Genomic DNA, 57671 nt, shown 5'->3' with positions numbered 1-57671 from the left:
GCAGCTATTACCTATGCCAATGCAGAAGTCAACTTGAACCTTCTCCAACAAGGAATGCACGCTGACAAGATTCTTACTTCTGGTACACAAATGTTTATCGTTACCATGGGTGGTACTGGTGCGACACTGGTTGTTCCATTCATGTTCATGTGGTTGACAAAATCCAAACGTAACCGTGCAATCGGTCGTGCTTCAGTAGTTCCAACCTTCTTCGGTGTAAATGAACCAATCTTGTTTGGTGCACCACTTGTATTGAACCCAATCTTCTTCATTCCATTTATCTTTGCTCCAATCGCAAACGTATGGATCTTTAAATTCTTTATCGAAACTCTTGGAATGAACTCATTTACTGCGAATCTACCTTGGACAACTCCAGCTCCACTAGGTCTAGTTCTTGGTACGAACTTCCAGGTTCTATCATTCATTCTTGCTGCACTTCTAATCGTGGTTGACGTAGTCATTTACTATCCATTCCTTAAAGTATATGATGAACAAATTCTTGAAGAAGAGCGTTCAGGTAAATCTAATGATGAATTGAAAGAAAAAGTTGCTGCAAACTTCAACACTGCAAAAGCGGATGCTATTCTTGAAAAAGCGGGTGTCGATGCAGCACAAAATACCATCACTGAAGAAACAAATGTCCTCGTTCTCTGTGCAGGTGGAGGGACAAGTGGACTTCTTGCAAATGCTTTGAACAAGGCAGCTGCAGAATACAATGTCCCTGTGAAAGCAGCAGCAGGTGGCTATGGTGCTCACCGTGAAATGTTACCAGAGTTTGATCTAGTTATCCTTGCCCCTCAAGTTGCTTCAAACTTTGAAGATATGAAAGCAGAAACTGATAAACTCGGTATTAAACTTGCGAAAACAGAAGGCGCTCAATACATCAAATTAACCCGTGATGGAAAAGGTGCTCTTGCATTTGTACAAGCTCGATTCGATTAAGGCTAGAGACTCTGAAATAGTCTCCTATCGTTACGGAAATCGCTATGGCGAATTTCCTAATCGCCTTGTTAATTCGTCGGTAAAAAGATTATCGTTTTTACCTCCTCATGTCACAATTCGATTAATAATAGGGACTCTGAAATAATCTCCTATCGTTACGGAAATCGCTATGGCGAATTTCCTAATCGCCTTATTAATTCGTCGGTAAAAAGATATCGTTTTTACCTCCCCATGTCACAATTCGGTGACTTGCTACAAGAAGTGAGATGGAGAAGGATGGCTCACTGACTCCTCTCCTCTCACTTTTATTTTATTTAAATCAAGAAATAGGTGAAAAAAATGACAAAAACATTACCAAAAGATTTTATTTTCGGTGGCGCAACAGCTGCCTATCAAGCAGAAGGTGCTACACATACTGATGGAAAAGGACCAGTTGCGTGGGATAAGTATCTTGAAGATAACTACTGGTACACTGCCGAACCAGCCAGTGATTTTTACAATCGATATCCAGTTGACCTCAAGCTAGCAGAAGAGTATGGTGTCAATGGCATTCGAATTTCTATTGCTTGGTCACGTATTTTCCCGACTGGTTATGGTCAAGTAAATCAGAAAGGTGTTGAGTTTTATCATAATTTATTTGCAGAGTGTCACAAACGTCATGTTGAGCCCTTTGTAACTCTTCATCACTTTGACACGCCAGAAGCTCTCCACTCAAATGGAGACTTCTTAAACCGTGAAAATATCGAACACTTTGTAGACTACGCTGCCTTCTGTTTTGAAGAATTTCCAGAAGTAAACTATTGGACAACCTTTAATGAAATTGGGCCAATTGGTGATGGTCAATACTTGGTTGGGAAATTCCCTCCAGGTATTCAGTACGACCTTGCCAAAGTTTTCCAATCGCACCACAATATGATGGTTTCTCATGCGCGTGCAGTTAAGCTATATAAAGATAAAGGTTATAAAGGTGAAATTGGTGTTGTTCACGCTCTACCAACTAAGTATCCTTTGAATCCTAAAAATCCAGCAGATGTTCGTGCAGCAGAGTTGGAAGATATTATTCACAATAAATTTATCTTGGATGCAACTTATCTGGGTCACTATTCTGAAAAGACCCTGGCAGGGGTAGAGGCTATCTTGGCTGCCAATGGTGGAAAGCTTGACTTGCGTGACGAAGATTTCGAAGTATTAGAAGCCGCAAAAGACTTGAATGACTTCCTTGGAATTAACTACTATATGAGTGACTGGATGGAAGCCTTTGATGGAGAAACTGAAATCATCCATAATGGTAAGGGTGAGAAAGGAAGTTCTAAATACCAAATCAAAGGTGTTGGTCGTCGTGTAGCTCCTGATTATGTACCACGTACGGATTGGGATTGGATTATCTACCCTCAAGGTTTGTATGACCAAATCATGCGCGTGAAGAAAGATTATCCTAATTATAAGAAAATCTACATCACTGAAAATGGTCTTGGATATAAAGATGAGTTCGTTGATAACACTGTTTACGATGATGGCCGTATTGATTATGTCAAACAACACTTAGAGGTTTTGTCTGATGCGATTGCAGATGGAGCGAATATAAAAGGTTACTTTATTTGGTCATTGATGGACGTCTTCTCATGGTCAAACGGTTATGAGAAACGTTATGGTCTCTTCTATGTAGACTTTGAAACGCAAGAACGTTATCCGAAGAAATCAGCTCATTGGTACAAGAAAGTAGCGGAAACTCAAGTGATTGAGTAGTAGAATGAGTCATTAGATATAGAATTTTAGTGAGGCAAAAAGATGTTCAAAAATTTTATCCAATCTATTTATGAAAAAGTTTATATTATCAACTTTGAAAAATGTTCTCAAATACCGTGTTTGACGAATGAAGAACTGAAAAGCCTTGGGAAATGGTATGTCTCGACCGGTAAAGAATGGATTTGTCATTCAGACTATGAGCTGGAAGAATTTAAAAATCTATTTTTAAATTTTATCAATCCTGAAGAATGGGATACTATCTCCTTTGATTCAGATTTTATGCCGTTTCAACAATCGTAACCAATTTCCAAAAAAGTTAAATCTTATACCTAGTACGCTGCAAAACTCTTATCTAATCACCTTGCTTATACTCAATGAAAATCAAAGAGCAACTTTAAACTAGGAAGCGAGTCGCAGGTTTCTCAATGCATAGCTTTGAGGTTGCAGATAAAGCAATTGGGCAAAAAGTCTTTGATACAGAAAAACGCATAATATCAGGTGTTGAAAACCTTGATACTATGCGTTTTATTGTGGGAAGATTTACTTCTGAAATTGAGTTGTTAACTAGAATCTTTCAGGTTTATTAAGGCTTGATGACTTTAGTAAGTTTAGATAGCTCAAAAAGGATTGAATCACTTAGTTTAGAATCTGAAACAATAGTATCAAGATTTGATACATTATAAAAAGTATAAAAATCAAACTTATTGAACTTACTATGATCTGCGAGCAAATATTTTTTATTAGAATTATTTAAAGCGATGCGTTGAGCCTCTCCCTCTTCCTCGCTAAAAGTAGCTAGAGCCCCGTTTTGAATACCATTACAGCTAACGAAAGCTTTAGAAAATTGGAGATTAGAGAGATTTTGTAGGGTCAATGTGCCAACAAAAGCACCTGTAATATCGCGATAATTTCCACCTATCAAAATCAAATCTGTTAATTTTCGTTCGCTTAAAATCAGAAAAACAGGTAGACTGTTGGTCACGACGCGGATATTGTCAATAGGCAACTCACGTGCAAAAAATTCTAATGTTGTTCCTGGTCCAATAAAAATAGTTTCTCTTTCTTCTACTAGACTGCCTGCAAAACGGGCTATTTCTTGTTTTTCTGCCGTTTGGAGGGCTTGTTTTTCAATATTTGATCGCTCATTAGTCAAAAGGGAGTTGGTTCGAAGTTTTTCAGCTCCACCATGCACACGAATCAGCAAATCTTTATCAGCTAATTCCTGTAAATAGCGCCTTGCAGTCATATCTGAAACGGCTATTTCGTCCATAATCTGTTTAACCGTTATGGTTCCTTTACTATTTACTGTCTCTAAAATTTTGGTTAATTTTTCTTGTTTGAGCATATTATCACCTCGTTTCCTACTACTATCTTACCATAAACTAGCTCATCATTCAAATACAAAAACAACAAAATAAAACAAAAACAAAAATATCGAGGTTTGTTTTCAAAACTTCGATATTTTATTAGATTATTATTTTGTTGTTTCAAGTTTACTTTTTGATGGTTAAGAGTGGTGGAGAATTAGTCCAAACCGTAGTTGTAGTCATCATCTTGCATGGCTTCAACTTCGCCAAGAAGGTAACCATTTCCGACTTGAGAGAAGAAGTCATGGTTGGAAGTTCCTGTTGAAATACCGTTCATAACGATTGGGTTGACATCTTCAGCTGAATCTGGGAAAAGTGGATCTTGTCCCATGTTCATGAGAGCTTTATTGGCATTGTAGCGAAGGAAGGTTTTAACCTCTTCAGTCCAACCAACACCGTCATAAAGACTCTCTGTGTAGCCTTCTTCATTTTCATAAAGAGTATAGAGTAGGTCGTACATCCATTCTTTGAGTTTTTCTTGCTCTTCTTCAGGTAATTCATTGAAACCAAGTTGGAATTTGTAACCAATGTAAGTTCCGTGAACAGACTCGTCACGAATAATCAATTTAATGATTTCTGCAACGTTGGCTAGTTTGTTGTTACCGAGATAGTAGAGGGGAGTGAAGAAACCAGAGTAGAAGAGGAAGGTTTCGAGGAAGACGCTGGCAACTTTCTTTTCAAGTGGGCTGCCGTTTAGGTAGATTTCGTTGACAATCTCAGCCTTCTTTTGTAGGTAAGGATTGGTATTGGTCCATTCGAAAATTTCTTCAATCTCAGCCTTAGTATTCAAGGTAGAAAAGATTGATGAGTAAGATTTAGCGTGGACAGATTCCATAAATTGGATGTTATTGAAAACAGCTTCCTCATGTGGTGTACGGATGTCTGCGCGAAGGGCTTGAACCCCAGTTTCAGATTGCATAGTGTCAAGAAGGGTTAAACCACCAAAAACTTTTCCAACTAAGTCTTTTTCTTTGTTAGATAGCTTTCTCCAGTCATCCAAGTCGTTTGACAAGGGAATACGTGTATCGAGCCAGAATTGCTCCGTCAGTTTTTCCCAAGTTGATTTATCGATGACATCTTCGATGGCATTCCAGTTAATGGCTTTGTAGTAAGTTTCCATTTGAAATCTCTTTCTGTGTTTAGTATTGCGAACTCACAATTATGTCTATTTCACCATAATTCTATAGGAGTATCGCACAAAAAGTCGGAAGCCCGACTTTTAAAATGTTACATAAATTATGTTATGACCTAGTAGATTTGATTTTATCAGTGCTGCTTAGGGAAAAATAGTGTTTCTATGCTAGAAACTAAATCACACAGCTTTCACATTGGTTAGCACCGACTTCTCCACCATCATCTGTAAAGGTACGGACGTAGTAGATAGACTTGATACCCTTGTTAAAGGCGTAGTTGCGAAGGATAGACAAGTCACGTGTCGTTTGTTTATTTTCCTTCTTCCATTCGTAAAGTCCTTTTGGAATGTCACTACGCATAAAGAGTGTGAGTGAAAGTCCTTGGTCCACGTGCTCTGTTGCAGCGGCGTAAACATCAATCACTTTACGCATATCCATGTCGTAAGCCGAAGTGTAGTAAGGAATGGTTTCTGTTGACAAGCCAGCAGCAGGATAGTAGATTTTACCAATTTTCTTTTCTTGACGTTCCTCGATCCGTTGCGTAATCGGGTGGATAGAAGCAGAAACGTCGTTGATGTAACTGATCGAACCATTTGGAGCAACAGCTAGACGGTTTTGGTGGTAAAGACCATCTGCTTGAATCTTGTCGCGAAGTTCAGCCCAGTCAGCAGCGCTTGGAATAAAGACATCTTTGAAGAGTTCTTTAACACGGTCTGATTTTGGAACAAACTCGCCAGTTACATACTTGTCGAAGTAGCTTCCCTTAGCGTAGTCTGATTTTTCAAAGTTGTGGAAGGTGATACCACGTTCACGCGCGATATTGTTTGACTCAACTAAGGTCCAGTAGTTCATAAGCATAAAGTAGATGCTTGTAAATTCAACAGACTCAGGCGATCCATATTCAATCAATTGTTGGGCAAGGTAGCTGTGAAGTCCCATGGCGCCGAGACCAAAGGTGTGGGCTTGGCTATTTCCATGGTCGATGGTAGGAACAGCTACGATGTGTGAACTATCTGTAACGAAAGTAAGGGCACGAACCATAGCACGGATAGAACGACCAAAGTCAGGTGAAGTCATCATGTTAACCACGTTGGTTGAACCAAGGTTACATGAAACATCTGTTCCCATTTGAAGGAATTCTTGAGCATCGTTGATCAAGCTTGGTTCTTGCACTTGAAGAATCTCAGAACACAAGTTACTCATGATAATCTTACCATCAACAGGATTTGCACGGTTAGCCGTATCAATGTTGACGACATAAGGATAACCAGACTCTTGTTGCAATTTAGAGATTTCAGTTTCCAAATCACGCGCCTTGATTTTTGTCTTACGGATATTTGGATTTGCGACCAATTCATCGTATTTTTCAGTGATGTCAATGTAGTTGAATGGCACACCGTATTCTTTTTCGACAGAGTAAGGGCTGAAGAGGTACATTTCTTCATTTTTACGAGCCAATTCGTAGAATTTATCAGGTACTACAACACCAAGTGAAAGGGTCTTAACACGAACTTTTTCATCGGCGTTTTCTTTCTTAGTTGAAAGGAAGGCGATGATGTCTGGGTGGAAGACGTTGAGGTAGACAACACCAGCACCTTGACGTTGACCCAATTGGTTTGAGTAAGAGAAGCTGTCTTCGAAGAGTTTCATAACTGGAACGACTCCAGAAGCTGCTCCTTCATAGCCTTTGATAGGTGCACCAGCTTCACGAAGGTTGCTGAGGGTAATTCCCACACCACCACCAATACGTGAAAGTTGAAGGGCAGAGTTGATTGAACGTCCGATAGAGTTCATATCATCCGTTACTTGGATCAGGAAGCAAGATACCAACTCCCCACGACGAGCACGTCCAGCATTCAAGAAGGAAGGAGTAGCAGGTTGGTAGCGTTGGTGGATGATTTCATTGGCGATATCGATTGCAACAGCTTCATTCCCATCAGCAAAATAAAGGGCGTTAAAGAAGACACGGTCTTCCATGCTTTCAAGATAGTATTCACCGTCATTAGTCTTTAAGGCATATTGATTATAAAATTTATAGGCAGCCATGAAAGACTTGAATTGGAAGTTTTGGTCTTTGATAAATTGTGACAATTCTTCCAAAAATTCTGGACGGTATTTCTTGATAAAGGCTGTTTCGATGTAGTTGTGTTCAATGAGGTAGTTGATTTTATCTTTGATTGAATCAAAAACCATAGTGTTTGGAACGACATTTTCTTTAAAGAAGGCATCCAAGGCTTCCTTATCTTTATGAAGCATGATTTGTCCATTAACAGGACGGTTGATTTCGTTATTGAGACGGAAGTAAGTCACGTCCTCAAGATGTTTTAATCCCATAAAATTTCCCTTATCTAATTACAAAAGAAAGGCTTCTAAGTTAGCCCTAGAAGCAGTTTCTTCTGGATGATGTACTAAGATTATGCTAATTGTTTCAGTTTTCCTGGTTGGAAACCTGAAAAGACTTCAGTTGGTGTTTGAATAATAGGAGCTGCGCTAAAACCGAGTTCTTTGACTTGATCGATGTACTCAGGCTGCTCATCAAGATTGATTTCTTTATATTCAACGTTATTACTGTCCAAGAAACGCTTGGTCATTTTACATTGGACACAATTGTTTTTAGAATAAACGGTTACCATTGTGTAACTCCTCTTTAAAATTTAATTCTATCCTAGTATATCAGAAAATAAAATTTTGTCAATGATTTGAACTAAATATAGTGGTCTTTTTTTCTAGTCAAGCTCACAAAACACAATATGTAGTGTTTGTTTTATAAAACAGCAATGATTATCCTATAAATCGTTTTTAAAGAAACTATATCCTGTGTTTTGTTATCTAGGATAGAAGATTTTCAGCAAGTTATCTGAAAGGAAATTGAAGGAAAATCCAGAAAATGCTTGAAAAAAATCCTAGAAGATGGTATAATACCAAATTGTAAGGGTTATCACATATAACTCAAAAAAGAAAGAACAAAAGGAGAGTCAAACTATGGCTTCTAAAGATTTCCACGTAGTGGCAGAAACAGGTATTCACGCACGTCCAGCAACATTGTTGGTGCAAACTGCTAGCAAATTTGCTTCAGATATCACTCTTGAGTACAAAGGTAAATCAGTTAACCTTAAATCAATTATGGGTGTTATGAGTCTTGGTGTTGGCCAAGGTGCTGACGTAACTATCTCAGCTGAAGGTGCAGATGCAGATGACGCTATCGCTGCAATCTCAGAAACAATGGAAAAAGAAGGATTGGCATAAGGGAAATGACAGAAATGCTTAAAGGAATCGCAGCATCTGACGGTGTTGCAGTTGCAAAAGCATATCTACTCGTTCAACCGGATTTGTCATTCGAAACTGTTTCAGTCGAAGATACAAACGCAGAAGAGGCTCGTTTGGATGTTGCTCTTGAAGCTTCTCAAAACGAGCTTTCTCTTATCCGCGAGAAAGCTGTAGGTACGCTTGGTGAAGAAGCGGCTCAAGTTTTTGACGCTCATTTGATGGTTCTTTCTGACCCAGAATTGATTGGTCAGATTAAAGAAACAATTCGTGCTAAGAAAGTCAATGCAGAAGCAGGTCTTAAAGAAGTGACTGACATGTTCATCACGATCTTTGAAGGTATGGAAGACAACCCATACATGCAAGAACGTGCAGCGGATATCCGCGACGTGACAAAACGTGTCTTGGCAAACCTTCTTGGTAAGAAATTGCCAAACCCAGCTTCTATCAATGAAGAAGTAATCGTGATTGCACATGACTTAACACCATCTGATACAGCTCAATTGGACAAAAACTTTGTAAAAGCTTTTGTCACAAACATCGGTGGACGTACAAGCCACTCAGCTATCATGGCACGTACACTTGAAATTGCAGCTGTATTGGGAACAAATAACATCACTGAAATCGTCAAAGACGGTGATATCCTTGCCGTTAACGGAATTACTGGTGAAGTGATTATCAACCCAACAGATGAACAAGCGGCAGAATTTAAAGCAGCTGGTGAAGCTTATGCTAAACAAAAAGCTGAATGGGCACTTTTGAAAGATGCTCAAACAGTGACTGCTGACGGTAAACACTTTGAGTTGGCTGCTAACATCGGTACTCCAAAAGACGTTGAAGGTGTTAACAACAACGGTGCAGAAGCTGTTGGACTTTACCGTACAGAGTTCTTGTACATGGATTCTCAAGACTTCCCAACAGAAGATGAGCAGTATGAAGCATACAAGGCTGTTCTTGAGGGAATGAATGGTAAACCAGTGGTTGTTCGTACAATGGATATCGGCGGAGATAAGGAACTTCCTTACTTCGATATGCCACATGAAATGAACCCATTCCTTGGATTCCGTGCTCTTCGTATCTCTATTTCTGAAACTGGAGATGCAATGTTCCGTACACAAATCCGTGCTCTTCTTCGTGCTTCTGTTCATGGTCAATTGCGTATCATGTTCCCAATGGTTGCCCTTTTGAAAGAATTCCGTGCAGCTAAAGCAGTTTATGAAGAAGAAAAAGCAAACCTTCTTGCTGAAGGTGTTGCAGTTGCGGATGATATCCAAGTTGGTATCATGATTGAAATCCCTGCAGCAGCCATGCTTGCAGACCAATTTGCAAAAGAAGTAGACTTCATGTCAATTGGTACAAACGACTTGATCCAATACTCAATGGCAGCAGACCGTATGAACGAGCAAGTTTCATACCTTTACCAACCATATAACCCATCAATCCTTCGCTTGATCAACAACGTTATCAAGGCAGCTCACGCTGAAGGTAAATGGGCTGGTATGTGTGGTGAGATGGCTGGTGACCAAAAAGCTGTTCCACTTCTTGTCGGAATGGGCTTGGATGAATTTTCTATGTCAGCAACATCAGTACTTCGTACACGTAGCTTGATGAAGAAATTGGATACTGCTAAGATGGAAGAGTACGCTAACCGTGCCCTTACAGAGTGTTCAACAATGGAAGAAGTTCTTGAACTTCAAAAAGAATACGTTAACTTTGATTAATGTCATTAACCTTGTAACCTAGTTGCAAGGTTTTTTTGACGCATTTTGGAAAAGTATGGTCTTATAAAGTCCACTTTTCAATGAGTCAGAGGCATGATATAATAGGGGGAAACAAATAGAATAAGAGAGAAACCATGTCTAAAGAAATTGATATTGAGTATTACCACCAGCTAGCCTTGCAAAAGCAGAAGGAGCATCGAAAAGTTTTAGCCAATCTAAAGAAAAAGCCACCAAAAAATCTAGATAAGATAGCCCAGCAGATTCACCAAGAAGTCTTTGCGGAGATTGATTGTACGGCCTGTGCCAACTGTTGTAAGACTTTGGGACCCGACTTTAAAGAAGCGGATATTACACGAATTGCCAAGTATTTTAAGATGAAATTACCAGCTTTTGAAGCGGAGTTTCTGCAGGTAGATGAAGATGGAGATAAGGTTTTCAAATCCATGCCCTGCCCATTTTTAGGAGGAGATAACCTTTGTTCTATCTATGACGTTCGTCCAAAGGCCTGTCGTGAATTCCCTCATACTGACCGCAAAAAGATCCATCAAATCAACCATTTGACGATTAAGAATACCTTGACCTGTCCAGCAGCCTATCTCTTTGTTGAGAAATTAAAGGATAAGTTGTAGAGATTTAAAGGATAAAAAATCTCTAATAATAACTAGTAATATGAAGGGAGTACTCCTGTGCCTAGACCGAAAACAAAAGAGGATCTAATGCTGGCCTCTAAGGAAAACTATGAAAAGCTCAATCGTTTCATCTCCCAACTAAGTGAAGATGAGCTACAGACTCCATTTGATTTTTCAAGAGACCCAAAGAAAAAAGAAGCTCACTGGAAAAGGGATAAAAATCTACGGGATGTCTTGATCCATCTTTATGAATGGCATCAGTTGCTTTTGACTTGGGTTTATTCTAATCAAAAAGGTCACGAAAGACCTTTTCTCCCTGAACCTTATAATTGGAAAACTTATCGAGAAATGAATGTCGCTTTTTGGAAGAAGCACCAGAAAACCTCCTTAGAAGAAGCGACTAGACTCCTAGAACAATCACATAGGGAGGTTTTAGAGTTGATAGAAGTTTTTAGCAATGACGAACTCTTTACCAAAGGTGTCTATAAGTGGACGGGTGGGACAAGTCTAGGTTCCTACTTTGTTAGTAGCACGTCAAGCCACTATGATTGGGCTCTGAAAAAACTCAAAGCTCATCGGAAGAATTGTAAGGGATAGATGGACTTTTTGAAATTGCAAGAATGAGTTCTTTTAAACGTAATACTCTTCGAAAATCAAATTCAAACTGCGTCAACGTCGCCTTGCCGTACTCAAGTACAGCCTGCGGCTAGTTTCCTAGTTTGCTTTTTGATTTTCATTGAGTATAAGATAAAAGCAAAGGGCTATCAAGTGATGTAGCCCTTTTGAGTTATACAAGCAAATTACCATGCAAAAGCTGTCGTTGGAGCATTGAGCGCTTCTAACCATTGCTTATTTTTTACAGGGCAAAGAGTTACGGATATACCTGCCATATCTAGACTGGTCATAAATGTTCCTGATTTTATAAAGGTAATAGTGACTCCTTCAATTTCTAAGAGTTGAAGGATGTCATTGATAAATATGCCCATTTCTAGGTTGGTAGTAGTACCTAGATTATTTACAAGCAATATAAATTGATCACCCTTTTTCCAATGATAGTGCAATCTTAATTTACTTATAATTTCATTTGCAAGGATTTCCGATGATTGGAATGGGACGATACGATAGCCTTCTTCGCCATGTATCCCAATACCATAAGAAATATTTCCTTCTTCCAAGTTAAATAGTGGAAGGGGGGCTTGGGGGAGACTAGCAGCTTTCGTTGCAAAGCCAATTGTTGCGATTTCGGGAGCAAGTTCATGACCTAAATCAGTTAGTTGCTCTATGTCGGCACCATTTTGAGCTGCATATCCTAGGATTTTATGAAGTAAGATTGTCCCTGCAAGTCCCCTTCCTCTAATTTGAAATCTATTGTGAGGTTCAATAGAAATATCGTCGTGTGCTAGACTATAGCCGACTTTAATTCCTTCTTGTCTAGCGGTGTTAATGGCCCAGCTAAATTCTTTGATGTCTGCTTCGAAATTTTTTACAATGATGAAGACACCGTGACCATTGTTTAAAAAACGAATGGACTCTAAGATTTCAGTTCTTGTAGGTGGAGTAAATAATTGGCCATAGATAGCAGCAGTAAGCATTCCTTCTCCCACATATCCAATATGCGCAGGTTCGTGACCGGAACCTCCACCCGACAAGATTGGAACCTGATGAGGATTTCGATTTTTTTGATAGACTAATGGTAAAGTAGGGTGTTTTTCTAATTCGGGATGACTGCTAACAGTTGCTGAAATGTAACTTGAAATAATTTTCTGTTTATGATTTGAAATAAATGTCATTGTGGTCTCTTTCCAATAATTGTCATGATTAGAAAGTCTGGTTGTGGAACTGGACTTTTTTTATTGACGTAAGCCTTCACGATTTCTGCTAGAGCATGTGAATGATAGTCTAACAAAAAACAAGTATAAGCAGATGAATCGATATCAATCTGACCGTATTCTCTTAAAATTTTTGATACAAGCAAGCGACAGTAGCTGATAAAGTGGTCATAGAAGTTATTTTGCCCTTGAATATCAAAAAGTTGAATATAAAAGTCACGCTCTTGTTCGAAATAAAAAAATAATTCTTGTAATAGTTTTTGGCCTGAAATGAAGTCCAAGTTATTGGTAATATACTCGGTTAAGTCAGTTTCAAATATCCAGTCTAGCAGTTCATATTTGTCAAGAAAGTGATTATAAAAGGTCTGTCTACGAATGCCAGCTGATTCCATGATATCTACAATAGAGATTTTGTCAAATTCTCTAGTAGCTAATAGGTCTCTAAATGCCTTGGCAATCCGTTTTTTTGTAATGAGTGATGATGCCATAGGAAACCTTTCTTTTACTTACTTCATTTTACCAAAAAAATGTTTTAAACGGGTTTAAAAGGGGACAAATAATAGAATCTGTCCCTTATCAGCCAGCGATAAAAAATATATAATGAAAACGAAAACAAAGGTAGATGCCGAAAGGAGTTTCTCATGAAAAAAATTATAAATGAACCGACACAAGTTGTTGATGAAATGTTGCAGGGATTGTCATTCATGCATGATGACTTGGTAGAACGCTTAGATGGTTTTGATGTCATCGTTAGAAAGGCAGAAAAGACAGGAAAAGTTGGACTTATTTCAGGTGGAGGTTCAGGACATGAACCAAGTCATGCTGGATTTGTAGGAGATGGAATGTTGTCTGCTGCCATTTGTGGAGCAGTCTTCACTTCACCTACTCCAGACCAAATTTTAGAAGCCATTAAGGCGGCTGATGAAGGTGCTGGAGTTTTCATGGTCATCAAAAACTATTCTGGTGACATTATGAACTTTGAAATTGCACAAGAACTTGCTGAAATGGAAGGTGTTGATGTAGCAAGCGTTGTGGTTGATGATGATATCGCTGTTGAAAATAGTCTCTATACCCAAGGTCGTCGAGGTGTTGCAGGTACTATTTTAGTCCATAAAATTTTAGGTGATGCGGCCCGTTCTGGTAAATCATTGGCTGAAATGAAGGACTTGGCCGATAAACTTGTCTTAGAAATTAAAACAATTGGGCTGGCCCTGTCTGGAGCAACCGTTCCTGAGGTTGGGAAACCAGGTTTTGTTCTAGAAGATGATAAATTTGAATACGGAGTTGGTATCCACGGTGAACCGGGATATAAGAAAGAGAAAATGCAACCTTCAGCACAATTGGCCTCAGAATTGGTTGAAAAACTATCTGAAGGTTTCCAACTTAAATCTGGTGAACGCTATGGACTTCTCATCAATGGTTTAGGAAGCACTCCTCTTATGGAACAATACGTATTTGCAAATGATGTGGCTAAATTACTCCATGAAAAATGTGTTGAGTTGGCGTTTAAGAAAATTGGAAACTATATGACTTCAATCGATATGGCTGGTTTGTCATTAACATTGATTCGATTGGCAGATGATGAGTGGTTGAATGCTCTAAATGCACCTGTTACTACACCAGCTTGGTAAAACTCAAGGAGGAAATGTTTCATGAATGCTGAACAAGCTCTTGAATGGATGAAGCTTTTTAATGAAAAGATTCAAGAACAGAAAGATTACCTTAGTGAGCTAGACACCCCTATAGGAGATGGAGACCACGGTGGAAATATGGCGCGTGGCATGGCTGCAGTTATGGAGAACTTAGAAGGAAAGCAATTTGAAACAAGCAGTGATGTGTTTAAACTTGTCTCAATGCAATTACTGAGTAAGGTGGGCGGTGCTTCTGGTCCCTTGTATGGCTCTGCTTTTATGGGCATGGCCAAGGCTGATTCTAATTCGAAAATAGAGGAAATATTACAAAGCGGTTTGGATATGATTGTCAAACGTGGGAAAGCAGAAGTTGGAGAAAAGACAATGGTTGATGTTTGGACTTCTGTTATTGTTGCTTTGTCTGCTGGTCAATTGACTCAAGAGGTTATTGATAAGGTAGTGAATGCTACCAAAGATTTACTTGCAACTAAAGGAAGGGCATCTTATGTAGGGGAACGTTCTCTTGGACATATTGATCCTGGATCATTCTCATCAGGATTACTCTTTACTGCTCTTTTAGAAACTGGGGTGGTTTAATGGGAAGTATTGGTCTTGTTATCGTTTCACATTCCAAAAACATTGCAGAAGGTCTTGTTGAACTGATTAGTGAAGTAGCTAAGGATGTTCCGATTACTTATGTAGGGGGAACCGAAGATGGAGGAATTGGAACAAGTTTTGATCAAGTAGATAGGGTTGTTTCCGAAAATCCAGCAGATACCTTATTAGCCTTTTTTGACCTGGGTTCTGCTAAAATGAACTTAGAAATGGTGACTGATTTCAGTGATAAAAGTATCATCATCAATAGGGTTCCAATTGTAGAAGGTGCTTATACTGCAGCTGCTCTTCTTCAGGCTGGTGCAGAACTGTCAGTTATTCAAACACAGTTGTCTGAGCTTGAAATCAATAAATAAGGAATTTTACTATAACACTTTTTATAGGTGGGCTATTGATTATCTCAACTATCAAATTTTAAGTAAATAAAAAGGGATTGCTTTGGGCAGTTCCTTTTTATTTTAACAAGAGTAAACCTATAGTGTTTCTAAATTGTGAATCATTCAAAACTGATTGTGATGGAACTATTCTAGCTTTAGAATCCTTCAAAAATTAACATTTAAGGCAATCAATGGCTTAGAAGAGTGCCAAAACATTTAGTTTATAGGAATTCTAAACCTAGAATTGCATAGATATTTATGAAGTTAGGGTATTCGATAGTTAGGATTGTTCTATTCTGAAAGATTTGGGCTGTCAATTGTATGGGATAGTGTTATTCTATGTTAGATTCTAGTAAAAATGATTGGATAAATACTATTAAAGAAAAATCAAAATCATAATTTTGTTTAATATGGTATAATATTTCTAATAATTTAAACATAATGAGGTAGTAATTTATGGATGAAGTTTTATTTTTTGGAGAAGATGACTTCGATATTCTTGATATTGATGGTTATGAACTAAAACCCTCATCGTTTTTTAATAAGTTACCAGAAATAGCCAAACCTTTAGTCAAAAATGCAACTAAAATCTTATCTGAAGTAGAAAAAATGTTATATTCTGCTCCAGCCTTTATCAATGTTGTCCAATCTAGTATACCTGAAGAGGTTTTTCAGGCAATTCTTTCTCCAGAACAACGGGAACAAATTGCTCAAGGAGTGTTAAAATTGATGACAAAGAAAGATGGCTCTCTCTTGGCTGTATTAGTAGATACTAATACTAATAAAGTCATTGGAAATGTACCATTGAAATCTGTTAAGTTGACACCAGAATTAAATAAAGCGTTGGTCGATTATTCGTCACAAATTCAAATGGCTCAGATTGCAGAGGAGATTCAGAATGTACAATATGCTATTGAGGACGTCAGAAAAGGACAGGAGTCAGATAGACTTGCAATAGCCTATAGTTGTCAACAGAAACTCTTGCAAGCTAGAGAGATATCAGATTCAAACATTAGAACAATGATGTTACTGCAAGTTATTTCAGATGCAGAAGATAGTAGAAATCTCTTAATGCTTAGTCAAAAATTAAATGTAAATTTTATCAAAGAACAACCAGATTCTACTTGGGGTAAGTTATTAAAAGGGGATAAACCAGATAAAATTGAAGCTCGTATGAATGAAATTAGAGATGGATTAGCAGCTGTAAATATCGTTTCACTATCAGCAGCAATAGCTTATAATGAGTTGGGCGAGAAAAAAGCTGCTCAAAAAAGTTTGGATTACTTTGGGAAATTTATTAACGAAACTTATCTCAGTTCTCAGGAATTAGTAGAGAGACTTGATTTACTTGATCCTTCTCCTACAAATTACTGGACAAAAGAATTGCCAAAAATTGAAACTTCTATAATGAAATTACCAAATAAACCAGATTATATTGAGACAGAGGTGCTAGAATGAAAAAAATAAAAAAATGTAAGACATGTACTAGGGATTTACCATCAAGTTATAAGCACAATAAGTGCGAATCGTGTAGAAACAAAAAAATAGATGAAGCAAAAAAGATACTTAAAGTTGTTGGACAAGTTGGAAGTGTGCTTACTCCAGTTGTAGTTGGTATGTTGATGAATAAAACTAAGAATAAGAAGAAATAAACTAATCTATTAGGTACCTAGAAAGGAAAACTCTCAAATTGTCCTACAAATTTCTACTTTTCGACCTTGACCACACTCTTCTTGATTTTGATGCTGCTGAGGATGTGGCTTTAACGCAACTCCTAAAAGAAGAAGGGGTTACAGATATTCAGGCTTATAAAGACTATTACGTTCCTATGAACAAGGCTCTCTGGAAGGAATTGGAGCAAAAAAAAATCAGTAAACAAGAGCTGGTTAACACGCGCTTTTCTCGTTTATTTGCTCATTTTGGACAGGAAAAAGACGGTAGTTTTCTAGCCCAGCGTTACCAATTTTACCTTGCCCAGCAGGGGCAAACTTTTTCAGGCGCTCATGAATTCTTGGATAGCCTTATCGAGCGAGATTATGAGCTATATGCTGCGACAAATGGAATTACTGCCATTCAGACAGGGCGTTTGGCTCAGTCTGGTCTAGCACCGTATTTCAATCAGGTCTTTATCTCTGAACAGTTGCAAACACAAAAGCCTGATGCTCTCTTTTATGAAAAAATCGGTCAACAGATTGCAGGTTTTAGCAAAGAAGAGACGCTGATGATTGGAGATTCCCTAACCGCCGACATTCAAGGTGGCAATAATGCTGGGATTGACACGATTTGGTACAACCCTCATCACCTCGAAAATCATACACAAGCCCAGCCAACTTATGAGGTCCATTCTTACCAAGACTTGCTGGATTGCTTAGATAAACTGTAAAAAGTGGTTTCCATAGCCACTTTTTGCTATAATAGAGGCAGTAAAAATGAAGGAGTTGGCTATGGAACACTCGTCTTGGCATGCTTTGATTAAGGCGCAATTACCTGAGGGTTATTTTGGGAAAATCAATCAGTTTATGGAGCAGGTCTATTCTCAGGAGACTGTTTATCCGCCCAAGGAAAAGGTTTTTCAGGCTCTCTTGACAACACCGCTTGAAGAAGTTAAGGTGGTGATTTTAGGGCAAGATCCCTATCACGGGCCAGGTCAAGCGCAGGGCCTGAGTTTTTCTGTACCGGACTCTATCCCAGCTCCGCCTTCCTTGCAAAATATCTTGAAAGAATTGTCAGATGATATCGGGGTTAAGAAATCTCATGATTTGACAGCTTGGGCTGAGCAAGGAGTCTTGCTTCTTAATGCTTGTTTGACGGTTCCTGCTGGTCAGGCCAATGGTCATGCTGGGCAGATATGGGAGCCTTTTACGGATGCTGTGATTCAGGTGGTTAATCATTTAGATAGACCAGTTGTTTTTGTACTCTGGGGAGCTTATGCACGCAAGAAGAAGACCTTGGTTACCAATCCTCATCACCTGGTTATCGAATCAGCCCATCCCAGTCCTTTGTCGGTTTATAGAGGATTTTGGGGTTCCAAGCCTTTTTCCAAGGCCAATGCATTCTTAAAAGAGATAGGACAAGAGCCAATCGATTGGCTTAGATAAGGAGAAAATATGCCTCAGTTAGCGACGATTTGCTACATTGATAACGGGAAAGAACTGCTTATGCTCCACCGCAATAAGAAACCCAATGATGTCCATGAAGGCAAATGGATTGGTGTGGGTGGCAAGCTAGAGCGAGGTGAGACCCCTCAGGAATGCGCGGCGCGTGAAATCCTCGAAGAGACGGGACTGAAAGCCAAGCCAGTTCTAAAAGGTGTTATCACTTTTCCAGAATTTACGCCAGATTTAGACTGGTACACCTATGTTTTTAAGGTGACAGAGTTTGAAGGGGACTTGATTGACTGCAACGAGGGAACGTTAGAATGGGTTCCCTATGATGAGGTTTTGAGCAAGCCGACTTGGGAAGGTGACCATACCTTTGTTGGGTGGCTTTTAGAGGATAAACCCTTCTTTTCAGCCAAGTTTGTTTATGATGGGGATAAATTGTTGGATACCCAAGTCGATTTCTATGAATAAAGGAGAAAGTAGATGCTACTAATCAAAAATGGTCGTGTAATGGATCCCAAGTCTGGTTTGGATCAAGTGTGTGATGTCTTAGTTCAAGATGGGGAAATTATCAAAATTGCACCTGAGATTAAAGAAGAAGGAGCAGAGATGCTTGATGCTAGTGGTCTTGTAGTTGCTCCTGGCTTGGTCGATATTCATGTTCATTTCCGTGAACCTGGACAAACCCACAAGGAAGATATTCATACAGGTGCCTTAGCAGCTGCGGCAGGTGGTTTTACAACGGTTGTCATGATGGCTAATACTAGTCCAACCATTTCAGACGTGGAGACTTTGCAAGAGGTTCTCCAGTCAGCTGCCAAAGAGAAGATTAATGTTAAGACGGTTGCGACCATTACTAAGAATTTTAATGGGCAAGATTTGACTGACTTTAAGGCACTTTTAGAAGCTGGTGCGGTTGGTTTTTCTGATGACGGTATTCCGCTTGAAAGCAGTAAGGTTGTAAAGGAAGCCATGGAGGAAGCCAAAAAACTCAATACCTTTATTAGTCTCCATGAGGAAGATCCAGGATTGAACGGTGTTCTTGGGTTTAATGAAAATATTGCTAAAGAACATTTCCATATCTGCGGTGCGACTGGGGTGGCTGAGTATGCTATGATGGCGCGTGATGTCATGATTGCCTATGCAACCAAGGCTCATGTCCATATCCAGCATTTGTCTAAGGAAGAAAGTGTTAGAGTAGTGGAGTTTGCTCAGGGGCTAGGTGCGCAAGTCACAGCAGAAGTAGCGCCACAGCATTTTTCTAAGACCGAAGCGCTCCTTTTAACACAAGGAAGTAATGCCAAGATGAATCCGCCGCTTCGTTTGGAATCAGACCGTCGTGCCGTTATCGAAGGTCTCAAATCAGGTGTTATCACAGTTATTGCGACAGACCACGCACCTCACCATGCGGATGAAAAAAATGTTGAGGATATTACCAAAGCGCCATCTGGTATGACAGGTTTGGAAACATCCCTATCTCTTGGCTTGACCTACTTGGTCGAAGCTGGTGAGTTAAGCTTGATGGAATTGCTTGAAAAAATGACCTACAACCCAGCTAAACTTTATAACTTTGAAGCAGGTTACTTGGCTGAGAATGGTCCAGCAGACATCACTATTTTTGATGCTAAGGCTGACCGACTTGTGGACTCCCATTTTGCTTCTAAAGCCGCTAATTCACCATTCATCGGTGAAACCTTAAAAGGGCAGGTTAAATATACCATCTGTAAGGGACAAATTGTCTATCAAGCTTGATAGGAGTTGGAATATGAATTATTTTCGAAAACGTAGGGAGAGAAAAGCAAAATCTAATAGCGGAATTTACTGTCCCGCATCTAATCGTTCTAAAATTCAATATGAAACTAAAGAAAAAGCTGACCATGCGGTTCAATATGATAATGGAGGTTTAGTTAGAAGCTATTATTGTCGTACATGTGCGTGTTGGCATACTACTTCAAAATCTAATAACCCTCCGCTAAGTTTGAAAAACTATGGTCTGAAACTCTTTGGTTTAGATAAATCAGAATAGAAAGAGAAGTATGTATAAGACAAAGTGTTTACGAGAGAAGTTAGTATTATTTTTAAAGATATTTTTCCCTATCCTGATTTATCAATTTGCCAATTATTCTGCCTCTTTTGTTGACACTGCAATGACAGGTCAATACAATACTATGGACTTGGCTGGTGTGTCTATGGCAACCAGTATCTGGAATCCTTTCTTTACATTCCTAACAGGCATTGTGTCAGCCCTGGTGCCCATCATTGGTCACCATCTTGGACGAGGAAAAAAGGAAGAAGTTGCGTCAGATTTTTACCAGTTCATCTATCTGGCCTTAGGTCTATCTGTGGTCTTACTGGGACTGGTACTTTTCTTGGCACCTCCTGTCTTGAATCATATTGGACTAGAAGCACCAGTTGCAGCAGTAGCGGTTCGCTATCTTTGGTTTTTATCTATCGGAATTATCCCCTTGTTGCTTTTTAGTGTCATTCGCTCCTTGCTGGATTCGCTGGGCTTGACCAAGCTGTCCATGTACCTCATGCTTTTGTTACTTCCTCTCAATAGTGGATTTAACTACCTCTTGATTTACGGAGCCTTTGGTGTTCCAGAACTGGGAGGTGCTGGGGCTGGTTTAGGAACTTCTTTGGCTTACTGGGTCTTGCTGGGGATTTCTGTTCTGGTTTTATTTAAACAGGAAAAGCTCAAGGCTCTACATCTTGAGAAACGAATTCCGCTTAATATGGATAAAATCAAGGAAGGAGTTCGTTTAGGTCTGCCTATTGGGGGGACTGTCTTCGCGGAAGTAGTTATCTTTTCCGTGGTTGGCTTGATTATGGCTAAGTTCTCGTCCTTGATTATCGCTAGCCACCAGTCAGCTATGAACTTTTCAAGTCTCATGTACGCCTTTCCTATGAGTATCTCATCGGCTATGGCTATTGTCGTTTCCTATGAAGTGGGAGCCAAGCGATTTGATGATGCGAAAACCTATATTGGTCTAGGAAGATGGACAGCCCTTATTTTTGCGGCCTTCACCTTATCTTTCCTTTACATTTTTATGGGAAATGTGGCCAGTCTTTATGGTAACGACCCAGAATTCATCGATTTGACAGCGCGCTTTTTGACTTATAGTCTTTTTTTCCAGTTAGCAGATACCTTTGCGGCACCGCTTCAGGGAATTTTGCGGGGGTATAAGGATACCGTTATTCCTTTTTACCTTGGTTTGGTTGGTTATTGGGGCGTAGCAATCCCAGTGGCTATAGTCTTCGATTCCCTAACAGATTTTGGAGCTTATTCTTACTGGATTGGTTTGATTATTAGTCTGATTGTAAGTGGGGCGCTCTATCGTTGGCGTTTAACTGTGATTATGAAGAGATTTGAATCCAGAAAAACTTGATTTTTAGGATTCATATAAGCAAAATATCCTTTGATATTCCATGCTACTTTACTGGTATCAGATATAAAAAAAGAAGTTGCTTATTTTAGCAGCTTCTTTTTAAAATAACTTTTTACATAATTTATATTACGTAAAATCATAAACTATCCAAGGCATTCTTTTGTTCATCATTGACGATATGGGTATAGAGGTCAGTGACTTGTGTGCTGGCATGTCCTAGCTGGTGACTGACCAAAACTTGCGATTTAGTGGCATCATAGAGCCTGGTTGCTAGCGTATGGCGCAGTTTATGGGGAGTTACACGGACTTTGAAGTCCTCGGAATACTTAGCAACCATTTTCTCAACGCTAGAAGCATCGATACGATTAGGAACACCTCTGTAGAGTGTCAAAAAAAGAGCGGTATCTATTTTTTCCGTTTTATAGCGTTGATTCCGAATGGCCAGATAATTTTCTAAATAAGGTTTTGCAAAGGCGGCGACATTGACAGAGTCACGTTTGCCACCTTTTCTAGTGACATCGATAACCATCATTTTTAGATTGAGATCTCTTAGATCCAAATTAACAGCTTCAGATAAGCGGACACCAGAAGCCAAGAGAAGGGCAATAATGGCCAAATCTCGTTCTTTATTTTTGTTAAATGATGAAAGAGCTCGATTTGAAAGTTGTTGTGGATACTCTTGGTCGATATAAGTTAGGAAACCCTCAGTTTCATCACCTAGAAAGAGTTTTTGCTTAATGTTTTCAGCTCTAGCAGCAAGCGTTTCTTTCTTTTTCTTTGTTGAAACTTTTTTCATTACATTACGATAGAAATAAGGTTCCCCCTGATCGTTTTCAACCTCCTCGGTTAGATACTTGTAAAGACTAGAAAGTGCTGATAAGGTTCGATTGATAGTTGTCTGTGAAACACCTTGTTTGGTTGTATTAGCATTCAGCAAGGGACGTTCACGTAGATAAAGGATAAAGGATTCCATGTCTTTCTTAGACATATTTTCCAAAACTGATAAAGGAATATCGGACATTTTATCAGCGTTTGAAATACCAGACTCCAAAACCCAGCTGAAAAATCGATCGTATTCCTTGAGGTATTCGTACAGGGTTGTAAAACTGTAGGGCACAGCCAGCTTAGATTGGTAGTATTCCAGAACATACCAGGGCATGATTTGTTTTAGTTTGTCAATTCGTTCCAGTAAAATCTCACGTTTCATGTATTTTCTCCCTAAATAAGTCTACTAGTAGTATAGCATAGACCTATTTATTTTTCAAGAAAATTATAGTTTTTCGGAAAGATGTTGTAGAGATTTTTAAAAAAGACTTAGATCTTTTTTACTCAGGTCTAAATCTTTGGAGTTATTATTGTGAATAATTATCTAGTGCTTTTTCTAGATTCCAAATACTAAACCAGAATGAAATTGTCAGTAGAATAAGGAAAATAAAAAAGAGATTATCAGTAACGAAACTTCTGTTCATTCTACATAACTGCAGAGCTGTACAGGGAGCTGTGAGATACAAAATACATTGTATGATTGCTATCGTTTTCTTTTTTATGATTTTAATCATACTGTACAGATTTGATACAGTAAACTCCTTTTTTTACCAAAGTTCAATTATTTGTATGAGAAATATCTTATCTGTAAAAAATAACCGATTCTCAGCAATGAGATCGGTTTTCTAATGTATTTGAGGATAGTTGTTATTACATAATTTAAATTATGTAATAACTTCTACAACAACAAATCTTTGACTTTTCCAATTTCACTTTTTGGAATAACCAGGTGAATCATATCACCGAGATACATTCTGGTTGAGCCGTTAACTGTTTGGCTCTTTCCATTATGCACTTGGGTAGTGATGAGGACGTTGTGTGGTAAGTTGAGTTCATGAACTTGTTTCCCAGCAATTTTATCAGAAACTGGTATTTCGATAAGTGTAACTTCTCCTTCGTTGGATACTTCTTCTGGGAGCATTTTTTCCAGCATGGCTTCATAGACTGGTGCACCCTTGAGTAAGTCCATGATGATATAGGCAACTAGGGTTACTAAGCCAAGTGGCATGAGATTGCGAATATCTCCTACCATCTCAGTTACGAGTATCATAGCGGTTAAGGGAGCCTTGGATATTGCTCCAAAATAGCCACTCATTCCTAGAATGACAAATATAGGGAATTGCTCCTGACTGACAAGTCCAATATTCACACAAATAACACCAACTAGGGCACCAAGTAAGGAACCTAGCGCCAGAATTGGTAGGAAAATTCCTCCTGGAAGGCCACTTCCATAGCTAATCATGCTCCAAATAAAGCGAATCAAAAAGTACGCTAATAGAACTTGGAAACTAAAATCTTGCTCAGTTAGGGAAAGAACAAGTTGATTTCCACCTCCAAGGATCTGGGGCAAGAAGATCCCGACTGGTATGATGAGAATAAAGGCAAAAATTGGGTAATAAGCTCTATCTAAATGGATTTTTTGACCAAGCCAGTCATAAACTCTACCAACATTGAGTACAGCTTTTTCATAAAGAAAACCAGAAAGTCCTAGAAAAATTCCCATGAGGAGGTAAATCCAATACTGATCTAGGGTCATGAGTGGGATATTATCTGGCATATCCAGTACAGGTGTTAGGCCAAATATGAGAAGAGAAACAAAATTTGCCACGAGACTGGCTGCTAGAGTTGAGACCCAGAAAAAGCGTGAAAAATGATGATAGACTTCTTCTACAACAAAGAGAAGTCCTGCAATCGGAGCATTAAAGGCTGCGGCTAAACCTGCGGCAGCTCCACTCGCAATCAAGGATCGTTCCTCTACTGGACTGGATTTAAGCCACTTGGCAATACCTTTACCACCGACCGCTCCGAGTTGAATACTTGGCCCTTCACGCCCCAGCATAAGGCCACTTGCAATAGCCAAAATTCCTAGAATATATTTTTTCCAAAGTACGCCCCACCACTTGAGGGTCATCAGTCCCTTTAATTCGGCTTCAACTTGAGGAATTCCTGAACCTTTGATATCTTTTTCTGACCGAGTTAATTTGGCACTGAGCCAACAAACTATTAAATAAAATAGACAAATGATAAAAAGATTGCGCACTAGGTGCGCTTGATCTTGATAAAGTCCTTGTATCAGGTGGAAGCCTTTTTCGATTGAAAACCGAAAGGATCCGACGATGAGTCCTACGACGAGACCAACAATGATTCCTCGGCCAACTTGGGATAATATGGTGCTTGAGGCAAAGGCAAATTCTTTCTTGGAACTGATTGTTTCTGACTGTTCCTCCATAATCATTCCTTCTAACTTAACTTTCTTTTTCTCCTGAAACCAGTGATTTAACGGGTTCAAAACTTGTTCGGTGAATCGGGGTAACTCCTAGTTTTTCGAGTCCTTCCAGGTGTTTAGCTGTTCCATATCCTGCATTAGCAGCAAAATCATAGCCAGGGAACTGCTGATCGTAGTCCTTCATCAATTCATCACGTGTCACCTTAGCTACTATAGAAGCCGCTGCGATAGAGAGGGAGTTAGCATCTCCTTTGATGATGGAAGTTTGTGAAATTGGTAACTCCAACTTCATAGCATCGATCAAAAGGTGCTCAGGTTGCGGACTGAGCTGGGAAATTGCTTCTCGCATGGCTAGTTTGGTCGCTTCATAGATATTGACTTGGTCTATGACACTATTATCCATGATACCGATTCCGATTGACAGGGCTTGGTTTTGAACGGCTTGATAAATTTCCAGATGTTTCTTTTTAGGGATTTTTTTGCTATCGTTGAGACCTTTAATCTTACAATTTTGAGGTAAAATAACGGCTGCAGCTACTACAGGTCCAGCCAGAGGACCTCGGCCGACCTCATCAACACCTGCTATTAAGGTTAATCCTTGCTTATAAAGTTCTTTTTCATAGGAAAGCATGGATTCTAAACGAATATCCTCATCCAGTTCAGCCTGAATGGTTTTTTTACGCTTGCTGATTTCCTTTTGAACTCCAGAGCGACCATCTTTTTCAAGTTCTAAAAAAACAGGGTTATCTAAGTCCTTGACTGTTGCAAGGAGTTCTTTGATTTCTTTAATCGTCGCCATCGAGGTCTTCCAATGTATCTAAGGTATAGTTACCGAGTTTGCCATCGCGGACTTCCTTCACGAAGAGACTGTAAAAACGGTCATAGTCGTCACGGAAACCGAGAGTGCGGGTCATATCCATAATAATAACAGGCGCGTCTTCTTCAATTTTCATTTGTTTGAAGCGCTCAGCCAACTTTTCTGGATAATGTTCTTTGAAATAATTGAGGCCAAAAATAGTTACCTCATCCATAGGAAGCAACTGGTCTTTGATAGCTCCAGTCAAGGCCAACTTAAGCGCAACAGTTTCATCCTCAAACTTAGGCCAGAGAATCCCTGGTGTGTCCAAGATTTCCAGGTCTTTATTTGTTTTGAGCCATTGTTGTCCCTTGGTAACCCCTGGTTTATTGCCGACAACGGCAATTTTCCTACCAGCTAAACGGTTCATGAGAGTTGATTTACCAGCGTTTGGAATCCCAATAATCATGGTACGCAATGTTTCAATCTGAATCCCACGTTCTTTCTGGCGAGCAATCTTATCAGCCATAAGCTTCTTGGCCGCATCTGTTACAACTTTTACAGTCACTTGATCTTTGGAGTTGATAGCCAGCGTCTGGATTCCCTGTGATTCAAAATACTGACGCCATTCCTTGGTCATTGCTGGGTCGGCCAAATCCGCCTTATTTAAAATCAAGAGTTTTGGTTTATCACCAACAATCTTGGTCAACATAGGATTTTGACTAGATAGAGGCAAGCGTGCATCCACCAAAATCGTCACAAAATCAACAAATTTTAAATTTTCCTGCACCTGTCGACGCGCTTTAGACATGTGACCAGGAAACCATTGAATAGTAGCCATTGAGTTTTTTCCTTTCGTAGCAAGGGTTTAGAGACCCTATTTTATTTTACTATAGTTTGAACATAAAGAGTTCTCAAATGAATGATGTTCAAACAGTTTTTTGTTTTATGATATAGAAATCTACTTTATATTATATCATGACTTCTTTCTTTTGTCCGATGATAGCCTTTCAAGCACTCTATATAGAAAAAAGCCATCAAATGATGACTTTTCAGAGGGAGCAAAAAACTGCCCTCTTTATATTTTAAACATTTAAATGTCTTCTTTAAACAGTTGGTTAAAGAAACCGTCTGTGTTTTTAAGAAGGGCTTTGAAGACCTTAGATTTCAAGTCCACTGTATTTTTGAAATGATCTTTAATTTTCGGATCTGACATACCATCAAGATCTTTTTGAACAGCTTCATCAAATAAAGTTTTCAACTGAGCATAATTTGTAATTTGACGACCATCAATTTCAATAGTTTCAAATCCTTTTTCTGCTTTTGACTTAACATCTTTGAAGTATTGTTTCTTCCACTCTTCAAGAGTATTAAATACACCTTTAGATACCTTCTTAATAATGAAATCATCACCTAATAGCTTGTTGTTCTCTCTATTAGCTTCACCTTGGTATTTACTAGATACATATCCGATAAATCCATTTTCATAGCCAAAGTAACCCCACATACGGAAGGCATTATGCTTGAATGATAATGAACCTGGGGCACCTTTACTTGTATTACCACCATAAATACCAGCCATCATATTGACATTGACATAAGCCGTACCAAAATCTTCTGGGTGGAAGACCTTATTGCCTGGATTTCCGTGAATGGTCATGAAATTATTATTTACCAAATCATCAATGGTTTCAAGCTTGGTCATTTTCTCAGCGTCTGTCAAGTCACGCACTTTGTCCCATTGGTGAGGACCACTTAGTTTATTTCTATCCATTGGTCGACGTATTTCACGGTCAATTTTCTTGAACCACTTACCATTATCGCCTTTAACCTTAGGAAGAACAGCTTCAGCTTCAGCATAATCAAGCATCATCATAGCTTCATTGTAGTTCTTCATGTAATGGTCGATTTGGTTACGTGTTTGAAGTTTGTCAGGGTCGGGATTATACCATTGATTTCCATCATTTGGACGATGATAGGCCATGTTAAGACCTAACGCACCATATTCACCATTTGTTGTTGACTTATCAGGAGTTTGCAACATACCTTGAGCAAAGGCTTCTAAATCTGTACCTTGACGATGGTTATGTCCTCCAAAGTAAGCTACACGGTCATTAATGTGTGTGGTTTCATGTGTGAAGGCAGAGATACCAAACGGGTCAAGCATATTGGTTACCATGAAGAATACTTGCTCATCTTTCCACGGTTTATCGTAGATTTTCGCCATCGCTCCCATAGCTCCATTAACTTGATGCCAACGGTTAGTCGGGCCGAATAGTTCACGAATAGGAGATACCACGGTTCCACCTTTTCCATAACCTTGACGATTTGCATCCTTAATTCCTTCATAAGTTTGATTATCCCAAACAGGTGTTGGTACCATATACTCGCTCTTCAAGAGTTTATTACGAACACTTGGAAGAGCTAAACGAGACCAGAAATCAAGATAAGTTTGTTGTGATTTAGCGACTTCATCAATACGTTTCTTCAATTCCTTACGTTCTTCTTCAGTGTTCTTACCATATTTCTCAAATGAACTATAAGCCATCGTGTTATATGTTGAAATCATAAAGATATGGGCTTTCTTTAAGTTGAGCAATGGTAAAATCATACGACCGTGAACGTCATTATTTAAACCGTCAAATACACGATGTCGCTTATCTTTAAAGGCTTCAGTAGTTGTTTCAGGCTCTGCTACATAAACGTTTTTCGCAGAATGAATAAACCAGTCATTCAAATCTTTATCTTCTGTAAATAAACGCATATTATAGTCTAAGAAGCTACGTAAATCACCTTTACCAGTTGCACCAGCAATCACTTCTTTGTAGGCATCTTGTGTACGGTCACCTTTCAAGAAATGTTCTCTTGAACCAATTTGAATCAAACGGTCTAGTACACTTGGTGTCTTACCATAGAAGTCCGGTTTGAACATCATGATATCCTTGATACTCAAATCACCATATTTGATATCATAGTAACGATTAAGATAAGTCAGTCCCATTATAATCTTAGCTTTATTATCTTCTACTTTCTTGAGTAGCGATTTCATCGCGGCAGCATCAACGTTTAATTGATGGTCTTCATTTTCGACCAAGGCTTTGACGAACTTATCTAGATTTTGCTTCACTTCGGCAAAACTTTCTTCTAAGTATAGATTACGAATATATCCATCTTTACGAGCATTTGTATTTTCTTCTGACTTCTTACGTATATCCATTAATGCGCGTACTTCAGCTGAAATTAGGTCAACACTTGAAAGTCTTTCTTTAACATCAGCAATCAATTTATCACGATTTTTAACAACCATATTTGGTGTGTAAACCACATCATCTAAACCATCAATACTATACTCACGAACTTGTTTCACCTTAGAATCAGCAACTGCTGTCACGTTCATTTCTTCTTTGGTGCCATCCGCATAGTGAACCATAATCTTATCAATATCTGATAAGTCCGTCACAAACTGACCATTCTTCATACCTGTAACAGATAACACTTCTTTAGTCATTAGGTTTGAACTTGTAGCCAATCTGTTACCTTGGTTTACAATCCATTCCTTATTGTAGAAGGGTTGTAGTTTCTCGATGTTGTGGTATGCCTGCTCACGCGTTGCGTCATAATCTTGAGTTGTTTTATACTCATTATCACGAGTTGTTAGGTTGTTAAGTGTATTCACAAGTGGGTCTGTGATTTCATACTTATCAGCAGTGATATTGAAGGTGGCAATACGTTTATCAGCTTCAGCTTGGTCTACACTCTGAATTTGTTTTGAACGTTTATATGAAACATTGCCTGACGCAATATCTCTCACATATACATTGTTCTTGAAGTAATAGAATCCAAAGTCTGGGTCGCCCGAATCCACTAAACCAGAACCGTACATGATTTCACCATTGTTTACTTTCATCATGCTGACGTTGTTTTCAACCCATCCCCAATTGTAGTTGTCGTGAATGAGCCCACCACTTTGGTTATTTGTTTTGAGAGTCATGGATCCTTTAACAACGGATTTAGTCAAGTGACCTTTTTGTTTTACATCCATAGGGTTTACACCGTGGTCGATTTTCGCAATCAGTCCACCGAATTTAGCGTTGTTTGCCTTAATATTCGCATCTACATAAGAGCTATCAACATTACTTCGCCAACTTTCGCTGACAAGTCCACCAGCCCACCAACCTTTGTTACCCACACTTTCGATTTTACCAATGAAAGCAACATTGCGCATGCTGGATTCATCAAGTTTGTTTACCATACCCGTCACGTCATTGTTACCAACAACTTGGCCAGTCACTTTGATATTTTCAATTGTTGAATTCTTAAAGTTTTCACCGAGTGGTGCGGTTCGGTCTGCCCAAGGCATGTTTATGTTTACATTCCCCAGATTAATGTCATGAATGTGAGCATTTTCAGCTCTTGCAAATAATGGCCGTGCCAGATTATGGATAGTGAAGTGATTGCTTCCATCACTCAATAATTTTCCTTTGAAAACATTCGTCACATATGATTTGTTCGGGGTTGGTGTATTAGTTGCATTTAAGTCAGCCCCAAGTTTAAACTCACCATCAGGTTTTTTCTGCATATCTTCAATGAGTTCTTTGAAGTTGTAATATACATTTCCAACCTTTGGTCGTGGTTTTTCCATGTAATAAACGTACTCATTACGTATCTTGCTTGGGTCAGTATGCTGAATAAGGTCAACAGCTCTTGCGGTTACTTTGTAGAGAATTTGACCAACCTGATTAATCTCTTCGATTTGATCAACTGCTAAACGAGTCACTTTGTTATCCCGAGACGTCACTTTGAGATAGTATTTTTCAGTCTCTGTTGGTGTCTCAGTCAGGAAGTCCTTCAATGTTTCTGTTCCATCTTCTTCGACTTTTACAAGATTTGTTGAGGTAATGTTTTTCAACTCAATTTTTTTCAAATCCAAGCGAAGTGGTTTCTCTTCTAATGTTGCAGTTTCTTCTCCCTTACCACGGTCATAGGTCATAGTGGTTTCTATCTTATAGTCCTTGTAGAATTTTAAATCTTCTACCTGCTTATCTAATTGCTCTGAAGTTAAATCTACTGTTTTGACAATTTCATTTCCATCTTTAATTGTCGCAGTAATTTTATTGATCTTGACTCCATCTGTATTAACCAAATGATAAAAAAGATTTGCGGAGCGGTCTAATACATTTGTATCTGTTCGCTCCAAAGTCAAAACAGGAGCCGTTTTTTCTTTAGGCTTTTCTTTTGTACCTTTTACAAGAATTTCAGGCTTCATTTCTTTCAAGATAGTTACTGTTTCAACTGGTTCACTAATTTTTTTGCCATGTAACTCTTCATAGCTAGTAACAATTTGACGTTCGCCATCCTCACCAACTTGTTTAACAGAATCATCGCCTATAAATTTGCTAGGATCAGATTCTTCTGTGATAGTTTTAGGAATAGTCTCTTTACGAATATCGGTATGTAAAGAAGGCAACTCTTCTCTTTCTGATGCAACTTCTGAAACTGTAGATACTGGTTCAGTGTATTCTGTCTTCTTGCTAATAGGTGGTTCAAGTAAGTTTCCTTTTTCATCCACTCCTATTGTACCTACTGGTTCCGTGTATGCTGGTTTTTCGCTAACAGGTGGTTCAATCAAGTTTCCTTTTTCATCCACTCCTGTTGTACCTACTGGCTCAGTATATTCTGGCTTTTCGCTAACAGGTGGCTCAAGTAAGTTTCCTTTTTCATCCACTCCTGTTGCACCTACAGGTTCAGTATATTCTGGTTGCTCAGTTTTAGGCACTTCATCTGGACCTGTACCTACAGGAGCTGTGTACTCAGTTTTCTCTACTTTAGGAGCCTCGTCTGGAACAGTACCTATAGGTTTAGTGTATGCTGGTTTTTCATGAACTTTTGGTTCAACTAAATTACCGCCAATTGGAGCTGCATATTCTGGTTGCTCATGAACTTCAGATTCTACCAGATTACCACTAGCTGGTGCTGTATGTTCTGGCTTCTCAGCTTTAGGCGCCTCGTCAGGGACTGTGCCTACCGGTGCAGTGTACTCTGGCTTCTCTGATTTAGTTGTCTCGTTTGGAACGGTGCTTACAGACTCTGGATTTTTAGGTTTTTCTGCTTTAGGCGCTTCATTATGAACACTTTGAATTTCAGACTTTTCTGACTGAGTAAATGATGTGTTTATTTCGCTTTGAATAGAACGAATCATCGTTTTATCTGGCGCTAGAATATCCTTTGTCCCCTCATCCTTATGTTGAATTTCTGAAATTGCATCATCATTAAGGGGTAGGTATCCAATATAACGATATCCAGCAATTTGAACTACTCCTTCATTACTTGGAGCTTTCAAAGGATTGCTTATATCGAGTGCTTGTATGCTAGAAAGACCGATTAGTCCAATCGTAGTAACTAAGAACAGACTAGCAACTTTTTTCTTTTTATGAACTAAAAGAACTAAACTACCAATAGCTAATAGACCTAAAGCTGTAAGCACAGAAGTCGATGAACCTGTTGCAGGAAGAGTTTCCTGCTGATAAATAAGAGCATAAATTTTCTCATTATCAGTAGGAATTCCTGCCTGAATCTTTGTTTGTTCTTCTTGTGTAAGAGAGCTTTTTTCAATGTAATGATAGGTAGAAGCATGAATGATTGACGGTGCAACCAAGATACTTCCGAGTAATACCGAACCAACAATCCCACAGATTTTTCGGATCGAAAATCGTTCTTTTTTAAATAATGACAAGCGTAATCACCTTCTTTAATTTTATTTCCTAATAGTAAACACTATTTTTTATTCTCAAAAATTGAACTTCTAAAATCACCGGTTTGGTCAAGATAAGCTTTAAAGATCGCTTTTTTCAGTTTAAGAACTCTACTATATTCAGGATAAATATTTACACGTTCATCCTCTGCATCAGCTTTGACAGCAGCAGTTATCATACTTTGAAGCTCTTCTATATTTTTTATTGTCACTCTATCTTTTCTGAACCAATTTCCATTTGGGTTATCGAAGCTAATGCTCATTAATTTATTAAATTTAGCTTTTCGCTCTTCATACATTGCTTTTTTAAAGTCTACCCAAGATGAGTAACTATTATTAAATATTTTTTGAAGTACTAACTCATCAGTTACATTACCAACTTCCTTACCATATGACTTAATCACTTTACCTTTAGCTTTCGCTTCTTCTGCGTATTGATTAGAAATATATGGTACCATTCCATCTTTAAATCCTTTTGCAGCTAACAATTCAAACGCCATACGACGTCCCATTAAATCACCCGGCGTTCCTTCATTATTACTTAAAGCTGAATATATTGGTGAAAATAGTTTAATTGTATAATAGCCATTTCGTTTAAAGGTATTATCATTGTCATTTTCATATCCTCTTCTTGTAATAACATCATTTTCAATTAGACTATTAAATGTCGTTAATTTGCTAAGTTCACTTTCATTTAAGTAACGAATAGTATTAGTTGCATATACTTTACTTCCGTCTGGATCCGGTTCAAATTTATTTTCTATTTTTCTCAACAACTCATTTTTCTTAGAAATATCTAAGTTAACAACAGCATTACCTTCTAGATATTCTAGCATATAAATTACATCAAACATATTATGCATATATTTTTGCAAATCTTCTGCATTATTAAATCGTTTTGTAGGATCTTTCACCTGAAGTCTAGTTGGATCTTCTGATTCTTCATACTTCAATATAGAGTTAATCGTAATAGTAGGATCATTTGGATGATCCGGAGCTTGTAATAATCCTTTTGCATAAAATTCTGGTCCAAGTCCATTTCTTCTTCCATAGCCTCCAAGATAAATTTCTCTATCTGAGTTATGTGTCATTTCATGTGTATAAGTTACCGCACCATCTTTATCAAGCATACGATAAGCCATATAATAGAATGCATCCCCTGTAGCGTATGCTCCATTAGAATTATGAACAACATTATTTCCTGCCGGACCGAAGAAATGTTTTATTGCTGGATGATTAGTTTCAAAAGTTGCTTGGTATGTATCTTTTTCGCCTTTATCATCTGCACCAAATCTAAACGCATCATAAACTAGAACACTTCTATATAATTTTTCTTTATTTTCATTATCTAGAATTTTATACCAATAATCATAGTGATCTCTAAATCTAGCAGCCGCTTCTCTTGCTTTTGTTTCAACATAGTCATTTAAATTAGTTCCTGCTGGATGTTCTTTACTTCTATATCTATCATAAGCACCGAAACCTATAGTCGAAATGTTCGCTATGATAAACACAGATTTTTCAGGTAATGTTAATAGCGGCAATACCATACTTGGATATTTCCATGATGGGCTAGTTAATCTGTCATATACTCCAATTGAATATGGACTACCAGCTATTGATTGCTTATCACTTACCTCTTTAATTGCAGATTTTTCTTCTACTATATAAGCTTTAGTTTGTTCTTTAAACCACTCATTATTTGTTTTATCTGGTACAAAAGCTTTTCTATATTTTTCTAATGCATCAAATAAATTATTAGTTTTATAATTTTTCGCTAATAAAACGTTATAAGTTATAACATTATTTTTCGCTAGTAAATTATTATATCCAGATTTACCTAATTCGATAACATTATCTAACGCTGAACTATTTGATTTACCGAAGAAATCCAAGTGGTACATGACTAAATCTTTCGCTTTTGTTTCACCATATTTGAAATTATACCAACGCTCTAAGTATGTTAATCCTAGAAGTAGAGCTTCTTTATTATTTTTAATTTTTTCGATTACATAATTATCTATTATCTTATTATTATTTTCAGCTATTGCAGCATCTGAAGTAAGAAGTTTTGTCAAACTATCTTTCAAATTAGTTTTTGTGGTATTGAATTGTTCTTCTAAATATAACTCCGTTAAACTAACATCCTTAGAAACATCTAATACTTTTCTAATTGCCTCTGATTTATATTCTACACTATTTAATGCTGGTAAAACTTCTCCTAAAATATTATTATAATTGCGAAGTAATGTATTCGGTGTGTAAATTAAATTTGTACCGCCTATTCTATACTCTGCTACACTTGAAAAATCACTTTGATATTCTATATTTTTTGTCTCTGATGTATTGTCCGCGTAATATAGTAACAGTTTATTTATACTTTCTTTGTTTTTGTTAATATCACTAATTACTTCATTATCTTTCATAGGAACTACTGACAATAATTCCTTATTATAAAGGTTACTACTTGCCTCTACTAAATTTCCGTACTTAACTATTGTTTCTCTATTATAGAATGGTAATAGTTTTTCTATATTTTTATATACTTTTTCTTTTGATGAATCAGCATTCTCAAGACTTCTATAGTCAGTTACATATCTAGAAGAGAAGTTAAAATCTTCTGTTTTAGTAGTATTTTTAGATACAAAAGCAGCTTTTTTCTCTCTAATTTGTGCGTCTTCTAATACTTCTCCTCTTTGAACATCAGAATCCTTAGTTAAGATTTCATCATCTTCTTGTACTACGTTTACAACCTTATTATTTTTGTTGCTATACACATGATTTGCTTTCATGTTAGTGAAATCTTTTCCAGTTATAGCATTACCGTTTGTAACATTAACGTCGCTTAGTACATTAGAAAGTCGACCAGATTTTTCTAATCCTCCAGCTGGATCCCAAAGATTACCAACTACTCCACCAACGTTTGCAAAACGTTGCACATTATTAAGATTTCCTTCAGCATAACTATTACTAATTAGTGCACTATCTTCTACTGCACCAACAATTCCACCAATAGATTGATCCCCTTTAGTTGCGTTTGATGCTAAATCAATTGATGCGAACGACTTATCTATTAATCCCCTCGAACCAGAAAGTTTACCTACTAAACCTCCGATTTGATAACTAGCAACTGTTTTATATGTATTAGTTATTCTACCTGTATAGCTACTGTTAGAAATAGTAGAATTATTAACTTGTGATACTAATCCTCCAATTCCATGTTCCCCAGCTATTGCTCCATCAGCATGAACATTATCAATATGGGTATTGCTATTCGCTTCTTTTGCAAGTGTTGCAGCATCTTCTTTTGCTGAAATATTGACATCTTTTAGTGAAAGTTTTTCTACTGTAGCACCATTTAATCCTCCAAATAATGGTTTTTTCAAATTATAAATAGCGTAATATTTCTCATTATTTGTTCCTACTAATGTTCCATGGAATACATTATTCACATAACTTTCTTGACCATCTGGAAGTTCAACTTCACGAGCATCCATAGTTGCACCTAAACGGAATGTGCCATTAGGATTGCTATTCATTGCATCTACTAAATTTTTAAATGATGTATAGACACCAGTTTCACTTTGCTGAGTTTTTGGTAAATAATAAGTATAATTTTCTAATACATTACTATTTTCATGCTGTATCAGATTATTTGCACTCGCTACTATCTTATAAACATCTCTATTATCTTTAGTATCATTAGTAATGCTTGTAACTGGTAGCATCACATCTTTAAAGTTCTCTGATTTAACTTTCATAAAGTAATTTTCTGCATTACTTGGTAAAGAAGCAAGTGAAGTTACATGTCGATACTTATTACCATCTTTTGAATATAGTTCTACAGAAGATATATTTCTAAGTTCTAATTTCTTAATAACTTCTTTTTCATCTTTAGCGTCATCTTTTTTCTCATCTTTATGACGATAAAGTTTATCGTATACTGGGGTAATTTCATTACCTGCTATAATGCTCTTAATCCAAGCTAATTGTGTAGGAGATAAAATCAATCCGCCTGAGCGATTTTGTGCTCCATTTTGGTGGACACCAATGACTTCACCATTAGCATTAAATATTCCTCCACCACTCATACCAGGATTTCCACCTTGATATTGAACACCGTAGGTGTTATTCGCGTATTCTTGTTCCATTTCTACCGTAGCATCTTTTAAGTGCGTATATTTCCCAGCTGGATATCCATGAACATTTAGTTTGTCATTAAGATTTACTTTAGTATAATTTTTAACTAATTCTACATGTTCTCTGCCAGTTGTTTCAGGTAGCTTAATCACTGCTAAATCATAGATAAATCCTTTTGGATAATCTTTTTTATTATAAAAATGAATATTGTTAGCAGTAAATGTTCCTTTTTGTCCATCAGGAGTCACCCACTCATATACGTTTTTAGATTTATCACCTCTAAATTCGCCCGTAGTATTATCAGTAGAATTATTAATGAAATTATGTGCTACTGTTAAAAGTACATTTGGTGCAATAAAAGTAGCTGATCCTACTCCAGTAACCTTCGACGAATCTGTAATAAAGTTCATATTAATTAATGCACTAGATTTTTTCTGAATACTCATTTCTTCTGGTGTATTAGTATTTTCATTATTTGGTTTAGTATCTTCTGCACTAGGTTGTTCGATTTTACCAGTATATTCTTTCGGTGCTTCTACTTTCTCTGGCTCGACTATCGCTCCAGACTGTGGACCTGTGTATTCTGGTAGTGGTGCTACCTGCTCTGGTTCAACAATAGCTCCGGCTTGTGGTTCTTTATATTCTGGAAGCGGTGCCACCCGTTCAGGTTCTCCTTTATCACTTACCACAGTATCTGGCAACTCTGGTTGGACTTCTGGTACGCCTTTATCACTTACTACAGCTTCTGGCAATTCTGGTTGGACTTCCGGTTCTCCTTTTTCAGCCACAACAGCTTCGGGTAACTCTGGTTGAACTGCTGAGTCACCTTTGGCGCTTACAACTGCTTCTGGCAATTCTGGTTGGACTTCTGGTTCACCCTTGTCTGTAACAACTTCTTCGGGCAACGCTGGTTGGATTGCAGGTTCACCTTTGTCGGTTACTACAGCTGCTGGTAGTTCAGGCTGAATTGCGGGTTCAACAATAGCTCCAGACTGTACGTCCTTATGTTCTACACCAGTCTCAGGTTGTTCCGTTATAACTTGAGTTTTTTTAGTACCTTTTTCGACTATTCTTGAAACAGGCGCAGTCGTTGAAGTTGAAACAATTTCTCGCGAAACTTCTTCCTTGTTTACAGAGAATATTCTGATGACTTCAACTTTTTTACCTAATGTACCTTCTTGTTTTACTCTTACAGTTCCTTCAGCTAAATCAGGATTCTCCTGAACTTCTTCTTGAAAATCTATTTTTGTCTCTATAGTTTCCTCACGATATAAGAGTTCAGGTTTATTCAACTGGCCTGATAGAACTTCATCCTGCGGATTTAATGTATTTACCCCAGTCTTTTCTTTTGGAGAAACCTTCTCGTCTTTCTTCGTTTCTAGATTCTTATGTTCGGCTAATTGTTCTTGAGAATCTGAAGATTGTTTCTCTTCTTTTCTTGGATTGATTAATTCAGTAGAGAAAGGTTTTTCAACTACTTGAACTTCTGTCGGCTTAGTTGAAGAAGCTGTTTTTTCTTCCTGAATAGCTTGTACCTTTGATGAATTCTCTACAAAATTCGGTGTAACATTATAATCTACCTTTTGTTGAGTTGTTGGACTAGATACTGATTTCTCTTGATTGCTTACTTTAGATTCAGAAGTTATGTTTCCCTCTTTGATATATCCAATATAAGTGTAACCTGAAATCTCTTTAGGAAGAGGTAATTTTTCTCCAGAGGTCAATTCATAGTCCGTATTGTAATTTAGCAAAAGATGATTTTCTAAAGCATGGGCTGAAACTAAGACACCATTTCCTATTCCTGCAACCAATACTAAATGTAATACTGTTTTATTCTTAACTTTTTTCTTGGAAACGGCAAAAATTAAAATTCCCAGAGCAGCTAAGCTAGCACCAGCAACCAAGGTTTGCATCTCATTCTTGCTTCCAGTATTTGGCAATTCCGCCAGTTGATTTTGAGAATTTAACTTATAAACAAGATAATAAGTCTCATCATCATTCTCCATGTATGTTGGAATATCATAGACAAGCTGATTCTTTTCATCTGATGATAGCTCTGAATCTGTTACATATTTATAGTGAACACCTTTAGTCTCTTGAGCATCCACAGATGAACTAGCTAATACAGACATAAAAAATAAACTTGAAATCGTCGCAGATACAAGTCCTACTGATAATTTTCTAAATGAAAAACGCTGCTGTTTTTCACTAAAATACTTTTCCATTATTCCTCCTTGAAATACAATTTATAGATGTTACAAAGACCTTTATTATATTAGTGTATTATCTATAAAAAAGGCAGTATACCTTAATTATACTCTTTATTTACCGAAAAGTCTTAAAATTTAGTAGCGTTTTCATACTTTGTTTTATATATAATACTCAATGAAAATCAAAGAGCAAACTAGCCGCAGGCTATACTTGAGTACGGCAAGGCGACGTTGACGCAGTTTGAAGATATTTTCGAAGAGTATAAAATACCAAGCAGTAGTTTTGCAACTTCCTATTATTTTTTTGGGTAAAATTACACCTACCATGAAATTTCCACAGTAGGTGTTACTCATATCACTAATCGTTCTAAAAATGGTTTGAGGCAATTGAGGAGAATTCCTTCTATCCAGCTTTCCTGTGCTGAGGAGAGATGATCTACCTGTAGGCTTTCTTTTAGAAAATCGCGGACTTGTTCTGGTGAGATTTCAAACTCAAAGGCTTTCATTTTATAGAAAAAGTCGAGCAGATGATCTGACAGATATTCAGTTGAAAAGGGAACTTCTCCACTTTTTCGATATTCTAATAAGAGGCGAGCAAATCGAGCTTTTTCTTCAGGAAGTTCACGAAAGTAAGAATTGAGGAGCCAGGTCTGCTTCTGTTTTCTTTCAATTGGATCTTGACTGGCAATTCGTTGATCTTTTTCCAGCTCTTTTTGGTATTGTTTGGCCTTGATAGCCCGTTCTGTCCGATTTTTACCAAAAAGAATTTTCTCCCACTTGCGTTCTTCTTGAGTCAGGGTCTCTGTAAAGCCAAAGTAATCTTGATAAGCACGCTCTGCTGGGCCCATAGCTAGAACCAGATTGTCTGCATATTGCTTGGCGATTTTATCCCTCTTCTTGCGCTCTTTCTCTGCCTGAATACGGAGTTCTTGTTCGTAGTCAATTTTCTCCTTACCTAGCTTGACAAGGTAGAGTTGGTCATCTGGTTTTCCAAGTAAAAAGGGTTTGATACACTTTTCAAGAACTTCTTCCATACGAGCCTTCTTCTTGGGCTCTGCCTTGGTCCAACTTCCTCCTTGAAAGACTTCTAGGAAGAGATGGTAGTCTTTCTCAGGTGAGAACTGATTTCCACGATTGGGTTTAAAAACACCTTTTTCCCAGAGCCATTTTAGAAGTCGCTCGTCAAAGTCACTTTTATTGACCTTGATTTTTTCCCTTTTCTGGATTTTTCTGGTCAGATTTTCAACCTTTCTGAGTAGTTTTTCTTCCTCTTCCAGTTGCTGGTCAAGGGTCAATCGATGAAAATGACGAACACAGTCGCTACCTATCGGAAAGAGGCGTTGGCCTGTGACACCGTTAAAGAGTTCATAAGCGTATTTGATGGCATTTCCACAGACACAATTGCTACGGCCGATACCGTTAAAAATCAAGGAAACTTCATTCCATTCCTTGGTAGCTTGTTCCCAAGTATCCGCTTTTGAAGCCTGTAAAACCGCATCATGCAGGGATTTTCTAACTGGAAGTGTCATGAGGTCTCCTTTCTAAATTATACTTTTACAACTTGAACCTCATCTTTACCTAGTAAAATCAAGTATTTCTCAATATTTTTAATCGAATAGGCTCGAGATAAAGCCTCTCCGTATAGGGCTAACTGACCACGATAACGGTCTATGAGTTGACTTGGTTCATCATAGCGGTCTGTCTTATAGTCGAACAGAACAATTTTGTTTTCGTAAAGCAGATAGCCATCAAGGATACCACGGACAACGAAGTCTTCCTGACTCTTTTGGTCTCGTTTGAGCATGGAGAAAGGTTGCTCACGATAGAGATGGTTGGTATTAGCGAGAATTTCCTGACCGAGTGCTGTGTCAAAGAATGCAAGAATTTTAGCAAGATTAATCTTGTCTCTGACAGCTGGGCTGGTTTGAACTTGTTGGAGAGTTTCTGTCAGGCTAGCAAGCGTTGGTAGCTGACTGAGGTCCATTCTCTGCATGAGTTCGTGGGTGGCACTACCAATCTCAGCTCCTGTTACCTTTTCTTTGGTTGAAAAATCTGGTAAATCAAAGCTAATTTTCTTGTCTACTGACTGTCCTTGACCTGCAATCTCGACACCTTCCATATCCATAACTGGTTCGTAGAATTTCTTGATTTGACTTGGGGTTTGAACACTAGGCAGTTCAATGGCTGCCCGGTGAAGAGTATTATAAACTTCCACCTCTTTTAGCATTTCAAGGGCTTCTTTAATGGTATCTGACTGACGATTGTCTGCTTGGGAGCTATCTTGTAGAGGGCTCTTGGTTTCCAACTCTCCGATGGCTTCTCTGGTCAACTGATCTTCGCCAACAAAACGATAACTAAAGTTGAGATTGTCTTTGGCAAACACTTTACTGATAGCCCACATCCAATCTTGGAAATTCTTGCCTTGAAGTCTAGTGTTGCTGTTTAGTTTTCCATTTTTAGCTGCTGGGTATTCCTTGGCTTCCAGCTTTTCGCGAGAACCCTTGCCGACAAGATAGAGCTTTTTCTCAGCCCTCGTCATGGCAACATACAGCAGACGCATCTGTTCTGAATAGCTAGCTAGCTGTAATTCTTCTTCATTCTGTATATAAGTTAGGCTAGGAATGGAGAGTTTGATAGTTTTAGGATAGTGATCTTCCACTGCTCCTGTCTCCATTTTGGCAATGTATTTGACACCTAGTCCATTTTTACGGCTGAGAATGACTTCTGATATAGAGTCTTGCTTATTGAAATCTTGATCCATATTGAGGATAAAGACGTAAGGAAACTCCAGCCCTTTACTCTTGTGGATGGTCATGAGCTCTACTGCATCTTTTGGCGGTGCGATGACCACGCTTGCAAGATCGTGCTGGGCTTCTAAAACTTGGTCAATCATACGGATAAAGCGGGACAAACCTTTGAAATTGCTCTTTTCAAACTGGTCAGCTCGCAGTGCTAGGGCATAGAGATTGGCCTGTCTAGCAGGACCATTTGGCAAAGCCCCAATGTAATCATAATAAAAACGGTCATTGTAAATCTTCCAAATCAAGTCATAGAGGGAGTGGGTTTTGGCATACAAGCGCCAAGAAGCTAGTATATCCATGAATTGCTCTAGTTTTTCAGCTAGAGCTGTGTGAATCAAGCCTTTTTGACTACTTGCCATTTTTTGAGCATTTACTAGTTTCTCATAGAGATTTTCTTGGACTTTATCCTCTGCTTTCTGAAGGGACAAACGTGCTAACTCGTCCTCATCAAAGCCAAACATAGGAGACTTCATAAGGGCAACCAAGGCATAGTCTTGCAGGGTATTGTGAATGACACGAAGGGTATCTAGCATGACTTGCACTTCTAGGGATTGGAGATAATTGTTTTGCTCTCCGTCAGTTTTGACAGGAATTCCGTATTCAGACAGAGCGAGAAGAATCTGGTCATTACGACTGCGGCTGGAGGTCAGAAGGGCGATTTCTTTAAAGGCAACACCTTGTTCTTGATGAAGTTTCAGAATCTCCTTGATGACTAAGCGCATTTCCCCTGTTAATTTCGTTTCTGCTTGGCTCTCTTCTTCCTCACCTGTATCGTCCTTGTCGTAGAGGAGAAATTCTGCCTTATTGTCTGTATTAGGAGTCAGTTTGGTATTGGCAAAAACAAGCTGGTGCATGTTATCATAGTTGATTTCGCCGACCTCTTGATCCATAAGGCGTGCAAAAACATCATTGGTTGCTGACAGCACTTCTGAACTACTACGGAAATTTTCTTTAAGCAAAATCAGCTTGCCTTCGTGTGGATTTTGCGCATAGCGTTGGAACTTTTCATTGAAAATCTGCGGGTCTGCCTGACGGAAACGGTAGATGGACTGCTTGATATCTCCCACCATAAAGCGATTGTGTCCATTAGAAAGTAATTCCAGCATCCGTTCTTGAATATGGTTGGTATCCTGATACTCATCGACCATGACTTCATGGAAGCGATCCTGATAAGCCTCACGAACTTGCGGGAAATTCTCTAAAATCTCAATGGTGTAATGGCTAATATCAGCGAATTCAAAGGTATTTTCCTGACGTTTACGCTGACGATAAGCCTCCACAAAATCACTCATAAAGGCTTGGAAAGTCTTAGCTAGTTCCCATGTGTCTTCATGATAACGTTCTTGATAGTCGAGAATGGTTATCTGGTCTGACAGTTGTCCTAGTTTAGCAAACTGGGACTTTCTCTCTTCGTTGTAGGCATCAGCCAGGGGCTTCAAATCAGCCTTACGACTGGCATTGGTCAGAGCTCGACCGTTTTTCTCTTTCGAAATCGCGACAACACGCGCAAGCACTGCTTGGTAAGCCGGACTATCGGATTCCTGATTTAGGGAGCCAATTTCATCCAGAATCAACTGGACATTTTCTAAATAGGGAGCCTTAGGAAACTCCTTGGCATCATTATCCAGATGATAACGGAAAAAGCTTTCCAAATCCCAAAGGGCTTGCTGGATTTGCTCAGTCAGTCTTTCTTTTTCACTGCTAAAATCAGCGTTTTCAAAGCCTTTGAGGAAAGATTCACTCAGCCATTTTTGAGGGTTGCTGGTGGATTGGAGGAAGTCATAGATTTTATAGACCTGCTGGCGCAGACCACGTTCATCCTTGCCGCGCCCTGCAAAATTTTTCAGCAAATGGCTAAACTTCTTTTTCTGCTTACCTTGGTAATGGGCTTCAAAGACCTCATGGAAGACTTCATTTTTTAGAAGGAGTTGCTCGCTCTGGTTTTGTAAAATCCGGAAATTAGGCGCAATATCAATTAGATAGCCATGTTTGCCAAGAAATTTTTGTGTGAAAGAGTCCATGGTACCGATGGCTGCGTTGGGTATGTCTGCTAACTGGCGACCCAAGTGTTGTTTGAGGTCAACATCGCTGCTTTCTTGGATTTGTTGGCTGATTTTTTTCTCTAAACGTTCTTTGAGTTCGGTCGCAGCCTTGACGGTAAAGGTTGAGATAAATAGTTGAGAAATTTCCACACCACGCGCTAATTGATCTAGAATGCGCTCTGTCATGACAAAGGTTTTACCAGAACCAGCCGACGCTGAGACAAGAATATTCTGACCAGAAGTATAGATGGCTTCAATTTGCTCGGCAGTTTTCTTTTGTTCCTTGCTCGAATGCGCTTCTACTTCTTGCAGTTTTTGAATTTCCTTCTCAGTTAAAAAGGGAATAGGCTTCATCGATTCAACTCCTCTCTTATTTTTTCAAACCAAGCTTGCTTGAGTTTTTCTCCAACCAGACGCTTGCCGTCAGCCAAGTCTAACTTTTCTAGGAACCGGGCTTGACCTAAGTGGTAATTGGCTTCAAATCCAGTAATAGCCTGATGTTGCTGGACGTATGGGGCGATACTTCTGCCATTTTCGGTATAAGGATTAATGGCGAACTGGCCTTCTAAAATCTTCTCTGCTGCTTTCTTGTAAAGATGGACATTGTAGTCCAGTAGGAGCTGGAATTCCTCATCCGTCAGCTGATTAGCCTTGTTTTTATTGTAAAATTCGCCCAAATGACTGCTTTCTTTTTCTAAAAAGAGTCCTTGGTATTTCATAGACTTGCTGGCTTCTACTACTGCACCTGCCAAACTTTTAACGGCCATCAAAGATTGGACAGGCTCAGCCATTTCCAAGTACATGGCACCAAAAAAGTTCTGCTCCCCTTCTCTTTTTAAGGCAGCTAGATAGGTTGGTAACTGGGAATTGAGCCCATTAAAGAAATGAGGAAACTGGAACTGAGTTAGACTGGATTTGTAGTCTACTACTCCTATCGCCCCATCAGCTTTCAAACGGTCAATCCGGTCCACCTTGCCTCGTACAAAGACACTGCGACCACTGTCCAATTGAATAAAGGCCTGCTCTTTTCCACCGAAATTCGCTTCCTCTTTGATGGTTTCGATGGCTGGATTGTGTCGGAGAATATGTCCAGTCGTCCGTGCGACATCAAGCAGAACTTCCTTGGTGAACTGGGCTTCTAAACTTTCTTGATAAATAGCCTCAAATTCGCGTTCCTGACTGGTTTCTTGAATAGCTTGTTCTAGACGTTGGTCAAAGGAATCTTCGTTAGGTAACTGCAAGGTACGTTCAAAAATACGGTGCAAGAAATTTCCATGACTACGAGCATCTGGACGCAGGCGCAATTCCTCCTGCAAGCCTAACACGTAGCGGAGGAAATAACTGTATTGGTTCCGGTAAAACTCCGTCAAACCAGATGTAGACAGGTAAAATTCCTGTTCATCAGGATAGAGCGCCTGCAAGGTGTCCTTAGCCAACTGCTTACTGTTTGGACTGGTTGGGAGAGCTGGATTTTCCAGACCTTGCTGGTCTAGTTTTTTACCCATGACACGCGCCAGAACCTTAACAAAAGTCAAATCTTGATCAGTATCGCTCGTCTCGCCCTGCTGGTGATAGGCAACCAGACTGGACAAAAGACTGTGATAGGACCCCATATCCTCCTTAGACAGCCCTTTGTGATTCATCCTCTTCTCTTTTCGACTAAATCCAAAATGGACCAACTCTTGAAGATAGGCAGATTCCTTACTTTCACTTTCATTAAAAAGGCTTGGAGCCGATAAGACCAACTGCTTACGAGCAGAATTGACCAAGGAAAGCATAGTATAGCGATTTTTCTTGAGGTTTTCACTGCTGGCAATCAGCAATTGAACGCCTTCTTCGGTTGCTTGGTTTAAGCTTTGTCTTTCTTCATCTGTCAATAGACTGGTGTTTTGCGCAATTTTTGGTAAATGATTCTGAGTCAGCCCAATGGCATAAACAAAGTCAGCTGTCAGAGGAGCAATCAAATCATAACTCTGCACCAGAACGGTGTCCACTGTTGCTGGAATGGTGCGGTACTGAGATAGGCTCATTCCAGAATGGAGCAAGGCTAGGAAGTCCTCCAGACTAACCTGTGAACCAGCAAAAACAGTCGCAAATTGTTCTAAAACATGACAGAATGCCTTCCAAACCTCGGCTTGTCTTTCCTGTTCAAGAGCTTCCATAGTGGCTGTCAAATCTTGCAACTGCTTGGTCACAGCTCCTTCTTTTAGAAAGCTATTCCACTTGTACAAGAGATTTTCAGCCTTTTGTTTTCGGCTAGCAAAAAGAGTCTCAAGAGGGGTTAAAATACGCAAACGAAGAGCATTTAAACGTTCCAGATTAAATTTTCCATGGTGGGATTTGGTAAAGATTTGCTGAAAGGCTGGCAAGCCATTGATACCAAGATAACGGATATATTGCTCAAAAGCATCAATATCAGCCTGACTAAGGTCGGTATACAAACCTGTTCTGAGAAGGTTAATCAAATCCTCCTGACGGAAACGATAGCGTTTTAAAGCCAAGATAGACTCGACAAACTGTGTCAAGGGATGGTGAGCCATAGCTTCGCTTCTACCAATATAAAAAGGAATCTGATACTGGTCAAAAATCGTTTTTAGAGATAATTGATAAGAAGCTACATCCCCCAAGAGAATACGAAAATGCTTGTAGCTCAGGTCTGAGTTCTCATGTAATTTCTGACGAATGCTACGGGCTACTAACTCCAACTCCTCCTTTTGTGTCAAGCAAGACCAGATTTGTAAGTTTTCACGGTCTTTCTCATCGACATCCAAAGCGAGTTCTGAAAAGTTATAAGAAGACTCCAGCAAACGAGAGGCCTTATCAAAACTATCCATCTTCTCATGAGTCTGAGAACGGTCTTGAGCAGGAATTTGGTATTTAGAGGCTAGATGATGGAGAAACTCCACACTGGCTTGATAGAGATTGCCTTCAGCGAATGGACTGGTATAAGCTTTCTTACTAGCATAAGCCCCAATAATAATCTCAACTCCCTTGCCATGAAGTAAGTCCACAATTCGTTCTTCTTCGGCAGAAAAACGGGTAAATCCATCAATGACTAAGGCGATTTGAGTAAAATCACTACTAACTTTGTTATTCTCAATAGCATCAATCAATTGAGACAACTGACTTCCTTGAGCCAACTGGCCTTGATTGAGATAGGCCGTTACCTTCTCAAAAATCAAGAGTAAATCAGATCGCTTGTCCTCATCCGTCAAACTCTCCAAGTCTAAAAAGTTCATCTGAGCCTTGGTCATCTCGTGGTAAAACTCAATCAACTGCTGGATAAATTGAGGATCTTGCTTGATAGCGCCATAAACACGTAAATCCTTAGGATCAAGTTCGGCAAGGCATTTGTAAAAGGCCATCCCAAGACCAATATCATCAAGACTGATCTTGGCAGGCAAATCATTCAAAATCAGGTAACGAGCCATTTGAGTAAAGCGCGTGACGGTAATCGCAAAAGAAGCCTGCTGGGACAAGCATTCCAGCACGGCGCGTTCCTTTTCAAAAGAAAGAGAGTTAGGAGCGATATAGAAGACTCGCTTGCCAGCAGCAACTAGCTCTTCTGCTTCTCTAGTTAGAACCTCGGTCAAAGAAGTCCGAATATCAGTATAAAGTAATTTCATCTCTGCCTCGTTGGAATTTTTCATTACCCTATATTATACCATGATTAGTCTCGTAAATCTGTTAAAATATTTAGGCCATCCTTTCTTTTATTCATCATCTGCTAAATCTGCTAGATCTTAAATACTTAATTTTACTTGTATTATAGATAGAATAAATCTGCCTACTGAAAATCACATAATGAAAAAAGCCTCGGTAACAAGGCTTTGAGTTTTATGATTGTTTCTTAGGTACGGAATACACTTCAATGTGTTGTCCTAGTACCTTGATGTCGACTGGTAGATTATCTGATTTATCGCCATCAACATCCGACTCTAATTCGATATCAGAAGAAATTTTAATAGTACGTGCCTTTATATATTCAATATTTTCATTCTCTACAAGATCTCCTTTTAACAAATCCGGAATCAAAGATAATTTAGAGAATATAGAAGCATCTTTCAAAATTAGAATATTTGCATATCCATCCTTGTTTTCTTCAAAGATTTTTTTATCTGCAAAATAATTTGTTAGAAGTACTAAAACATGACTTGCTTCCCCAAGGTAATTTCCATTTTCGGTTTCAACTTTAATGTTAAAGACTTGATCTGTCATGACAGACTTCATGGTATTAACTGCATAAGCCAAGATACCAAATTTCGTTTTATCTTCAATTTCAACATTATGAATGGCTTCAGGGAGAGACCCGATACTAAAGATATATCCAAAATAGTGACCATTTGCTTTTCCGATATCAATCTTATCAGTTAAATTGAAATCTAGTTCTTCAATAGCTCCGTCAATATCTTGATTGATTTCTAAAAGTTTTGTAATCAGGTTACCAGTACCACCTGGTATAATTCCCAGTTTAGGAATATAGTCCCTTTCAGCAATCCCTGAAATAACTTCATTGACTGTACCATCTCCACCAAAAACTAGAATTGATTCATATCTTTCTCTAGCAGCTTCTTCTGCGAAATTTGTAGCATCTTTGGCTTTTTGAGTAATTTTAGTTTCCACATCATCAAAATACTCTCTTGCTTTATTCTCCAGCTTCTCTTTGTAATCTAAAGCTTTTTCTCCTCCAGAAGTTGGATTGATAATTAGCATTATTTTTTTCACTCTGTATTTTCTCCTTAAAATTGAAATAGAAAGGTTATTCTCGATGAAAATCAAGGCGTAAACTAGGGAACTAGCTGTAGACTACTCACGACACTGTTTTGAGTCTGTATATTAGCCTGACGTGGTTTAAAAAGATTTTCTAAGAGTATTAACCTGATGACACATGATATTTGCGTATATTGCTATTATACAATGAAATGTTAAAAAATAGAAATAAATTGCTTTTAATATCGGTTTTTATCTCATATTAAAAAATGATCTATTTTTTACTAGTAGGTTGTTCTTAATCATCCAAATTAGTCTCTCTCCTCCACACGATGGAATATAGTTTGTAGATATTATTGCTATTTTCTAGTTCCGGATAAAGATAAAACTCACTTGAAAGAATATTTTCCCCATATATAAGTCAGTCTTTGTCTGACTAGCTACTAGCAGATAGACGAGTTAATGTTTAGTGTCTATTTATGAAAATAAAAATACTTCAAAAGTCAGTTCAGCTAAGGATGAAAAAACTCAATTTTTAAGAGAATATGAAATGATACTCAATCAAAATCAAATAGCAAACTAAAAATCTAGCCACAGCTTGCTTAAAGCAGAACTTTGAGGTTACAGATCAAACTAACGCGGTCAGCTCAAGACACTGTTTTGAATTTGTAGATTAGACTGACATGGTTTGAAGAAATTTTTAAGAGAATATAAATTATCTAGTATTACAATAAAAGGCATATTATCAAGTGTTTTTGACACCTGATAACATGCACTTTTCTGATTTTAAAGATTTTTCTCCAACTTTATTATCATTTAAGATAAGATGCTTCCATCATGTTTTGCATCATCATCAACAAACTGTTCTTTTACCAAATCCTTGATATCACTTTTGATACTTTTAGTATCTATAATAGAATCTTCACCGAGTTGGTGAAATGTCGCTTTATCTCTAATAGTATATTCTTGTTCATCGTCATATTTTTTGGTTATCAATCGAATCATCTTTCGTCTTAAAGATTTTTCCCCTTTGATGTTTCCTCTTTCTTTTATCCATGCCACTGCTAAAATGACCAGCATTAGACAACCGACATAACCTAAAAGAGGATACATAATGGAGACTAATTCTTTAAATCCCATAAAAGATAAACCATATCCTATAGCGACCGTAGCAATTAGAATAGGGTAAAAGCGCTTAGGTTTGTTTGAAGAGAAACGTTTTGCCAAGGCATAAAATAAACTGAAAGCTGTATTAAAAATGAGTCCAAAAATAATTAGAGCATACAGCAAAGAAAATAAAGGATGAATCTGCTCCGCAATTGTTAACATAGGAATATCAACAGTTGAAACAAGTTTTATATTGGCGTATAAAATACCAGTTGCTACGGTAATAATCAAACTAACTACAAGTCCACCTAAGAGACCACTTTTTTCCGCAACACCAATTCTCATGACAGAACCTCCTAAGACAAATGCCATGGATACACCAGTCATAACAGTTAGTGCGAAATAATTTAGTAAAGAAACCCAGACATTGGGCATCGGAGAAGAAAGTGTAGCTGTGATTGCTTCTAACTCTTCAAAATCAAAACTTTTCCCTACGAACGTATGGACTGCCATAATGATAATCATGACAAAGACCAAAGGAGTAAATATCCCAAGAACGCTGGTAATCTTTTCAAAATTAAGAAAACTGACAATAATGACCAAGATAGCACAAATCAATCCTCCCAACCAAAATGGCAAGCCAAATTGTTGGTTAAGATTTGAACCAGCTCCTGCAATCATAACAAAACCAATTACAAAGCAGGAAACAATTAAAGCAAAATCAAGAATCTTATTAGTAATAGGCCCGGCAATTTGGGAAAGAACTTCAAAATGATCATTTGAACGGAAATAGCTTCCTAAGGTAATGATAATTTTACCAAAAATAACACTTATGATTCCAAGAACAATCGTTCCAATGATACCCCATTTACCAAAACTAACAAAGTATTGCATTAAATCTTGGCCTGAAGATAGTCCAGCACCAATAACAACGCCTACATAAGCCAATGCTATATTTAAAATACGTTTTAACACTATTTTCTCCTAACCGTTATCACTACAATCAATGACTGTCTATTTAGTATACTATTTTCTTATATTATTGTCAAAAATATAAGAATTAGAACCTCGTACATAGAAATATTTCTGCACGATATAGCAAGATAACACAAGGACTAGTCAGCTACTAATTAAAATTCTATGGTAATCAGTTGTTTGCTGCTCTTACGCCAGACAAATATCACAAAGATAGCAAGACATTAGACATCCACACAACATTCAACCGATACATTCCAGATGATGACGGTACTAAGACTTTTGCAAGCTTTCGAACTACCCACTTAACTAAAAGAGAAATTGAGATACTAGACAAAATGATTGAACTGAACCAGCTCAGTGAAAATACTGACCCAAATTGGTACAAGAGCACTCGTATATTCGTCACAAACACTGGTAAGCCAATCCATAGTTCAATTCTAAGCAAGTCTCTCCAGCGAGCAAATGAACGCCTTAAAAAACCAATTCCCAAACATCTATCACCTCACATCTTCAGACATACCACTATTAGCATTTTAGCTGAAAATAAAATTCCGCTAAAAACAATCATGGATAGGGTTGGACATTCTGATTCTGATGTTACTACTTCCATCTATACCCACGTCACGAAGAACATGAAAGATGAAGCAATCAATGTGCTGGACAAAGTGATGAAAAAGATTTTTTAAAAAGTTTTGCCCCTTTTTTGCCCCCTGAACAGAAAAATAGCCCTTCGGATAAAATCCGAGGGGCTAGAAACGTTGTTAAATCAATGATTATTTCTTAAGGTTGTAGAATGATTTCAATCCACGGTATTCAGCTACTTCACCAAGTTGGTCTTCGATGCGAAGCAATTGGTTGTATTTAGCGATACGGTCTGTACGTGAAAGTGAACCAGTCTTGATTTGTCCTGCGTTAGTTGCAACTGCGATGTCAGCGATTGTTGAATCTTCAGTTTCACCTGAACGGTGTGATACAACGGCAGTGTAACCAGCTTCTTTCGCCATTTCGATAGCGTCGAATGTTTCAGTAAGAGTACCGATTTGGTTAACTTTGATAAGGATTGAGTTAGCAGCACCTTCTGCAATACCTTTTTCAAGGTAAGAAGTGTTTGTTACGAAGAAGTCGTCACCAACCAATTGAACTTTACCACCAAGACGTTCAGTAAGAGCTTTCCAACCGTCCCAGTCATTTTCATCCATACCATCTTCGATAGTGATGATTGGGTATTTGTTTACCAATTCTTCAAGGTAGTCGATTTGTTCTGCAGCAGTACGTACAGCTGCTCCTTCACCTTCAAATTTAGTGTAGTCGTAAACTTTACGTTCTTTATCGTAGAATTCTGATGAAGCACAGTCAAATCCGATAAATACGTCTTTACCAGGAACATATCCAGCAGCTTCGATAGCAGCAAGGATAGTTTCAACTCCGTCTTCAGTTCCTTCAAAACGAGGAGCGAATCCACCTTCGTCACCTACGGCTGTTTCCAAACCACGAGATTTAAGGATTTTCTTAAGAGCATGGAAGATTTCAGCACCCCAACGAAGAGCTTCTTTAAATGATGGCGCACCAGCAGGTACGATCATGAATTCTTGGAAAGCGATTGGAGCGTCAGAGTGAGAACCACCGTTGATGATATTCATCATTGGAGTTGGAAGAACTTTAGTGTTGAATCCACCTAGGTAGCTGTAAAGTGGGATTTCAAGGTAGTCAGCAGCAGCACGAGCTACAGCGATAGACACACCAAGGATTGCGTTTGCACCCAATTTACCTTTGTTAGGAGTACCGTCAAGAGCGATCATAGCACGGTCGATAGCTTGTTGATCACGTACATCGTAGCCAATGATAGCTTCAGCAATGATGTTGTTTACGTTGTCAACAGCTTTTTGTGTACCAAGACCACCGTAACGAGATTTGTCACCGTCGCGAAGTTCAACTGCTTCGTGTTCACCAGTAGAAGCTCCTGATGGAACCATACCACGTCCGAAAGCACCTGATTCAGTGTAAACTTCTACTTCAAGTGTTGGGTTACCGCGTGAGTCTAGGACTTCGCGAGCGTAAACATCAGTAATAATTGACATTTTTTACTCTCCTTATGAGTTAAATTTTTTACACCTCTATAATACCTTAAAAACCCACCTTTTTCAAGAAAAAACGTTATCTTTGTGCAAATTTTCCTTAACTTTATAAAGTAATCGCTTTCTTTTGTCTGTTTTATTCTAACTTTTATGATATACTGTTTTCATGACAGATTTATCAAAACAATTACTTGAAAAAGCTCATGGTGGGCCAAAATTAAATCCGGATGAGCAAAGACGCTATCTTGGTACCTTTGAGGAAAGAGTTCTTGGATATGCAGATATTGACACAGCAAATAGCCCTCAGCTAGAAAAAGGTTTTTTATCTATTTTAGAAAATCTTCAAGAAAAAGCAGAGCCACTATTTGTGAAGATTTCACCAACTATCGAATTTGACAAACAAGTTTTCTACTTAAAAGAAGCAAAAGAAACTGATAGCCAAGCTACCATAGTATCTGAAGAGCACACTTCTTCTCCTTTTGGACTGATTATCCATACCGATACACCAGTACAAGTAGAAGAAAAGGACCTTCGACTTGCTTTTGCAAAACTTTGGGAAGTTCAAAAGGAAGAACCAGTCAAAACATCCTTCTGGAAGAAATGGTTTGGCTAAATCTTGTGCATATTTAATAAGTGCCCAATATTGGCAGCCGTGCGCTCCAGATAGAGACTGGCATTTTTCAAACTCTCTTCTAAAGATTCACTTTTCTCCAAAATTGAAAAGGCAGCTTGAATATTTTCAAATGGTAGGGAAGGTAAATCTTCAGCAAGACTACCACAAATAGCAATGACAGGAACTCCGACAGGGGTTCTTTTTGCTACGCCTATCGGCGCTTTCCCAGCAAAGCTTTGACTGTCCAGTCTACCTTCGCCGACGATAACCAAGTCAGCATATGCAACTTTCTTATCAAAATCAATCAAATCTAAACAGGTATCAATTCCAGACACGATATTTGCCTGAGCAAAGGCACACAAACCAGCAGCAAGGCCTCCACCAGCTCCTGCTCCTTTAATTTCTAATGTTGCAGGTGAGACTTTTTCATAAAAATCTTGGATCGCTTGATCTACGACTGCAAACATAGTAGGTTGTAGGCCTTTTTGTTTGCCAAAAATGTAGGTCGCACCTTGATGACCACATAAGGGACTCACAACATCTGCTAAAATATGAATTTGCACATCTTCAGGAAGTTCATAGCGATTTTCTGTTGAAACAGAAGCTAATTTTAGTAAGGATTGACCGCATGCAGGCAAGACATTTCCATCCTTATCATAAAATCGATAACCTAAACCAGCAGCGATCCCAATTCCTCCGTCATTACTGGCCGTGCCACCAACGCCGATATAGATTTCTTTAATCCCTTGAGCAATGAGATGGCGAATCAACTCTCCGATACCACGAGTTTGGATTTGAAGTGGATTTCGTTTCTCTATCGGAATTTTTCCAAGGCCAACCAAATCAGCAACTTCAAATAGTGCCAGTTTCCCTTTTTGAAAATAGCGCATGGCTTCTTTTTGGCCAAAAGGGCCTGTCACTTGGATCCATTTTTCTTCTAGGTCAAGAGAATGTCGGATAGCATCTACAGTACCTTCTCCCCCATCACCAACAGGGCAGAGGAGATATTCTACATCTGCTATCGATTGTTGGAAACCTCTTTTAATAGCTTCAGCCACCTGTTGAGCAGACAAGCTTTCCTTAAACGAATCTGGTGCAATTACAATCTTCATATTTTCCCTCATTCTAAACAGTCAATCAAAGGTAGAACTTCTAAAAAATCCCTCTTGTCAACATGATTTGGTATTTCTTTTTTGAGTACTTCTTTTGCACAAAAGGCGATTCCTAGTCCCGCTGACTTCAACATCAATAAATCATTGGCCCCATCACCGATTGCAATCGTTCTTTCTTTAGAAAGTTTTAGTTCCTCTCTCCATTGTTCCATAGTCTCTTTTTTAACCTCGGGACTAATAATTTGTCCAACTAATTTCCCTGTTAGAAAGCCACCTTTGACTTCAAGTTGGTTGGCAGAGAAATAGGCAATTCCAAGAGATTTTGCCAATCTTTCAACTATTGGTGTAAAGCCACCGGACACCAGACCAACTAGGATACCATTCTTTTGGAGAATGGAGATGAATTCCTGGGCATTTGGCGATAGATGAATAGTGTTGAAGACTTTATCAAAAACCGAAACAGGAAGACCTTCCAAGAAGGACACTCTGTCTCGTAAACTGCTTTCAAAGTCCAACTCTCCTCGCATTGCCTGACTTGTAAGCTGCGCAATTTCCTCCTCACAAGCTGCCTCTCTTCCCAATAAATCAATCACTTCTTCTAGGATTAAGGTTCCATCCACATCCATAACACACAAACCTTTTACTTGAGACATCAGTTCTCCTCTCTAAACAGCCTAAAAATCGTATGAAGTCATCATACGATTTTATCTATTAATTAACTAAACTATGGTACAAGTCAAGGTATGACCTGCAGGCTGTATCCCATGAGAAATCACACGCCATAGCTTGTTTTTGTAGGTTTCTCCAAACATCAGGATGGTTTCTATACAAGTCCAATGCTGTTTGGAAAGTCCAATTTAACCAGTAAGGAGATAGATTGTCGAAGCTAAAGCCAGTACCGCTTCCTTCGATTGGATTGAAAGCACGAACGGTATCTCGCAAGCCACCAACTTCATGAACCAATGGCAAGGTTCCGTAACGCATCGCCATCATTTGAGACAAGCCACACGGTTCAAAACGACTTGGCATGAGGAAGAGATCACAAGCGGCGTAGATTTCTTGAGCAAGTTTGACATCAAAAGTGATATTTGCTGATAGCTTGTCTGGGTAAATCTGAGCAAACCATGAGAAAGCTCCTTCAAAGGCTGGATCGCCAGTTCCCAAAAGAACAATCTGAACATCATTTTGCAAGATATGGTGCAGACTTTCGACCACCACATCAAAACCTTTTTGACGTGTCAAACGAGAAACAATTCCCACCAGTGGAACGTCAGCTCTAACTGGCAAGCCAACTCTTTCTTGCAATTTTGCCTTATTTTTGGCTTTTCCAGACAAATCTTCCTGATTGAAATGATAGTCTAAATGAGCATCAGTCTCCGGATTATAAATATCCGTATCAATCCCATTCACGATACCAGAGACCTTGCCAGATTCCATTCGAAGAATCTGATCCAAGTTACATCCGAACTGACTGGTCATAATTTCATGAGCATAACTAGGTGAAACGGTTGAAACACGGTCAGCATAAAGAATACCAGCCTTCATCCAGTTCAGACAGTTGTTCCAGCGAAGGGTGCCATCAGCATAACGCTCAAAGCCAACTCCAAACAAATCCCATAACATTCCTTCTGAAAATTGTCCTTGGAATTCCAAATTATGAATGGTTAAAACAGTTTTAATACCTTGATAGGCTTGAATCCAACGGTATTTTTCCTTTAACAAGAACGGTATCATGGCTGTATGGTAGTCATGAACATGGAGAAGGTCAGGAATGAAGTCAATCCTTTCCATAGCCTCAATGGCAGCCAGTTGGAAGAAAGCGAAACGTTCCCCATCATCAAAATCACCGTAAACATGACCACGGAAGAAATAATATTGGCTGTCAATAAAGTAGAAGGTTACACCGTTTAAGACGGTTTTCTTAATCCCACAATACTGTCTGCGCCAACCAACACTCACCTCAAAATGAAGCACATCTTCAATCTGATTTCCAAATTTAGACTCTACCATGTCATAGTAGGGTAAAATCACTGCAACTTCATGTCCCGCTTTTACCAGTGATTTAGGAAGAGCGCCAATGACGTCTCCCAGACCACCTGTTTTTGAAAAGGGTGCACCCTCTGCTGCTACAAATAAAATTTTCATGAATGAATATCCTCTGTTACTTTGCTACCTTTCTTAACGACAACTGGATGTTCTGCAGTTCCTCGAATCACAACACCAGGCTCAACTTCAACACCCTTGTCCAAGATAGCATATTCGATCTGAGCACCTTCTCCAATAACAACACGAGGGAAGAGTAGGCTATCTTTAACCAAGCTATCCTTATGGACATGAATATTACGTGATAGAACAGAATTAGCCACTTGACCTTCAATGATACTACCAGACGCAAACTGAGAAGTGCTTACTTTAGATGTATTAGCATAATAAGTTGGTTCTTCGTTTTTGACCTTTGTATAAATCTTTTGATTTGGTGAGAAGAGAGAATAGAATTTCTGTGATTCAAGCATATCTTTATTAGCTTGGTAATAAGACTCTACAGAATGAATATTTGCAAGGTAGCCTGTATACTCGTAGGCGAAAGCTCCCTCTTTTGCAGCCAAATCCCGTAAAACATAACGCAACTTCTCTGGATGTTCTTTTTTAGCTTCTTCTTCCAAGCGTTCAATCAACCAAGGTGTATCAACGACAAAGATATCTGTAGACATATTGAACGTTTCAGCTGCTGACTTGCTATCAAAGAGTTTATGAGAACGAACATGGTCTGTTTCATCCACTTCTAAGATTGCATTTACTTCTGAAATATCTTTCTTAGCTAGTTTTTTATAAACTACAGTGATAGGCCCTTTTGTTGTACTATGTAGGTGGAAAACTTGGTTCAAATCAATGTTAATCAAAACATCACAGTTGAGTGAAACTGTTTGGTTTGACCCAGAACGTTTCAAATAAGTGAGAAGCTGCTGGTAGTACTCTTTTCCAACTGTGCTACTTTCTACACGGGTATTGTAAATTCCTAGATAGTAATGGCTAAGAAGGGTTGATAAGCCCCACTCGCGTCCTGAACGAATATGGTCAAAGACTGAGCTGATATTATCCTGCTGGAAAATACCAAAGACACTACGAACACCTGCATTAGCAAGACTAGAAAGCGGGAAGTCAATCAAACGATATTTCCCACCAAATGGCAAACTTGCTACTGGACGGTGGTCCGTCAATGTCGACATATCATGAAAACCAACTGTATTTCCTAAAATGGCAGAATATTTATCAATCTTCATCTGTTGCTACCCCCACTACTTCATTATATCCTACAACTTG

General features: G+C 38.5%; 44 protein-coding genes (2 of these 44 cut by a window edge). 21 read left to right on the top strand and 23 right to left on the bottom strand.

Annotated elements, in window-relative coordinates:
- From HT696_RS01810 to HT696_RS01795, 4 genes are all read left to right on the top strand, one after another.
- Positions 1–942: the 3' portion of a lactose-specific PTS transporter subunit EIIC gene (locus tag HT696_RS01810; RefSeq protein WP_173283207.1), read on the top strand. It extends 750 nt beyond the left edge of the window; 942 of the gene's 1692 nt are visible here — the last part of the coding sequence; the start codon falls outside the window, past its left edge; it ends in the stop codon at positions 940–942.
- A gap of 339 nt (positions 943–1281) precedes the next feature.
- The gene (gene lacG / locus HT696_RS01805) at positions 1282–2688 is read left to right on the top strand and encodes a 6-phospho-beta-galactosidase (RefSeq protein ID WP_000169282.1); all 1407 of its coding nucleotides are present in this window, start codon (positions 1282–1284) and stop codon (positions 2686–2688) included.
- Between the two features lie 42 nt (positions 2689–2730).
- Positions 2731–2988: a DUF3884 family protein gene (locus tag HT696_RS01800; protein ID WP_000475754.1), complete on the top strand. Its 258-nt coding sequence runs from the start codon at positions 2731–2733 to the stop codon at positions 2986–2988.
- A 125-nt stretch (positions 2989–3113) separates the two neighbouring features.
- The gene (locus HT696_RS01795) at positions 3114–3275 is read left to right on the top strand and encodes a hypothetical protein (protein ID WP_173283205.1); all 162 of its coding nucleotides are present in this window, start codon (positions 3114–3116) and stop codon (positions 3273–3275) included.
- On the opposite strand, the gene HT696_RS01790 is transcribed toward HT696_RS01795, so the two are convergent.
- The 4 genes from HT696_RS01790 to nrdH form a co-directional block, all read right to left on the bottom strand.
- A complete protein-coding gene (locus HT696_RS01790) occupies positions 3272–4033 on the bottom strand; it encodes a DeoR/GlpR family DNA-binding transcription regulator (protein ID WP_000917605.1) in 762 nt (253 codons plus the stop codon). The genes HT696_RS01795 and HT696_RS01790 overlap by 4 nt on opposite strands.
- A 179-nt stretch (positions 4034–4212) precedes the next feature.
- Positions 4213–5175, bottom strand: a complete 963-nt coding sequence (gene nrdF / locus HT696_RS01785; protein WP_000451369.1) for a class 1b ribonucleoside-diphosphate reductase subunit beta — start codon at positions 5173–5175, stop codon at positions 4213–4215.
- Positions 5176–5362: 187 nt separating this feature from the next.
- A complete protein-coding gene (gene nrdE, locus HT696_RS01780) occupies positions 5363–7522 on the bottom strand; it encodes a class 1b ribonucleoside-diphosphate reductase subunit alpha (protein ID WP_173228819.1) in 2160 nt (719 codons plus the stop codon).
- 80 nt (positions 7523–7602) lie between these two features.
- A complete protein-coding gene (nrdH, locus tag HT696_RS01775; RefSeq protein ID WP_000259242.1) occupies positions 7603–7821 on the bottom strand; it encodes a glutaredoxin-like protein NrdH in 219 nt (72 codons plus the stop codon).
- 349 nt (positions 7822–8170) lie between these two features.
- Here nrdH and HT696_RS01770 point away from each other — a divergent pair, with 349 nt between their 5' ends.
- The 4 genes from HT696_RS01770 (at position 8171) to HT696_RS01755 (ending at position 11399) form a co-directional block, all read left to right on the top strand.
- Positions 8171–8434, top strand: a complete 264-nt coding sequence (locus HT696_RS01770; protein WP_000146947.1) for a phosphocarrier protein HPr — start codon at positions 8171–8173, stop codon at positions 8432–8434.
- Between the two features lie 5 nt (positions 8435–8439).
- Positions 8440–10173, top strand: coding sequence for a phosphoenolpyruvate--protein phosphotransferase (gene ptsP / locus HT696_RS01765; RefSeq protein ID WP_033680190.1), 1734 nt, complete (start codon positions 8440–8442; stop codon positions 10171–10173).
- Between the two features lie 134 nt (positions 10174–10307).
- Positions 10308–10802, top strand: coding sequence for a YkgJ family cysteine cluster protein (locus HT696_RS01760; protein WP_000031476.1), 495 nt, complete (start codon positions 10308–10310; stop codon positions 10800–10802).
- A 57-nt stretch (positions 10803–10859) separates the two neighbouring features.
- Positions 10860–11399, top strand: coding sequence for a ClbS/DfsB family four-helix bundle protein (locus HT696_RS01755; protein WP_173283203.1), 540 nt, complete (start codon positions 10860–10862; stop codon positions 11397–11399).
- Positions 11400–11602: 203 nt separating this feature from the next.
- Here HT696_RS01755 and dhaQ read toward each other — a convergent pair whose 3' ends face one another.
- Positions 11603–12592, bottom strand: a complete 990-nt coding sequence (gene dhaQ, locus HT696_RS01750; RefSeq protein ID WP_023936903.1) for a DhaKLM operon coactivator DhaQ — start codon at positions 12590–12592, stop codon at positions 11603–11605.
- Positions 12589–13119 (bottom strand): dihydroxyacetone kinase transcriptional activator DhaS, encoded by a 531-nt coding sequence (gene dhaS / locus HT696_RS01745; RefSeq protein ID WP_000168609.1) that lies wholly within the window; start codon positions 13117–13119, stop codon positions 12589–12591. The genes dhaQ and dhaS overlap by 4 nt, the downstream gene beginning before the upstream one ends.
- Before the next feature lie 153 nt (positions 13120–13272).
- Between dhaS and dhaK the strand changes: the two genes are divergently transcribed.
- From dhaK to pdrM, 11 genes are all read left to right on the top strand, one after another.
- On the top strand, positions 13273–14262 hold the full coding sequence (gene dhaK / locus HT696_RS01740) for a dihydroxyacetone kinase subunit DhaK (RefSeq protein ID WP_173282907.1): 990 nt from the start codon (positions 13273–13275) through the stop codon (positions 14260–14262).
- A 21-nt stretch (positions 14263–14283) separates the two neighbouring features.
- Positions 14284–14859: a dihydroxyacetone kinase subunit DhaL gene (gene dhaL, locus HT696_RS01735; RefSeq protein WP_173282906.1), complete on the top strand. Its 576-nt coding sequence runs from the start codon at positions 14284–14286 to the stop codon at positions 14857–14859.
- The gene (dhaM, locus tag HT696_RS01730; protein WP_173282905.1) at positions 14859–15233 is read left to right on the top strand and encodes a dihydroxyacetone kinase phosphoryl donor subunit DhaM; all 375 of its coding nucleotides are present in this window, start codon (positions 14859–14861) and stop codon (positions 15231–15233) included. Before dhaL ends, dhaM begins: the two co-directional genes overlap by 1 nt.
- 477 nt (positions 15234–15710) lie before the next feature.
- Complete coding sequence (locus HT696_RS01725; RefSeq protein WP_173282904.1) at positions 15711–16712, top strand: hypothetical protein; 1002 nt, start codon at positions 15711–15713, stop codon at positions 16710–16712.
- On the top strand, positions 16709–16906 hold the full coding sequence (locus HT696_RS01720) for a hypothetical protein (protein WP_173282903.1): 198 nt from the start codon (positions 16709–16711) through the stop codon (positions 16904–16906). The genes HT696_RS01725 and HT696_RS01720 overlap by 4 nt, the downstream gene beginning before the upstream one ends.
- A 38-nt stretch (positions 16907–16944) precedes the next feature.
- The gene (locus HT696_RS01715; protein WP_173282902.1) at positions 16945–17637 is read left to right on the top strand and encodes a YjjG family noncanonical pyrimidine nucleotidase; all 693 of its coding nucleotides are present in this window, start codon (positions 16945–16947) and stop codon (positions 17635–17637) included.
- A 61-nt stretch (positions 17638–17698) separates the two neighbouring features.
- Entirely contained in the window at positions 17699–18352 is a 654-nt protein-coding gene (locus tag HT696_RS01710) for a uracil-DNA glycosylase (protein ID WP_138700500.1), read from the top strand.
- A gap of 9 nt (positions 18353–18361) precedes the next feature.
- On the top strand, positions 18362–18826 hold the full coding sequence (locus tag HT696_RS01705; RefSeq protein ID WP_001135770.1) for an 8-oxo-dGTP diphosphatase: 465 nt from the start codon (positions 18362–18364) through the stop codon (positions 18824–18826).
- A gap of 12 nt (positions 18827–18838) precedes the next feature.
- Positions 18839–20107 (top strand): dihydroorotase, encoded by a 1269-nt coding sequence (locus HT696_RS01700; protein ID WP_173282901.1) that lies wholly within the window; start codon positions 18839–18841, stop codon positions 20105–20107.
- A gap of 13 nt (positions 20108–20120) precedes the next feature.
- Complete coding sequence (locus HT696_RS01695) at positions 20121–20381, top strand: hypothetical protein (protein WP_001105920.1); 261 nt, start codon at positions 20121–20123, stop codon at positions 20379–20381.
- A 10-nt stretch (positions 20382–20391) separates the two neighbouring features.
- The gene (gene pdrM, locus HT696_RS01690) at positions 20392–21744 is read left to right on the top strand and encodes a sodium-coupled multidrug efflux MATE transporter PdrM (RefSeq protein WP_173282900.1); all 1353 of its coding nucleotides are present in this window, start codon (positions 20392–20394) and stop codon (positions 21742–21744) included.
- Between the two features lie 136 nt (positions 21745–21880).
- Here pdrM and xerS read toward each other — a convergent pair whose 3' ends face one another.
- The 11 genes from xerS to HT696_RS01635 all read right to left on the bottom strand — a co-directional run bounded on the left by xerS (position 21881) and on the right by HT696_RS01635 (position 50547).
- Entirely contained in the window at positions 21881–22951 is a 1071-nt protein-coding gene (xerS, locus tag HT696_RS01685) for a tyrosine recombinase XerS (RefSeq protein ID WP_000817860.1), read from the bottom strand.
- Positions 22952–23467: 516 nt separating this feature from the next.
- Complete coding sequence (locus HT696_RS01680; RefSeq protein WP_173282899.1) at positions 23468–25018, bottom strand: ClC family H(+)/Cl(-) exchange transporter; 1551 nt, start codon at positions 25016–25018, stop codon at positions 23468–23470.
- 16 nt (positions 25019–25034) lie between these two features.
- A complete protein-coding gene (locus HT696_RS01675; RefSeq protein ID WP_173282898.1) occupies positions 25035–25814 on the bottom strand; it encodes a ribonuclease HII in 780 nt (259 codons plus the stop codon).
- Entirely contained in the window at positions 25801–26652 is an 852-nt protein-coding gene (gene ylqF / locus HT696_RS01670; protein WP_173282897.1) for a ribosome biogenesis GTPase YlqF, read from the bottom strand. Before ylqF ends, HT696_RS01675 begins: the two co-directional genes overlap by 14 nt.
- Positions 26653–26904: 252 nt before the next feature.
- Entirely contained in the window at positions 26905–32544 is a 5640-nt protein-coding gene (locus HT696_RS01665; protein WP_173282896.1) for an SIALI-17 repeat-containing surface protein, read from the bottom strand.
- A 41-nt stretch (positions 32545–32585) separates the two neighbouring features.
- Complete coding sequence (locus HT696_RS01660) at positions 32586–38927, bottom strand: ZmpA/ZmpB/ZmpC family metallo-endopeptidase (protein WP_173283198.1); 6342 nt, start codon at positions 38925–38927, stop codon at positions 32586–32588.
- Between the two features lie 335 nt (positions 38928–39262).
- Entirely contained in the window at positions 39263–40441 is a 1179-nt protein-coding gene (locus HT696_RS01655) for a hypothetical protein (RefSeq protein ID WP_173283196.1), read from the bottom strand.
- 17 nt (positions 40442–40458) lie between these two features.
- Complete coding sequence (addA, locus tag HT696_RS01650) at positions 40459–44109, bottom strand: helicase-exonuclease AddAB subunit AddA (RefSeq protein ID WP_173283194.1); 3651 nt, start codon at positions 44107–44109, stop codon at positions 40459–40461.
- Entirely contained in the window at positions 44106–47381 is a 3276-nt protein-coding gene (gene rexB / locus HT696_RS01645; protein WP_173282912.1) for an ATP-dependent nuclease subunit B, read from the bottom strand. Before rexB ends, addA begins: the two co-directional genes overlap by 4 nt.
- Before the next feature lie 211 nt (positions 47382–47592).
- Positions 47593–48480: a diacylglycerol kinase family protein gene (locus tag HT696_RS01640; RefSeq protein ID WP_050253051.1), complete on the bottom strand. Its 888-nt coding sequence runs from the start codon at positions 48478–48480 to the stop codon at positions 47593–47595.
- Between the two features lie 801 nt (positions 48481–49281).
- A complete protein-coding gene (locus HT696_RS01635) occupies positions 49282–50547 on the bottom strand; it encodes a hypothetical protein (protein WP_173282894.1) in 1266 nt (421 codons plus the stop codon).
- A 176-nt stretch (positions 50548–50723) separates the two neighbouring features.
- Here HT696_RS01635 and HT696_RS01630 point away from each other — a divergent pair, with 176 nt between their 5' ends.
- Positions 50724–51236: a tyrosine-type recombinase/integrase gene (locus HT696_RS01630; RefSeq protein ID WP_345789484.1), complete on the top strand. Its 513-nt coding sequence runs from the start codon at positions 50724–50726 to the stop codon at positions 51234–51236.
- 87 nt (positions 51237–51323) lie between these two features.
- Here HT696_RS01630 and eno read toward each other — a convergent pair whose 3' ends face one another.
- On the bottom strand, positions 51324–52628 hold the full coding sequence (gene eno / locus HT696_RS01625) for a surface-displayed alpha-enolase (RefSeq protein WP_000022821.1): 1305 nt from the start codon (positions 52626–52628) through the stop codon (positions 51324–51326).
- 163 nt (positions 52629–52791) lie between these two features.
- Here eno and HT696_RS01620 point away from each other — a divergent pair, with 163 nt between their 5' ends.
- Complete coding sequence (locus HT696_RS01620; protein WP_173217858.1) at positions 52792–53238, top strand: DUF1694 domain-containing protein; 447 nt, start codon at positions 52792–52794, stop codon at positions 53236–53238.
- Here the strand turns inward: HT696_RS01620 and HT696_RS01615 are convergent.
- The 5 genes in view from HT696_RS01615 to HT696_RS01595 are tightly spaced (at most 58 nt apart) and all read right to left on the bottom strand, a layout consistent with a single transcriptional unit that may run on beyond the window.
- Positions 53235–54350 (bottom strand): glycerate kinase, encoded by a 1116-nt coding sequence (locus tag HT696_RS01615; RefSeq protein WP_173217856.1) that lies wholly within the window; start codon positions 54348–54350, stop codon positions 53235–53237. The genes HT696_RS01620 and HT696_RS01615 overlap by 4 nt on opposite strands.
- An 8-nt stretch (positions 54351–54358) precedes the next feature.
- Positions 54359–55003 carry a phosphoserine phosphatase SerB gene (gene serB, locus HT696_RS01610; RefSeq protein ID WP_023936809.1) on the bottom strand — a complete coding sequence of 215 codons (645 nt, stop codon included), beginning with the start codon at positions 55001–55003 and terminating at the stop codon, positions 54359–54361.
- Positions 55004–55061: 58 nt separating this feature from the next.
- Positions 55062–56495: a glycogen synthase GlgA gene (glgA, locus tag HT696_RS01605; protein ID WP_023936811.1), complete on the bottom strand. Its 1434-nt coding sequence runs from the start codon at positions 56493–56495 to the stop codon at positions 55062–55064.
- Positions 56492–57631, bottom strand: a complete 1140-nt coding sequence (gene glgD / locus HT696_RS01600; protein ID WP_173217850.1) for a glucose-1-phosphate adenylyltransferase subunit GlgD — start codon at positions 57629–57631, stop codon at positions 56492–56494. Before glgD ends, glgA begins: the two co-directional genes overlap by 4 nt.
- Positions 57621–57671, bottom strand: partial view of a glucose-1-phosphate adenylyltransferase gene (locus HT696_RS01595; protein WP_173282893.1) — the 3' end only. 1092 nt of this gene lie beyond the right edge of the window; only the last 51 of its 1143 coding nucleotides appear in the window; its start codon lies beyond the right edge, outside the window; the stop codon is at positions 57621–57623. The genes glgD and HT696_RS01595 overlap by 11 nt, the downstream gene beginning before the upstream one ends.

Source organism: Streptococcus sp. 9903, from assembly GCF_013276625.1.
Lineage (GTDB): Bacteria > Bacillota > Bacilli > Lactobacillales > Streptococcaceae > Streptococcus.
Note: the sequence above shows the minus strand (reverse complement) of the source record. Positions and strands in the feature narration are given on the sequence as shown.

Coding starts and splice junctions, on each gene's coding strand:
- lacG (WP_000169282.1), top strand. CDS start 1,282: ATGACAAAAACATTACCAAAAGATTTTATTTTCGGTGGCGCAACAGCT.
- HT696_RS01800 (WP_000475754.1), top strand. CDS start 2,731: ATGTTCAAAAATTTTATCCAATCTATTTATGAAAAAGTTTATATTATC.
- HT696_RS01795 (WP_173283205.1), top strand. CDS start 3,114: ATGCATAGCTTTGAGGTTGCAGATAAAGCAATTGGGCAAAAAGTCTTT.
- HT696_RS01790 (WP_000917605.1), bottom strand. CDS start 4,033: ATGCTCAAACAAGAAAAATTAACCAAAATTTTAGAGACAGTAAATAGT.
- nrdF (WP_000451369.1), bottom strand. CDS start 5,175: ATGGAAACTTACTACAAAGCCATTAACTGGAATGCCATCGAAGATGTC.
- nrdE (WP_173228819.1), bottom strand. CDS start 7,522: ATGGGATTAAAACATCTTGAGGACGTGACTTACTTCCGTCTCAATAAC.
- nrdH (WP_000259242.1), bottom strand. CDS start 7,821: ATGGTAACCGTTTATTCTAAAAACAATTGTGTCCAATGTAAAATGACC.
- HT696_RS01770 (WP_000146947.1), top strand. CDS start 8,171: ATGGCTTCTAAAGATTTCCACGTAGTGGCAGAAACAGGTATTCACGCA.
- ptsP (WP_033680190.1), top strand. CDS start 8,440: ATGACAGAAATGCTTAAAGGAATCGCAGCATCTGACGGTGTTGCAGTT.
- HT696_RS01760 (WP_000031476.1), top strand. CDS start 10,308: ATGTCTAAAGAAATTGATATTGAGTATTACCACCAGCTAGCCTTGCAA.
- dhaQ (WP_023936903.1), bottom strand. CDS start 12,592: ATGACATTTATTTCAAATCATAAACAGAAAATTATTTCAAGTTACATT.
- dhaS (WP_000168609.1), bottom strand. CDS start 13,119: ATGGCATCATCACTCATTACAAAAAAACGGATTGCCAAGGCATTTAGA.
- dhaK (WP_173282907.1), top strand. CDS start 13,273: ATGAAAAAAATTATAAATGAACCGACACAAGTTGTTGATGAAATGTTG.
- dhaL (WP_173282906.1), top strand. CDS start 14,284: ATGAATGCTGAACAAGCTCTTGAATGGATGAAGCTTTTTAATGAAAAG.
- dhaM (WP_173282905.1), top strand. CDS start 14,859: ATGGGAAGTATTGGTCTTGTTATCGTTTCACATTCCAAAAACATTGCA.
- HT696_RS01725 (WP_173282904.1), top strand. CDS start 15,711: ATGGATGAAGTTTTATTTTTTGGAGAAGATGACTTCGATATTCTTGAT.
- HT696_RS01720 (WP_173282903.1), top strand. CDS start 16,709: ATGAAAAAAATAAAAAAATGTAAGACATGTACTAGGGATTTACCATCA.
- HT696_RS01710 (WP_138700500.1), top strand. CDS start 17,699: ATGGAACACTCGTCTTGGCATGCTTTGATTAAGGCGCAATTACCTGAG.
- HT696_RS01705 (WP_001135770.1), top strand. CDS start 18,362: ATGCCTCAGTTAGCGACGATTTGCTACATTGATAACGGGAAAGAACTG.
- HT696_RS01700 (WP_173282901.1), top strand. CDS start 18,839: ATGCTACTAATCAAAAATGGTCGTGTAATGGATCCCAAGTCTGGTTTG.
- HT696_RS01695 (WP_001105920.1), top strand. CDS start 20,121: ATGAATTATTTTCGAAAACGTAGGGAGAGAAAAGCAAAATCTAATAGC.
- pdrM (WP_173282900.1), top strand. CDS start 20,392: ATGTATAAGACAAAGTGTTTACGAGAGAAGTTAGTATTATTTTTAAAG.
- xerS (WP_000817860.1), bottom strand. CDS start 22,951: ATGAAACGTGAGATTTTACTGGAACGAATTGACAAACTAAAACAAATC.
- HT696_RS01680 (WP_173282899.1), bottom strand. CDS start 25,018: ATGGAGGAACAGTCAGAAACAATCAGTTCCAAGAAAGAATTTGCCTTT.
- HT696_RS01675 (WP_173282898.1), bottom strand. CDS start 25,814: ATGGCGACGATTAAAGAAATCAAAGAACTCCTTGCAACAGTCAAGGAC.
- ylqF (WP_173282897.1), bottom strand. CDS start 26,652: ATGGCTACTATTCAATGGTTTCCTGGTCACATGTCTAAAGCGCGTCGA.
- HT696_RS01660 (WP_173283198.1), bottom strand. CDS start 38,927: ATGGAAAAGTATTTTAGTGAAAAACAGCAGCGTTTTTCATTTAGAAAA.
- HT696_RS01655 (WP_173283196.1), bottom strand. CDS start 40,441: ATGACACTTCCAGTTAGAAAATCCCTGCATGATGCGGTTTTACAGGCT.
- addA (WP_173283194.1), bottom strand. CDS start 44,109: ATGAAGCCTATTCCCTTTTTAACTGAGAAGGAAATTCAAAAACTGCAA.
- rexB (WP_173282912.1), bottom strand. CDS start 47,381: ATGAAATTACTTTATACTGATATTCGGACTTCTTTGACCGAGGTTCTA.
- eno (WP_000022821.1), bottom strand. CDS start 52,628: ATGTCAATTATTACTGATGTTTACGCTCGCGAAGTCCTAGACTCACGC.
- HT696_RS01620 (WP_173217858.1), top strand. CDS start 52,792: ATGACAGATTTATCAAAACAATTACTTGAAAAAGCTCATGGTGGGCCA.
- HT696_RS01615 (WP_173217856.1), bottom strand. CDS start 54,350: ATGAAGATTGTAATTGCACCAGATTCGTTTAAGGAAAGCTTGTCTGCT.
- serB (WP_023936809.1), bottom strand. CDS start 55,003: ATGTCTCAAGTAAAAGGTTTGTGTGTTATGGATGTGGATGGAACCTTA.
- glgA (WP_023936811.1), bottom strand. CDS start 56,495: ATGAAAATTTTATTTGTAGCAGCAGAGGGTGCACCCTTTTCAAAAACA.
- glgD (WP_173217850.1), bottom strand. CDS start 57,631: ATGAAGATTGATAAATATTCTGCCATTTTAGGAAATACAGTTGGTTTT.